The organism is Rhodopila sp. (assembly GCF_035548095.1).
Lineage (GTDB): Bacteria > Pseudomonadota > Alphaproteobacteria > Acetobacterales > Acetobacteraceae > Rhodopila.
The window spans coordinates 1-56,539 of sequence record NZ_DASZUV010000007.1 but is presented as its reverse complement, the minus strand read 5'-3'; the positions used below and the strand labels follow the sequence as shown (position 1 = coordinate 56,539).

49 protein-coding genes, 1 tRNA gene, 1 other RNA gene and 3 pseudogenes are annotated in these 56,539 nt (G+C 66.2%); 30 read left to right on the top strand and 24 right to left on the bottom strand.

Going from position 1 to position 56,539, the window contains the following annotated elements:
• The first annotated feature begins 118 nt into the window (after window positions 1–118).
• From VHC04_RS07760 to VHC04_RS07745, 4 genes are all read left to right on the top strand, one after another.
• Window positions 119–646 carry an MbcA/ParS/Xre antitoxin family protein gene (locus VHC04_RS07760; RefSeq protein ID WP_325679739.1) on the top strand — a complete coding sequence of 176 codons (528 nt, stop codon included), beginning with the start codon at window positions 119–121 and terminating at the stop codon, window positions 644–646.
• Window positions 643–1,314, top strand: coding sequence for an RES family NAD+ phosphorylase (locus tag VHC04_RS07755; RefSeq protein WP_325679737.1), 672 nt, complete (start codon window positions 643–645; stop codon window positions 1,312–1,314). The genes VHC04_RS07760 and VHC04_RS07755 overlap by 4 nt, the downstream gene beginning before the upstream one ends.
• A 325-nt stretch (window positions 1,315–1,639) precedes the next feature.
• Window positions 1,640–2,086, top strand: coding sequence for a helix-turn-helix domain-containing protein (locus VHC04_RS07750; RefSeq protein WP_325679736.1), 447 nt, complete (start codon window positions 1,640–1,642; stop codon window positions 2,084–2,086).
• Window positions 2,076–2,648, top strand: coding sequence for a PIN domain-containing protein (locus VHC04_RS07745; RefSeq protein ID WP_325679734.1), 573 nt, complete (start codon window positions 2,076–2,078; stop codon window positions 2,646–2,648). The genes VHC04_RS07750 and VHC04_RS07745 overlap by 11 nt, the downstream gene beginning before the upstream one ends.
• Before the next feature lie 247 nt (window positions 2,649–2,895).
• Here the strand turns inward: VHC04_RS07745 and VHC04_RS07740 are convergent.
• The 4 genes from VHC04_RS07740 to VHC04_RS07725 all read right to left on the bottom strand — a co-directional run bounded on the left by VHC04_RS07740 (window position 2,896) and on the right by VHC04_RS07725 (window position 5,697).
• Window positions 2,896–2,969 (bottom strand) — tRNA-Gln (locus VHC04_RS07740).
• A 175-nt stretch (window positions 2,970–3,144) separates the two neighbouring features.
• Window positions 3,145–4,269: a CaiB/BaiF CoA transferase family protein gene (locus tag VHC04_RS07735; RefSeq protein WP_325679732.1), complete on the bottom strand. Its 1,125-nt coding sequence runs from the start codon at window positions 4,267–4,269 to the stop codon at window positions 3,145–3,147.
• A 142-nt stretch (window positions 4,270–4,411) separates the two neighbouring features.
• A complete protein-coding gene (gene gloA / locus VHC04_RS07730; protein ID WP_325679731.1) occupies window positions 4,412–4,798 on the bottom strand; it encodes a lactoylglutathione lyase in 387 nt (128 codons plus the stop codon).
• Window positions 4,795–5,697, bottom strand: coding sequence for an LpxI family protein (locus VHC04_RS07725; protein WP_325679729.1), 903 nt, complete (start codon window positions 5,695–5,697; stop codon window positions 4,795–4,797). The genes gloA and VHC04_RS07725 overlap by 4 nt, the downstream gene beginning before the upstream one ends.
• A gap of 301 nt (window positions 5,698–5,998) precedes the next feature.
• Between VHC04_RS07725 and gltA the strand changes: the two genes are divergently transcribed.
• A complete protein-coding gene (gene gltA / locus VHC04_RS07720; RefSeq protein ID WP_325679727.1) occupies window positions 5,999–7,300 on the top strand; it encodes a citrate synthase in 1,302 nt (433 codons plus the stop codon).
• A 501-nt stretch (window positions 7,301–7,801) separates the two neighbouring features.
• Complete coding sequence (locus tag VHC04_RS07715; protein ID WP_325679725.1) at window positions 7,802–8,362, top strand: hypothetical protein; 561 nt, start codon at window positions 7,802–7,804, stop codon at window positions 8,360–8,362.
• Here VHC04_RS07715 and VHC04_RS07710 read toward each other — a convergent pair.
• A complete protein-coding gene (locus tag VHC04_RS07710; RefSeq protein ID WP_325679723.1) occupies window positions 8,319–9,206 on the bottom strand; it encodes a glycerophosphodiester phosphodiesterase family protein in 888 nt (295 codons plus the stop codon). The genes VHC04_RS07715 and VHC04_RS07710 overlap by 44 nt on opposite strands.
• Before the next feature lie 204 nt (window positions 9,207–9,410).
• On the opposite strand from VHC04_RS07710, the gene VHC04_RS07705 reads away from it, so the two are divergent.
• Both VHC04_RS07705 and VHC04_RS07700 read left to right on the top strand, forming a co-directional pair.
• Window positions 9,411–10,019 carry a DNA-3-methyladenine glycosylase I gene (locus VHC04_RS07705; protein WP_325679721.1) on the top strand — a complete coding sequence of 203 codons (609 nt, stop codon included), beginning with the start codon at window positions 9,411–9,413 and terminating at the stop codon, window positions 10,017–10,019.
• Between the two features lie 311 nt (window positions 10,020–10,330).
• Complete coding sequence (locus VHC04_RS07700) at window positions 10,331–11,293, top strand: aldo/keto reductase (protein ID WP_325679719.1); 963 nt, start codon at window positions 10,331–10,333, stop codon at window positions 11,291–11,293.
• Between the two features lie 207 nt (window positions 11,294–11,500).
• Here the strand turns inward: VHC04_RS07700 and VHC04_RS07695 are convergent, their stop codons facing one another.
• Genes VHC04_RS07695 through VHC04_RS07685 form a run of 3 tightly spaced genes read right to left on the bottom strand, consistent with a single transcriptional unit; the run spans window position 11,501 to window position 13,382 of the window.
• Window positions 11,501–12,160, bottom strand: a complete 660-nt coding sequence (locus VHC04_RS07695; RefSeq protein WP_325679717.1) for a CreA family protein — start codon at window positions 12,158–12,160, stop codon at window positions 11,501–11,503.
• A complete protein-coding gene (locus VHC04_RS07690; protein ID WP_325679715.1) occupies window positions 12,157–12,762 on the bottom strand; it encodes a CoA pyrophosphatase in 606 nt (201 codons plus the stop codon). Before VHC04_RS07690 ends, VHC04_RS07695 begins: the two co-directional genes overlap by 4 nt.
• On the bottom strand, window positions 12,759–13,382 hold the full coding sequence (locus tag VHC04_RS07685; protein WP_325679713.1) for a DUF1285 domain-containing protein: 624 nt from the start codon (window positions 13,380–13,382) through the stop codon (window positions 12,759–12,761). Before VHC04_RS07685 ends, VHC04_RS07690 begins: the two co-directional genes overlap by 4 nt.
• Before the next feature lie 147 nt (window positions 13,383–13,529).
• On the opposite strand from VHC04_RS07685, the gene VHC04_RS07680 reads away from it, so the two are divergent.
• The 4 genes from VHC04_RS07680 to VHC04_RS07665 all read left to right on the top strand — a co-directional run bounded on the left by VHC04_RS07680 (window position 13,530) and on the right by VHC04_RS07665 (window position 20,552).
• Window positions 13,530–14,570, top strand: coding sequence for an AAA family ATPase (locus VHC04_RS07680; protein ID WP_325679711.1), 1,041 nt, complete (start codon window positions 13,530–13,532; stop codon window positions 14,568–14,570).
• Window positions 14,571–14,636: 66 nt separating this feature from the next.
• A complete protein-coding gene (locus tag VHC04_RS07675) occupies window positions 14,637–15,524 on the top strand; it encodes a DUF58 domain-containing protein (RefSeq protein ID WP_325679709.1) in 888 nt (295 codons plus the stop codon).
• 144 nt (window positions 15,525–15,668) lie between these two features.
• On the top strand, window positions 15,669–18,431 hold the full coding sequence (locus tag VHC04_RS07670; RefSeq protein ID WP_325679707.1) for a DUF4159 domain-containing protein: 2,763 nt from the start codon (window positions 15,669–15,671) through the stop codon (window positions 18,429–18,431).
• Window positions 18,432–18,434: 3 nt separating this feature from the next.
• The gene (locus VHC04_RS07665) at window positions 18,435–20,552 is read left to right on the top strand and encodes a hypothetical protein (protein WP_325679705.1); all 2,118 of its coding nucleotides are present in this window, start codon (window positions 18,435–18,437) and stop codon (window positions 20,550–20,552) included.
• A gap of 129 nt (window positions 20,553–20,681) precedes the next feature.
• Here the strand turns inward: VHC04_RS07665 and recR are convergent, their stop codons facing one another.
• The 5 genes from recR to VHC04_RS07640 all read right to left on the bottom strand — a co-directional run bounded on the left by recR (window position 20,682) and on the right by VHC04_RS07640 (window position 25,484).
• The gene (gene recR / locus VHC04_RS07660; RefSeq protein WP_325679703.1) at window positions 20,682–21,275 is read right to left on the bottom strand and encodes a recombination mediator RecR; all 594 of its coding nucleotides are present in this window, start codon (window positions 21,273–21,275) and stop codon (window positions 20,682–20,684) included.
• A gap of 106 nt (window positions 21,276–21,381) precedes the next feature.
• Window positions 21,382–21,705 (bottom strand): YbaB/EbfC family nucleoid-associated protein, encoded by a 324-nt coding sequence (locus tag VHC04_RS07655; RefSeq protein WP_325679701.1) that lies wholly within the window; start codon window positions 21,703–21,705, stop codon window positions 21,382–21,384.
• Window positions 21,702–23,843, bottom strand: coding sequence for a DNA polymerase III subunit gamma/tau (locus tag VHC04_RS07650; protein WP_325679700.1), 2,142 nt, complete (start codon window positions 23,841–23,843; stop codon window positions 21,702–21,704). Before VHC04_RS07650 ends, VHC04_RS07655 begins: the two co-directional genes overlap by 4 nt.
• A 72-nt stretch (window positions 23,844–23,915) precedes the next feature.
• Window positions 23,916–24,008, bottom strand: an RNA gene (ffs, locus tag VHC04_RS07645) — signal recognition particle sRNA small type.
• A gap of 237 nt (window positions 24,009–24,245) precedes the next feature.
• Window positions 24,246–25,484, bottom strand: a complete 1,239-nt coding sequence (locus VHC04_RS07640; protein WP_325679698.1) for an ABC transporter substrate-binding protein — start codon at window positions 25,482–25,484, stop codon at window positions 24,246–24,248.
• Window positions 25,485–25,794: 310 nt separating this feature from the next.
• Here VHC04_RS07640 and VHC04_RS07635 point away from each other — a divergent pair, with 310 nt between their 5' ends.
• The 4 genes from VHC04_RS07635 to VHC04_RS07620 all read left to right on the top strand — a co-directional run bounded on the left by VHC04_RS07635 (window position 25,795) and on the right by VHC04_RS07620 (window position 30,282).
• A complete protein-coding gene (locus VHC04_RS07635; RefSeq protein WP_325679696.1) occupies window positions 25,795–27,174 on the top strand; it encodes an MFS transporter in 1,380 nt (459 codons plus the stop codon).
• Between the two features lie 258 nt (window positions 27,175–27,432).
• Window positions 27,433–28,161, top strand: a complete 729-nt coding sequence (locus VHC04_RS07630; RefSeq protein WP_325679694.1) for an SDR family oxidoreductase — start codon at window positions 27,433–27,435, stop codon at window positions 28,159–28,161.
• A 14-nt stretch (window positions 28,162–28,175) separates the two neighbouring features.
• Entirely contained in the window at window positions 28,176–29,615 is a 1,440-nt protein-coding gene (locus VHC04_RS07625; RefSeq protein ID WP_325679692.1) for an amidase, read from the top strand.
• Window positions 29,616–29,628: 13 nt separating this feature from the next.
• Window positions 29,629–30,282, top strand: a complete 654-nt coding sequence (locus VHC04_RS07620) for a MarC family protein (RefSeq protein WP_325679690.1) — start codon at window positions 29,629–29,631, stop codon at window positions 30,280–30,282.
• Between the two features lie 239 nt (window positions 30,283–30,521).
• On the opposite strand, the gene VHC04_RS07615 is transcribed toward VHC04_RS07620, so the two are convergent.
• From VHC04_RS07615 to VHC04_RS07605, 3 genes are all read right to left on the bottom strand, one after another.
• Entirely contained in the window at window positions 30,522–31,373 is an 852-nt protein-coding gene (locus tag VHC04_RS07615; protein ID WP_325679689.1) for an SDR family NAD(P)-dependent oxidoreductase, read from the bottom strand.
• Between the two features lie 4 nt (window positions 31,374–31,377).
• Window positions 31,378–31,764, bottom strand: a complete 387-nt coding sequence (locus tag VHC04_RS07610; RefSeq protein WP_325679687.1) for a carboxymuconolactone decarboxylase family protein — start codon at window positions 31,762–31,764, stop codon at window positions 31,378–31,380.
• 144 nt (window positions 31,765–31,908) lie between these two features.
• Complete coding sequence (locus VHC04_RS07605) at window positions 31,909–33,138, bottom strand: CaiB/BaiF CoA transferase family protein (protein ID WP_325679685.1); 1,230 nt, start codon at window positions 33,136–33,138, stop codon at window positions 31,909–31,911.
• Window positions 33,139–33,502: 364 nt separating this feature from the next.
• Here VHC04_RS07605 and gabD point away from each other — a divergent pair, with 364 nt between their 5' ends.
• From gabD to VHC04_RS07575, 6 genes are all read left to right on the top strand, one after another.
• Window positions 33,503–34,981: an NADP-dependent succinate-semialdehyde dehydrogenase gene (gabD, locus tag VHC04_RS07600; RefSeq protein ID WP_325679683.1), complete on the top strand. Its 1,479-nt coding sequence runs from the start codon at window positions 33,503–33,505 to the stop codon at window positions 34,979–34,981.
• 545 nt (window positions 34,982–35,526) lie between these two features.
• Window positions 35,527–36,324 (top strand): glycoside hydrolase family 19 protein, encoded by a 798-nt coding sequence (locus tag VHC04_RS07595; RefSeq protein ID WP_325679681.1) that lies wholly within the window; start codon window positions 35,527–35,529, stop codon window positions 36,322–36,324.
• A gap of 127 nt (window positions 36,325–36,451) precedes the next feature.
• A complete protein-coding gene (locus VHC04_RS07590) occupies window positions 36,452–36,871 on the top strand; it encodes a hypothetical protein (RefSeq protein WP_325679679.1) in 420 nt (139 codons plus the stop codon).
• A gap of 143 nt (window positions 36,872–37,014) precedes the next feature.
• Window positions 37,015–38,361, top strand: a complete 1,347-nt coding sequence (locus tag VHC04_RS07585) for an LLM class flavin-dependent oxidoreductase (protein ID WP_325679677.1) — start codon at window positions 37,015–37,017, stop codon at window positions 38,359–38,361.
• A gap of 160 nt (window positions 38,362–38,521) precedes the next feature.
• On the top strand, window positions 38,522–39,451 hold the full coding sequence (locus VHC04_RS07580; RefSeq protein WP_325679675.1) for a YihY/virulence factor BrkB family protein: 930 nt from the start codon (window positions 38,522–38,524) through the stop codon (window positions 39,449–39,451).
• 27 nt (window positions 39,452–39,478) lie between these two features.
• Window positions 39,479–40,558: an SDR family oxidoreductase gene (locus tag VHC04_RS07575; RefSeq protein ID WP_325679673.1), complete on the top strand. Its 1,080-nt coding sequence runs from the start codon at window positions 39,479–39,481 to the stop codon at window positions 40,556–40,558.
• On the opposite strand, the gene VHC04_RS07570 is transcribed toward VHC04_RS07575, so the two are convergent.
• From VHC04_RS07570 to VHC04_RS07560, 3 genes are read right to left on the bottom strand one after another with little or no spacing between them, the layout of a single operon-like run.
• Complete coding sequence (locus VHC04_RS07570; RefSeq protein WP_325679671.1) at window positions 40,518–41,333, bottom strand: HpcH/HpaI aldolase family protein; 816 nt, start codon at window positions 41,331–41,333, stop codon at window positions 40,518–40,520. The genes VHC04_RS07575 and VHC04_RS07570 overlap by 41 nt on opposite strands.
• A gap of 38 nt (window positions 41,334–41,371) precedes the next feature.
• Window positions 41,372–42,157: a fumarylacetoacetate hydrolase family protein gene (locus VHC04_RS07565; RefSeq protein WP_325679669.1), complete on the bottom strand. Its 786-nt coding sequence runs from the start codon at window positions 42,155–42,157 to the stop codon at window positions 41,372–41,374.
• Between the two features lie 12 nt (window positions 42,158–42,169).
• Window positions 42,170–43,846: an AMP-binding protein gene (locus tag VHC04_RS07560; protein ID WP_325679667.1), complete on the bottom strand. Its 1,677-nt coding sequence runs from the start codon at window positions 43,844–43,846 to the stop codon at window positions 42,170–42,172.
• A 244-nt stretch (window positions 43,847–44,090) separates the two neighbouring features.
• Here VHC04_RS07560 and VHC04_RS07555 point away from each other — a divergent pair, with 244 nt between their 5' ends.
• From VHC04_RS07555 to VHC04_RS07540, 4 genes and pseudogenes are all read left to right on the top strand, one after another.
• Complete coding sequence (locus VHC04_RS07555; RefSeq protein WP_325679663.1) at window positions 44,091–44,801, top strand: MT-A70 family methyltransferase; 711 nt, start codon at window positions 44,091–44,093, stop codon at window positions 44,799–44,801.
• A gap of 56 nt (window positions 44,802–44,857) precedes the next feature.
• Window positions 44,858–45,682, top strand: a complete 825-nt coding sequence (locus tag VHC04_RS07550; protein WP_325679661.1) for a BglII/BstYI family type II restriction endonuclease — start codon at window positions 44,858–44,860, stop codon at window positions 45,680–45,682.
• 218 nt (window positions 45,683–45,900) lie between these two features.
• The gene (locus VHC04_RS07545; protein WP_325679659.1) at window positions 45,901–46,143 is read left to right on the top strand and encodes a hypothetical protein; all 243 of its coding nucleotides are present in this window, start codon (window positions 45,901–45,903) and stop codon (window positions 46,141–46,143) included.
• Window positions 46,144–46,300: 157 nt separating this feature from the next.
• Window positions 46,301–46,450, top strand: a pseudogene (locus VHC04_RS07540) (Orn/Lys/Arg decarboxylase N-terminal domain-containing protein); the annotation flags it as partial.
• A 150-nt stretch (window positions 46,451–46,600) separates the two neighbouring features.
• On the opposite strand, the pseudogene VHC04_RS07535 reads toward VHC04_RS07540, so the two are convergent.
• Window positions 46,601–47,258 (bottom strand): annotated as a pseudogene (locus VHC04_RS07535) (IS110 family transposase); the annotation flags it as partial.
• 294 nt (window positions 47,259–47,552) lie between these two features.
• Between VHC04_RS07535 and VHC04_RS07530 the strand changes: the two are divergent.
• Window positions 47,553–47,873, top strand: coding sequence for a hypothetical protein (locus tag VHC04_RS07530; protein ID WP_325679657.1), 321 nt, complete (start codon window positions 47,553–47,555; stop codon window positions 47,871–47,873).
• A gap of 59 nt (window positions 47,874–47,932) precedes the next feature.
• Here VHC04_RS07530 and VHC04_RS07525 read toward each other — a convergent pair whose 3' ends face one another.
• Both VHC04_RS07525 and VHC04_RS07520 read right to left on the bottom strand, forming a co-directional pair.
• Window positions 47,933–49,123, bottom strand: a complete 1,191-nt coding sequence (locus VHC04_RS07525; protein WP_325679655.1) for an MFS transporter — start codon at window positions 49,121–49,123, stop codon at window positions 47,933–47,935.
• A gap of 161 nt (window positions 49,124–49,284) precedes the next feature.
• The gene (locus VHC04_RS07520) at window positions 49,285–51,192 is read right to left on the bottom strand and encodes a sulfotransferase (protein ID WP_325679653.1); all 1,908 of its coding nucleotides are present in this window, start codon (window positions 51,190–51,192) and stop codon (window positions 49,285–49,287) included.
• A 1,037-nt stretch (window positions 51,193–52,229) separates the two neighbouring features.
• Between VHC04_RS07520 and VHC04_RS07515 the strand changes: the two genes are divergently transcribed.
• Entirely contained in the window at window positions 52,230–53,969 is a 1,740-nt protein-coding gene (locus VHC04_RS07515) for a hypothetical protein (RefSeq protein ID WP_325679651.1), read from the top strand.
• 146 nt (window positions 53,970–54,115) lie between these two features.
• Here VHC04_RS07515 and VHC04_RS07510 read toward each other — a convergent pair whose 3' ends face one another.
• On the bottom strand, window positions 54,116–54,328 hold the full coding sequence (locus VHC04_RS07510; RefSeq protein WP_325679649.1) for a helix-turn-helix domain-containing protein: 213 nt from the start codon (window positions 54,326–54,328) through the stop codon (window positions 54,116–54,118).
• Window positions 54,329–54,518: 190 nt separating this feature from the next.
• On the opposite strand from VHC04_RS07510, the gene VHC04_RS07505 reads away from it, so the two are divergent.
• Window positions 54,519–54,797: a type II toxin-antitoxin system Phd/YefM family antitoxin gene (locus tag VHC04_RS07505; protein WP_325679647.1), complete on the top strand. Its 279-nt coding sequence runs from the start codon at window positions 54,519–54,521 to the stop codon at window positions 54,795–54,797.
• A 6-nt stretch (window positions 54,798–54,803) separates the two neighbouring features.
• The gene (locus tag VHC04_RS07500) at window positions 54,804–55,241 is read left to right on the top strand and encodes a type II toxin-antitoxin system VapC family toxin (RefSeq protein WP_325679645.1); all 438 of its coding nucleotides are present in this window, start codon (window positions 54,804–54,806) and stop codon (window positions 55,239–55,241) included.
• Between the two features lie 130 nt (window positions 55,242–55,371).
• Here the strand turns inward: VHC04_RS07500 and VHC04_RS07495 are convergent.
• Window positions 55,372–56,307, bottom strand: a pseudogene (locus VHC04_RS07495) (DUF932 domain-containing protein); the annotation flags it as partial.
• Window positions 56,308–56,539: the final 232 nt, after the last annotated feature.

Here is a 56,539-nt window from a genome sequence, read left to right as displayed (position 1 = left end):
TGATCGACAGGGGCATGATCCACAGGGGTGACCCGGCGATCGGGAGCATGTCATCGAACCGGGGCTGGTTGCGGACATCCAAATTCGGACTATATCCGGATCTGCACGGAGGTATCCGATGCCGCGCACAGATCCGCACCCGGCCTCAGAACCCGCACCCGGCCCGCAGCGGCTGGACACAAGCCGGTTTGAGCCGGCCAATCGGCGGCGCCTCAGCGCACCTGCCCTGCGGACCTTCCTGGCGATTGCCGATCTGTGGAACCTGACGGAGGAGCAGCGGCGGCTGATCCTCGGCTACCCGTCACGCTCGACCTATCACCACTGGTGCCGCCAGGCCCGCGCGCATGAAAGCATCACCCTGGATTCCGACGTCCTGACGCGCATGTCCGCGGTGCTGGGCATCCACCAGGCCCTCGGCATCCTGTTCCCGGATGAGCGCGCCGGGATCGCCTGGCTGCGCGGCCCGCATAATGCATTGGTGTTCGGCGGCCAGGCGCCGATCGACGTGATGACCAGCGGCTCGCAAGACTCCCTGCTCACCGTCCGCCGTTTTCTCGATGGCGCTCGGGGCGGTCTGTATATGCCGCCCAATGCCGTCGACCGGGACGCCCGCCCCTATGAGGACGCGGATATCGTCTTCCAGTGACCACCGCGCCGGCGCCGCGCCCGTCCCACCGCCTGATCCCGTCGCGCTTTCCGCCGATCGGCCTGTTCGACACGGTCGCCACCGCCGCCGATCTGGAGGCGGTGATGGAACTGGTCGGCTGGACCAATGACCGGCTGGTGACGGAGCGCATCGCACGGCTGCCACGCGCCGATTGGGTCTATGGCGTGCCCAATGCCAGCATCGTGATGGCGTCCTTCCTGCACGTGTCACCAGGGGGCATGCGGTTCAACGGTCCCGAGCTTGGCGCGTGGTACGCGTCGGCCGACATACGCACCGCGGCGGCGGAGGTCGGTCATCACCTGCGGCGCGAAGCCCTCGCACGCGGCGTGGACAGCATGCGCCGGACCTATCGCACCTATGTCGCGACACTGCTGGGCGACTATCTCGATCTGCGCGGCGGCCAGGGGGACCATCCCGACATCTACGCGCCCGATCGCCACGATGCCTCGCAACGTTTCGGCGAGGGCCTGCGGGCCGCGGGCGGCGCCGGTATCCTCTACGATAGTCTGCGGCATCGCGGCGGCGTGAATGTCGTGGCCTACCGCGCGCGTCACGTGACGGAGGTGATGCAGACCGACCACTACGAAATCGCCGTCAGCGCCGCCGTCCACCGGATCACGGTGCGCCGGATCACGGGCAGCGGATGAACACCTGGCAAATGCCGGACGGGCCTCCGCCACCAGCGGACCCGGCGGAGGGAGTCGGGGGAAACGCGGTGGCTGGCCTTCGGACGAACCAACGAACCAGGTACAGCGGTCCAAGACCGTCTTTTCGTCTTCGATTGGCCGTCTTCGGTCGGCGCACGGCACGCATCTCGGGCTTGCGGCACCGGACCGGAGAGGCCGCCACCATTCCGCGGATCGCTTCAGTTTTGCCGCCTGACGAACAGCGATCACTGGCATACTCTGGTGAGATTTCAGATATTGCAGTTAGTTTGTCCCGGCTTATATTGGAGATGAAAAGGGCCTGCTCATGACGACCCATATCCTCCGATTCGTCGAACTCTCAGAGGCGGACCGGCACGACACCAAGCCTATCGGGCGGCTTGAAAATGGTGATCTGGTTGAGGTCCGCGTGCGCCGGGCATCGGGCGAGGACCGTGTCATCCGGCTACCGCCGAAGGCGGCCGACCTGGTCGAGGTGGCGCTGGGCCACCTGCTCCAGGGGGAACGTGTCGCTGTCTTTGCAGAGGATCAGGAGATCAGCCCCAATGATGCGGCGGAAATCCTTGGCATTTCGCGCCCGCTGGTCGTTCACCGAATGGTCACCGGCGATCTTCCGTTTCGCTATGTCGGCAAGCACCGACGTGCCAGGCTGAAGGATGTTCTTGCACTCAAGGTTAAGATCGACAAGCAGCAGGAAGCGCTCGACGCATTGGCCGAGAACACCGAGGCGCTGATGCGCGACTATGGCCTCTAATCCGCCCATAGCGGTTTATGATGCCTGCGTCCTGTACCCCTTCCATCTGCGCAACCTGCTCGTCCAATGTGCGGTGGACCGTCTCGTCGACGCGCATTGGACGGACGCAATCCACGACGAATGGATTCGCAATCTTTCGGTTAACAATCCGGCGCTTCCGGTTCGCCAACTCAATGCGGCGCGCGACCTAATGAACGCGGCTGTGCCGGGTGCGCTCATCAAGGTGAATACCGCGGCTCCATCGATAGATCTGCCCGATCCGAACGATCAGCATGTGCTTGCCGCGGCGGTCACGGTCGGCGCGTCTGCCATCGTGACCTGGAACTTGAAAGACTTCCCCGCAGAGTCGCTGCGGGACCTGGGTCCCGTGGCGCAGACCCCGGATCGTTTTCTTACCGCGCTGCACGACGCCAACCCGGACATACTCGTCGCCGTCGTCGCTCGCGCACGCCGTAACTTGCGGCGCTCGCAGGTCCCGCCCGCGGATTTCCTCGAAGCGCTGCGGCGACAGAATCTTACCGAATTGGTGTCAAGACTCGAGGAACGCCGCGAGGATCTGTAGCCGCAAACCTGTGGCACAAGCACCCAATGGCCTAATTTAGCGGTTTCGGCCGCATGGCCACTTCGCCTCAGACGATTTTTGCAGAACTCTGCCGACAGTGCCGCCGGCGATTGGCAGTCTTCGGTCGGCGCATAGGCTGGATGTAGGCGGATCCGATGGCGGTGAACAGCCGACATATCCGGCCATGAGAGCCCGCATCGCCGTACTGGCAGAGGACCAGGCACTCGGTCCGGGCGTAGTCCGAGCATGGCTGGGGGACCTGGATTCGAACCAAGGATGCCCGGGTCAGAGCCGGGAGTTTTACCGCTAAACTATCCCCCAGTCGGGTGCGGGCGGCGGCTTTAGCATGCCGTCCCGGACCCTGCAACGCCCTCCGATACCCGGTCCGTCACAATCCGCCGGCGCGGCTCCGGACCCTCTCTGGGAATCCGCCGAACCTGGCCACCCGATCAGCCTCGGATGGCGGAGCCGAACCGGGCCGGCCCCGCCGCGTGCCTCAACCGTGGCCGAGTGCCGCCAGCTCGGCCTCGGACACGCCCCAGGCGGCCAGCGCCTCCGCCGGCGTCACCGCGCCGGGCGCGCGCGGCGTGTCCAGCGTCGTGGTACCGAAGCGGGGTGCCGGGGCGGGCTGGCGCACGCCATCCACCTCGATGAACGCGCCGCGCGCCTGGTTGTGCGGATGCGCGTGCGCCTCCTGCATCGACAGCACCGGGGCGAAGCATACGTCGGTACCCTCCAGCCGGCTGCACCAGTCGTCGCGCGTGCGGGTGCGGAAGATCGCCGCAAGCTTCTCCTTCCACGCCGGCCAGCCGGCCCTGTCGTGCTGCGCTGGCATTCCCGCCGGATCGATCTCCAGCCGCTGCAGCAGTTCGGCATGGAATTTCGCCTCGATGCTGGCGATGGAGATCAACCCGCCATCGGAGCATTCATACACTTCGTAGAAATAGGCGCCGGAATCCAGGTAGTTGGTGCCGCGCGGGCCGCCCATGCGGCCGGCCTCGGCCATCGCGTAGATCGGCGTCATCAGCGACAGCGCGCCGTCGACCATTGCCGCGTCCACCACCTGGCCTACGCCGGTGGAGCGGGCGGCGATGATCGCCGCCAGCAGCCCGGTCACCAGGTACAGCGCGCCACCGCCGTAATCGCCCACCAGGTTCAGCGGCGGCGTCGGCTTCTGGCCTTCCCGCCCGATCGCGTGCAGGGCGCCGGTCAACGCGATGTAGTTCATGTCGTGCCCGGCGGCGTGTGCCAGCGGTCCCTGCTGCCCCCAGCCGGTGACGCGGCCATAGGCCAGCCTTGGGTTGCGCCTCAGGCACACATCCGGACCCAGGCCAAGCCGTTCCATCACGCCGGGCCGGAAGCCTTCCAACAGCGCGTCGCTGCCGTCGATCAGCTTCAGCGCGAATTCCACCGCCGCGGGGTTCTTCAGATCCAGCCCGATCGTCGCGCGGCTGCGCCGGGTGAAGTCGTAGCGTTGCGGCACCGGCACACCCAGGCCGGACTCGGCGACGCGGTCGATGCGCAGCACCGTCGCGCCCATGTCCGCCAGCAGCATCGATGCCATCGGCGCCGGGCCGATCCCGGCGAATTCGATGATCCTTACGCCCGCCAAGGGTCCCATGGTGAACTCCTCCCCGTCTCATCGCCTGGCGATCCTGCCGCCCGGCCTCTCTGGTCGGTCAGCCGCCGAGGTACCATCGCACGCCGGCAGGCCGCGGCATCCATCCGGCCCAATGGTCGGGCCCGATGGTCGGGCCCAATGGTCAGGCCCGCTGGATCAGCTCGATCTTGTAGCCGTCCGGATCTTCCACGAAGGAAATGATCGTGGTGCCGAATTTCACCGGCCCCGGTTCCCGCGTCACCTTCGCGCCCAGGCCGCGCAGCTTCTCGGTCGTCGCGGCGACGTCGGGCACGCCGATCGCCAGGTGGCCGAAGGCGGAGCCCATCTCGTACTTGTCGACGCCGTAGTTGTAGGTCAGCTCGATGACCGCGTTGCTGTCCTCGTCGCCGTAGCCGACGAAGGCCAGCGTGTATTTGCCCTCCGGCACGTCGCGCCGGCGCAGCTCCTTCATGCCGAAGCCCTTGGTATAGAAATCGACGCTGCGCTGCAGATCGCCGACGCGCAGCATGGTATGTAAAAACCGGCTCATGGAACGGTCCTCTCCGTCATCATCGCACTGATATCGGCGCCGGGATCGAAACCATACAGGAACAGGCCGGCCGTATCGGCTTCGGCCACCAGCGCCTCCCGCTCCGCCAGAATGGTGGAGCCAGCCTCGAACGCAAGCCCCCTCAGCCCGGCGCGCGCCGCCTGGCGGATCGTATCCGGCCCGATGGTCGGCAGATCGGCCCTGCGTTCCTGCCCCGGCTTGGCCAGCTTCACCAGCACGCCGCCCGGCCCGTCCCGCCGCAGCGTGCCGCAGCGGGCCAGCATGGCGTCGGTGCCCTCGATCGCCTCCACCGCCAGCACCAGCCCCTGCTGGACGACGCAGCCCTGCCCCACATCCGCCTCGCCCAGCAGCCGCGCGACCGTCACGCCGCGTGCGATGTCGGCCAGCGCCTGGGCGTCCGGAGCCACGCGGCTCATCACCCCCGCCGGTGCCAGCAGGGCGCGCAGCACGTCATGCGCGCCGATGACGTGGAACCCTTCCTCTCCCAGCAGCCGGATCACCGCCGCCAGCAAGCCGTCATCCCCCTTGAAGGCCGCGACGCCCAGCCGCGCCAGAATCCGAGCGCCCTCGGCATCGGGGCGCAGGTGCAGCAGCGAGGGACGCCTGACCGGGCCGATCATGACCAGGTCCCGGCAGCCATGCGCGCGCAGCTCCGCCAGGATTCGCCCCGCCGCGCCGATCCGGATCATCTTGTGCGGAAACGGCGCCAGCTCGGCGGGGTCGGCGAACCCCTCCAGCCCCACCAGGAACACCGGGCGCCCCGACGCGCGCGCCGCCGCCGCCACTTTCCCGGGCAGCGCACCGCCACCGGCGAGGATGCCCAACGTCGTGCCCTCTCCGCCCTGGGCCGCCAGTCCGGCGGCCGCATGGCCGGCCATCGCCAATTCGCCGCGGTCTCGTCGCAAACGCCGTCCTCATCCTTGCTCAGCGGCGCCGTGCATAAACCGAATCAGGCCGCCGCACGATTCCCGTTGGCCGCTCCCGTTGGCCGCCGCCTTGCCGGTCCGTCCGCAAGACGGGCCGCGGGCTCGCCAGACCGGCGGCCGGTCACCGCCGGCGGGACCGGGCCGCGGGTCGTGCTGCGTGTGCGAAGGTTGCGTCCTGGCGCTGGCCGCCATAATTTTGCCGCACCCGCCGGACCGACCGGTGGAAAAGCCTTCTTACCAAGGACATAGGGCCATGAGCGGCAAACGCAGCGTGACCGTCACCCTCGACGGGTCGAACAAATCAACCTCCCTGCCGCTGATGTCGGGCACCCTGGGACCGGATGTGTTCGATATCCGGAAGATCTACAATGACCTGGGCGTCTTCACCTTCGATCCGGGCTACGGTTCCACCGCCTCCTGCGACAGCAGGATCACCTTCATCGATGGCGATGAGGGCATCCTGCTGTATCGCGGCTATCCCATCGAACAGCTGGCGGAGCAGTCGAACTTCCTGGAAGTCTGCTACCTGCTGCTGAACGGCGAGCTGCCGAACGCCGCCGAAGCGAAGGAGTTCGAGCTGGGGGTGATGCGCCACACCATGCTGCATGAGCAGCTGCGCACCTTCTACAACGGCTTCCGCCGCGACGCGCACCCGATGGCGGTGATGTGCGGCGTGGTCGGCGCGCTGTCGGCCTTCTATCACGACAGCCTGGATGTGCACGACCCGGAAAGCCGCCGCATCAGCGCCTTCCGCCTGATCGCCAAGGTGCCGACGATCGCCGCCTGGGCGCATAAATACGCGGTCGGGCAGCCCTTCATCTATCCGCGCAACGACCTCAGCTACGCGGAGAACTTCCTGCACATGTTCCATGCCGTGCCGGCCGAGGACTACAAGATGAACCCGGTCCTGGCGAAGGCGATGGACCTGATCATGATCCTGCACGCGGATCATGAGCAGAATGCGTCGACCAGCACGGTCCGCCTGGCCGGATCCACCGGCGCCAACCCGTTCGCCTGTATCGCCGCCGGCATCGCCAGCCTGTGGGGCCCGTCGCATGGCGGCGCCAATGAGGCGGTGTTGAAGATGCTGGCCGATATCGGCCACGTGAAGAACGTTCCCGCATTCCTTGAGGACGTGAAGGACCGCAACAACCACGCCAAGCTGATGGGCTTCGGCCATCGCGTGTACAAGAACTACGATCCGCGCGCGAAGATCATCCAGAAAGCATGCCATGACGTGCTGAATGAGCTGGGGATCAAGGACGATCCGCTGCTCGACCTGGCGATGGAGCTGGAGAAGATCGCCCTGAACGACAAATACTTCGTCGATCGCAAGCTGTACCCGAACGTCGACTTCTATTCCGGCATCATCCTGAAGGCGATGGGCTTCCCGACCAGCATGTTCACCGCGCTGTTCGCCGTGTCGCGCACGGTGGGCTGGGTCAGCCAGTGGAAGGAGATGATGGAGGATCCGCAGCAGCGGATCGGGCGTCCGCGGCAGATCTATATCGGCGCGCCCCGCCGCGACTATGTGCCGGCTTCCAAGCGGGGCTGACACAGCGGCACAGACCGTTAATACCACAGGTTGTAGCGGCTGGCCCTGCGGGGCCAGCCGTTTTTTTGCGTGAATGGCCGCGCGAGAGATGGCACGCCGCATCAATTTCACAGAGTGAAATTGAACGCGTGCCTTCCCGCCGCCCCGGCAGCGCTGTCAGCGGGATGAGGCAAAGGATGAGGCAAGGCCCCTACGCCACTGGTTCAGCGATGAGTTCCCAACTGCCCCTCATCGCTCGAAGCCCTTCCGGCCACGCCGCCGCCTCGGACATACAAGGCGGTTCACACGGCCGCAACGCCGTGACTCGACGTATTGCAAAGCATTTCGGAATTTCCGCGTTTTAACGAGGCGGCCAGTTTTGGTAACACCCGTATAGGTTGTATTTTTCCACTGGCCATTTTTCCCACCGGCCATTTTGGATCAGGCATTATGCGCGGACGCACGGCTCTCGATCTATTGGTGAAACACCGCCTCAAGGAATGGGGGCAAAGGCCACCCGGGGTGAAACCCGCCTGCCGGAAGGAGGCATGGCTGCGCGGGCGGCCATCCGACGATGAAGGCCGGATCGGCAACCCGTTCCTGAAAATCCCCGGCAGCACCCGGCTGCGCACCTTGCCGGACGGACTCTGGCTCAATTTCGGCGGCACCTATATGGAGCCGTTCGTGGATATCCTGGCGGTCGAGGCCTGCTCGACCATCCAGAACCTGCTGGACAAGCGGTCCCGCTTCGCCCCCAGCACGCATTCCCTGCTATGCGTCTGCCCCACCGACTGGCTGCTGGCCCCGGTGGCGCGGGACGATTCCACGCCGCGCTGGAAGACGGCGGGGGTGATCCTGCACGAACCCTATCTGGACATCAGCATGCCGGTGCGGGAAATGCGCGTGCTGTACGGGCTCAAGAGCGACCATTACCGTGGCTTCGCCCGCCATCAACTGCCGCACGCGCATGAATTCTTCGTGCCGATGGAAGCGCTGACGCAGGAAAACAGCAGCCAGAACCCGGCGTTGCGCGCACTGATCAGCCGCGCGTCGGTGTCGTCGAATTTCCTGCAGCAGCCGTGACGGCGGCCAGGATGTCGGGATCGTCGGTGATGATGCCGTCCACCCCCCAGCCGATCAGGCGGCGCATGTCGGCCGGTGCGTTGACCGTCCATGGCAGCACCGCCAGGCCCAGCGCATGCGCCTCGCGCAGCGCGGCCCGGGTCAGTTGGGCAAAGGCCGGCGCCCAGGCGCAGCCCGCCGGGCCGGCGGCGGCCACGCAGGCGGGGACCGATCCGCCGTGATCGGCCGGGTCGATGCCGGCCCACCACGGATCGGCCGGCGCGTCGGGCCGGGTCAGATAGGCCAGACCGATGTCCGGACGGACGCGCCGCACATACGCCTGTATCCGCCAGTCGAAGGATTCCACCACCACACGTGCCGCGGCGTCCGCGCGGTCGATCTGCGTCAGCACCGCATCGGCCAGGAGGTCGGGCGGCGCGGTGAGGTCGGGGCGGGTGGGATCGGTCTTGATCTCGATGATCCATTCCGCCGCGGGCAACGCCGCCAGCACGGCGGCCAGGTCCGGCACGCGCGCCCCGTCGTGCGGCCGCTGCCGCGGAAACAGCCCGGCGGCGCGCGAGCCGGGGCGCAGCCGGCCGACATCGAACCCCGCCAGCTCCGCCGCGGTCAGCGCATGGATCGCCGGCCCCGGACCAGGCAGCCAGGCTCCGGCGGCATCGCGCGTGAGGTCGGGGTTCAGCACCGGATCGTGCGCGACGACGGCCACGCCATCCCGTGTCAGGCCGACATCCAGCTCGAACGCGCGCACGCCCAGCGCCCAGGCACCTTGGAACCCCTCCAGCGTGTTCTCCGGGAACAGGCCCCGCGCGCCGCGATGACCGATGATGCGAAACCCGCCCGCCATGCGCTACCTCCTCCCGCACGCCGCATGAGACGGAAGCGGAGCCGACCGGCCTCCGGCTGATGCAGCTTTCCGAGTGGCTTGATATAACGCGGCCTTCTTTCACGCGGGACAAGGCGTGGGCCGTGGATGCGTTCCGGGCGCGCGCCGTCACCGTCGGAAACCAAGGATCGACCGCGGCCGGACGGCCCTGACGGAGCACAGCGCATGAGCACGACAATCCCGGGCCCGGACGGGCATCCGCGCTGCCGGTGGTGCGGATCGGTGGCCGACTTCTTCCCCTATCACGACACCGAATGGGGTTTTCCGGTCGCCGACGACCGCCGCCTGTTCGAGAAACTGTCCCTGGAAGGCTTTCAGTCCGGCTTGAGCTGGCGGACCATCCTGGCAAAGCGGGAGAATTTCAGGGCGGCCTTTGCCAGTTTCGACTTCGATCGGGTCGCCGGCTTCACCGACGCCGATATCGAGCGGCTGCTGCGGGATACCGGCATCGTCCGCCACCGCGGCAAGATCGCCGCAGTGATCAACAATGCCCGGCGGGCGCGGGAGCTGGTGAAGCAGGAAGGCTCGATCGCCGCCTATGTCTGGCGCTTCGAGCCGAAGCCCGAGGACCTTGCCGCACCGCAGACCGTTTCGACCTCGGCCGCGTCGATCGCGATGTCGAAGGACTTGAAGAAGCGCGGCTGGGCCTTCGTCGGCCCGACCACCGTGCACGCGTTCATGCAGGCGATGGGGCTGATCAATGACCATGCCGAGGACTGCGTGATCCGCGACCGGGTGGCCCAGGCCCGCGCCGCGTTCCGGCCGCCTTGCTAGCAACGCGATCGCCTGAAGCCGACGGTGAGAAGGCGTAAATCGCGTCCTTGAATCAAAGAATTGATAGAGCACGACAGGGTCAACCCGACGCTGTCATGCTCTCTGGGCCCGTGCAGGACGCCGCCCGGCGAACCCCGCTCCGGCAAGGCCTCTCCCGCGGGCGCGGCCGGGATACCGCGGCCACCGCGTCCCGGTTATGCTTCGCCACCATCCGAGGCGGCGGACAGCCCGCAAGGTCAACCTCCGCAAACGTCAACCCCCCAAGGTCAATCCCAAAGGTCAATCCCCAAGGTCAATCCAAGGAGAATCCCATGCAATACACCACGCTCGGCCGCACCGGCCTGACCGTCAGCGTGGCCGGGCTGGGCTGCGGCGGGTTCAGCCGGCTGGGCCTGGGCACCGGCCAGTCGGAGCAGCACGCCATCGGCATCGTCCGCCAGGCGCTGGACCTCGGCGTCACCCTGATCGACACCGCCGCCGCCTACGGCACCGAGGAGGTCGTCGGAGCCGCCCTGCAAGGCATCGACCGGGACCGGGTGGTGGTCTGCACCAAGGCCTCGAAGCCGCCAGGTGAGGCGGCGTTCAGCGCCGCCAAGGTGGTCGAGAGCCTGGATGCGTCGCTGCGGCGGCTGCGCCTGGACCATGTCGACGTGTTCCAGATCCACGCCGTTCCACCCGCCGCCTATGACCATGTGCGCGACACGGTCGTCCCGGCCCTGCTGCGCCAGCGCGACGCCGGGAAGTTCCGCTTCCTGGGCATCACCGAGACCGCGCCGAACGACCCGGAGCAGGTGATGCTGAACCGGGCGGCGCGGGAGGATATGTGGGACACCGCCATGGTCGCCTTCCACCTGATGGACCAGGTGGCCCGCACCCAGGTGTTCCCGCACACGATGGCCCGGGGGATCGGCACGCTGATGATGTTCGCGGTGCGCGCCATCTTCGCCCGTCCGGCGCAGCTGGCGGCGACGATGAAGGAGCTGGCGGCCGCTGGCCAGGTGCCCGCCTGGCTGGCTGACAGCGACGATCCGCTGGGCTTCCTGGTGCATCCCGCCGGCGCCAGCTCGGTCATCGACGCGGCGTACCGCTATGTCCGGCATGAGCCCGGGGCCGACGTCGTGCTGTTCGGCACCGGCGACCCGGCACATCTGAGGACGAATATCGCCTCGATCCTGAAACCGCCCCTGCCGCAAGCCGATCTGGCCAGGCTGCAGTCGCTGTTCAGCCATCTGCGCGGCGTCGGCCTGGAAGCCCCGCCGTCCCGCGCCCGCTGAGCGCGGCCTGCTCGGCCGCCGGTGACCCGGATATAGTAACAACCGGGATATAGCCACGACGGGGACACGGTGACACCGCGACACAGTGGCATCGGGACCGATGCGGGCCGCGCCGAGGCCGACCTGGCCCGCCATGGCGAGGCAGGCGGATGGGCACGCCGCATCCGCCAGAGCTCGGCGGTTGCCACACAAGGTCCCGCTGCGACCTCAGCGGTCCAGCGGCACCACGCTGATGCTGTTGAACGGTGAGCCGTTGATCAGCTTGGTGCTGATCACCGTGTAGATCAGCACGTGCTTCTCCGGGTCCAGCAGCCGATGGATCTGGAACGCCTTGAAGAACAGTGAGGCTTGCGCCGATCCCATCACCTCCTGCCTCGGCAGGTCGGCCGGCACGCTCAGCGGCCCCACCGCCCGGCAGGCGACGGAGAACCGGCTGGGGTCCTCGGCAAAGCCGAGGCCGCCCTTGATGCCCCCGGTTTCCGCCCGGGACAGGTAGCAGGAGACATTGGCGACGCGCGGGTCGTCGAAGCGCTCGATGACGATCTTGTCGTTCGGCCCCAGAAAACGGAACGTCGTGCTGATGGCGCCGACCCGCTGCTGCGCCAGCGCCGGCGGCACCCAGGCGGAGACGGCCAAGACGGACAGGGCCAGGGTGGACAAGGCCAGGGTGGACGGGGCCAGGGTGGACAGAACTAGGGCGGACCGGGCCACGATGGACCGGGCCAGCATGGGCCGGGTCGGAATGGATGGGGCCAGGATGGATCGGGTCAGGATGGATCGGGTCAGGATGGATCGGGCCGGTGCGGCAAACGCCGGCCGGCTCCGCCTCCCGGGCAGATCCGGGAATCGCATGGTCGGACGTCTCATGGGGTGAATCCTCGCTGCAGCCGTTCCGCCAGGTGCACCAGGATGGCCGCGGTCGCGCCCCAGATGTAATGGTCCGGATGCGGCCATACCCAGTATTCGCGCCATTCGCCCCGCACGTGCTGGCGCTGCCGGCGGGGCGCGTCCGGGTCCAGCAGCACCGTCATCGGCAGTTCGAAGACCGATTCCACTTCGTCGGCCGACGGCTGGTACACGAGGTCCGGCGGGACCAGGCTGAGGATCGGGGTGATGCGGTAGCCGGTGCCGGTGGCGTAGTCGTCCAGCCGGCCCAGAATTTCCACGGCACCGCGTTCCAGGCCGATCTCCTCCCAGGCCTCGCGCAGGGCGGCATCCTCCGGCCCGCGATCCTCGGGGTCGATGCGGCCGCCGGGGAAACTGACCTGCCCGGCATGCGCCTTCAGGTGCGGCGTCCGCTTGGTCAGCAGCACGCCGGGCGCCTCGCCCATCACCACGGGCACCAGCACCGCCGCCGGCACCAGCGGGTGGCGCAGCGCCGCCAGCACGTCATCGCCGTGTTCAACGCCGGCATCCGGCGGCTGCGCAGCGATCTGGATCAGCCGCGCCCGCAGCTCATCGCGGGTCACGTCTCGTTGGACGGCATGTCGCCGAGCGTGAAGAACCTGCCCTGGCTCCAGACGCCCAGGACGCGGCGGCCATTGACGATGCCGGGTTCCGCCAGCGCGACCAGTTCATAATAGGTGGCGCGGTTGATCCGCGCCTCGACCCCCCAGTGTCCGGCGCCGGGCCGCACCAGCAGATAGGGCGTCGGCTCGCAGGTCAGGATGTCATGGGCGATGCGGATCGGATGCTCCGGCCCGGCGGCGATGATCTGGTCCACGTTGGTGCGAAAGGACAGCACCTGGTCGTGCCCCTCGCCGCACCAGTCCAGCTCCACGGCGACGAACGGCGCGTCCTCGACCTCGATGCGCCCGCGCTCCGCCGGGGTCTGCAGCCACCAGCTGCCATCCTCCTCCCGCCGCAGCACGGAGGCGAACAGGCATACCAGCTCCTTCCGGTTGATCGGTGAGCCGCGGTACAGCCAGGTTCCGTCACGCTTGATCAGGAAGGGCAGGTCGCCGCATTCCACCGGTGCGCGGCGGACCGCCTGCCCATCCAGCCTGCCCGTACACCCCGCCAGGCCAGCCTCCAGACCTCCGCCCCGGCCCGCCCGAAGTCCCAGGGAAGCTGGCGTTTGATGGGGCATGCCAGGGTCGCTCACCGGTCTGTCTCCACTGGAACCCGAAAGGTTGTCACGGACGTCGTCGTCAACGACCGATATAGGAAGCATCCCCCCTTCGGCAAAAGAGCCTATATGAAGGGCTGGAACACAGAGTCAGGAACCGGGGACCGTATGTCAGGTGGTATGGCCGTCACGCCACAATCCTTCAGCACCCGGCCCAATGCCGGCCTGGACGACCCCGGCACCATCGTCGCGGCCACCGAGGCGGTGGGCGAACGCATCGTCAAGGTGCGCGCCGCGATCGGCCAGGTGATCTTCGGCCAGGATGACGTGATCGATCAGACCCTGATCACAGTGTTGTCCGGCGGCCATGTGCTGCTGGTCGGCGTGCCCGGGCTGGGCAAGAGCCGGCTGGTGGAGACCCTGGGCGTCGTCCTGGGCCTGGCGACCAAGCGTATCCAGTTCACCCCCGACCTGATGCCGGCCGACATCGTCGGCAGCGAGGTGCTGGAGGAGACCGACGGCAAGCGCGGCTTCCGCTTCGTGCCCGGCCCGGTCTTCTGCCAGTTGCTGATGGCCGACGAGATCAACCGCGCCAGCCCGCGCACCCAGTCCGCCCTGCTGCAGGCCATGCAGGAGCAGCGGGTCGCCATCAGCGGGGTGGAGCATCGGCTGCCGCGCCCGTTCCATGTCCTGGCGACGCAGAACCCGATCGAGCAGGAAGGCACCTATCCGCTGCCGGAAGCGCAGCTCGACCGGTTTCTGCTGGAGGTGAATGTCGGCTATCCGGACCTGGACGCCGAACGCACCATGCTGCTGGCGACGACCGGCGCGTCCGAGGCGCAGCCGGCACAGGCGATGACGGCCGAGGACCTGATGGCCGCCCAGGCGCTGGTCCGCCGCCTGCCGGTCGGTGAGAGCGTCGTCGGCGCGATCCTGGCGCTGGTGCGCGGCTGCCGCCCGGAAACCGCGAGCGACGACATCGTCCGCCAGCACGTCGCCTGGGGGCCGGGCCCGCGCGCGGCGCAGGCGCTGATGCTGGCCTGCCGTGCCCGGTCGCTGCTGGACGGCCGCCTGGCCCCCAGCATCGACGATGTCGCCGCCCTGGCGCGGCCGGTCCTGCGGCACCGCATGGCATTGAGCTTCTCCGCCCGCGCCGACGGGGTGCTGCTGACGGATGTGATCGACCAGCAGGTCGCCCGGCTTGGCTAGACGGTCGCCGCGCCCCGGCGCCGGCCGCCGGCCAAGCTTCTGGCGCCTTCAGGCGGCCGGCGGCTCATGCCGATGACGGTCGCCCCGCTGAAGGCGTTGCAGGCCGAGGCCCTGGGTGCCCGCCTGCCGCCGCTCCTGGTGGCGGCGGACCGTGTCGCGTCCACCGTGGCCCAGGGCGTGCACGGCCGGCGGCGTGTCGGGCAAGGCGACAGTTTCTGGCAGTTCCGCCATTTCGTGCAGGGCGACCCGCTGGCGCGCATCGACTGGCGCCAATCGGCGAAATCCGGCCGTGGTGCGCCGGAAGGCTGGTTCGTGCGGGAGACCGAATGGGAAGCCGCGCAGACCGTCAGCCTGTGGCGGGACGCCTCGGCCTCCATGCGCTGGCGCTCCCGCCGCGTGCCGGTGGACAAGCAGGAACGCGCCGAGCTGCTGCTGCTGGCGCTGGCCTCGCTGCTGCTGCGGGGCGGTGAGCGGGTGATGCTGATGCGGCCGGACGCGCGTTCGATCAGTCACCGCGCCGGGCTGGACCGCCTGGCGACGGAACTGCCGCTGCTGATGGATGAGCAAGGGCTGCCGCCCCAGGTGCGCCTGCCCCGCCATGGCACCGTCGTGCTGTTCAGCGATTTCCTGTCGCCGCTGGAGGCGATCCAGGCGACGCTTGGCCGCTTCGCCGCCGCGCCGGTGACCGGACATCTGCTGCAGGTCCTGGACCCGGCCGAGGCGGTGCTGCCCTATCAGGGCCGCATCCGCTTCCGCGGCGTGGAAAAGGACGGGGATACGCTGATCCCGCGCGTGGAATCGGTGCGCGATACCTATGCCCGGCGGCTGCACGCGCAGCAGGCCGAGATCGCTCGGCTATGCGGCGCGGTCGGCTTCAGCTTCAGCGTCCACCACACCGACCAGGCGCCGGAGACCGCCCTGCTCGCCCTGTATGAAGCGCTCGCCCCCACATGATCCCCGCCGGCCATGGTTTTCTCGGCCTCATGATCCTCGCCGCGCAACGGTCTTCGTCGCCCATGGTCTTCGTTGCCCGTGGTCTTCGCCGCCCCATGGTCTTCGTCGCCATGATCCTCGCCACGCCATGATCGTCGCCGCCCCATGATCTTCGCCGCTCCCTGGGTCCTGCTGGGACTGCTTGGCCTGCCCATCCTGTGGTGGCTGCTGCGCGTCACCCCGCCGGCTCCGCGCTCCGAGGATTTTCCCGCCGTCCGCTTCCTGCTGGGACTGCATGCGACGGAGGAGACGCCGGCCCGCACGCCCTGGTGGCTGATGGCGCTGCGCATGGCGGTCGCCGGCCTGGTCATCGTCGCGCTTGCCCGGCCGGTGATCGATTCCGGCACCGCCCTGTCGGGTGACGGGCCGGTGCTGCTGGTGATGGATAATGGCTGGGCCTCGGCCAGCGACTGGGTGCGCCGCAAGGAAGCGGCGGCGGCGCTACTGGACCGGGCGGAACGGGCCGGGCGGCGGGCGGCGATGCTGATGACCGCGCCGGACGGCAATGGCGCGGCCCCCGCCGTCACGGCGGAGATGCCGGTGCCGGAACTGCGCGCCCGGCTGGCCGGATTGCAGCCGCAGCCGTGGCCGCCCGACCGCGCCGCCGCGGCCGCCGCCCTGCGCGACTGGGGCAACCGGGCCGGGGGTGATCGGGCCGAGAGGGATCGGGCCGAGAGGGATCGGATCGGGGGTGATCAGGCTGGGGGTGATCAGGCTGGCGCCTCGGTCATCTATGTGCCGGACGGGCTGACCGACGGACCGGACTTCCCCGCCTTCGCCCAGGCTCTGGCGGGTGCCGGCGCGGTGACCGAGATATGCTGCGACGCGGTGCCGCCGCCGCTGCTGCTGCCGCCGGCCATCGAGGCCGACCGGCTGGTGGCGCGGCTGGCGCTGACCCCGCGCGGGGCGCCGACCACGGCGTCCGTGCTGGCGCAGAGCGGCGATGGCCGCACCCTGGCGCGGACCACGATCCCGGTTCCGGCTGGCGCCACCACGGCGTCGGGCGGTATCGAGCTGCCGCCGGAATTGCGCAACCGGTTGACCCGGCTGGTGCTGGAGGGGCCGCCCGGCGCCGGATCCGTCGTGCTGCTGGACGAGCGCTGGCGGCGGCGGCCGGTGGGCCTGGTCTCCGGCGACCTGGCGACCGCCGAAACCCCGTTCTCGGGGCCGCTGTATTTCCTGCAGCGCGCCTTGCAACCCTCTTCCGAGCTGCGCACCGGCGACGTGGCGGGCCTGCTGAAGCGCGACATCTCGGTGCTGATCCTGGCCGACCGGCCGCTGCCGGCGGGCCCGGAGCGGGAGGCGCTGACCGACTGGGTGCGCAAGGGCGGGCTGCTGATCCGCTTCGCCGGCCCGCGCACCGCCGAGGAGGCCGGCAACGACACCGACACGCTGCTGCCGGTGCGGTTGCTGGCGGGAGACCGGCAACTGGGCGGCGCGATGTCCTGGAGCCGGCCGGCCGGCCTGGCGCCGTTCCCCACCGCGTCGCCTTTCGACGGGCTGGCGGTGCCGGATGAGGTCAGGGTGACCCGCCAGGTGCTGGCCGAACCCAGCGCCGACCTGGCATCGCGGACCTGGGCCTCATTGGCGGACGGCACGCCGCTGGTGACCCAGGAAACGCTGGGTGCCGGCCGGGTGGTGCTGTTCCATGTCACCGCCAATGCCGACTGGTCCAACCTGCCGCTGTCCGGCCTGTTCGTGGACATGCTGCGGCGGCTGGTGGCGCTGTCGGTCGGCGTCGCGCCGGCGCAGGACACCGCGATGCTGGCGCCGGCGCAGACCCTGGACGGGTTCGGCCTGCTGGCGGATCCGCCGCCCGCGGCCGCGGCCCTGGCCGGCGACGCGTTCGGCCGCACCGCAGTGTCGCCGTCGCATCCGCCCGGGCTGTACGGGCCGGAAAACGGCCGGCGCGCCCTGAACCTGGGCACCGTCCTGGCGACACCGGAGCTGGCGCCGCCGATCGCCGGCGCCACGCTGGAGACCTTGCGCGGCTCGACCCAGGAACGCGCGCTGGGGCCGCCGCTGGTGGCGCTGGCGCTTCTGCTGCTGGCGGCCGACATGGTGATCTCGCTGGGCCTGCGCGGCCTGCTGCGGGCGGGCGTCGCCGCCCCCTCGGCGCTGGCCTTGCTGCTGCTGGCACACCCCGCCCTGGCAGTGGAACAGGGCGGCAACCCGGCGATCGACACGCGGCTCGGCTACATCACGTCCGGCGACGCGCAGGTGGACGGCATCGCGCGGTCCGGGCTGGAGGGCCTGTCGGACTACGTCAACCGCCGCACCGCCGCGACATTATACGAGCCCGACGCGGTGACGCCGGGCCAGACCGATCTGAGCGTCTATCCGCTGCTGTACTGGCCGATCGTCGCCAGTGCCCAGGAGCTGGCGCCGGCGCAGGTGGCGGCGCTGAACGACTACATGAGCCGCGGCGGCATCATCCTGATCGACACCCGAGGATCGGGCTCGGGCGCCGGCTTCGCCCCGGGTACGGACGCGGCGCTGAAGCGGGTCACCCACGGGCTGCTGATCCCGCCCCTGGCGCCGCTGACCATCGATCATGTGCTGGCGCGGGCCTTCTACCTGCTGACCGATTTTCCCGGCCGGTTCACCGGCGACACGGTCTGGGTGCAGCGCGACCAGGACCGCGCCAACGACAGCGTCAGCCCGGTGATCATCGGCGGCAACGACTGGGCCGCCGCCTGGGCGGTGAACCCGGACGGCAGCAATCCCTACGCCGTCATCCCCGGCGGGCAGCGGCAACGCGTCCTGGCCTACCGGTTCGGCGTGAACCTGGTGATGTATGCCCTGACGGGCAATTACAAGGGCGACCAGGTGCACGTGCCGGCCATCCTGCAGCGGCTGGGGCAGTAGCGCATGCGCCCGGAACAGGTCATCGCCGCGCTGCGCTTCGATCCGCTATTGCCGGTGTGGCTGCTGGCCGCCCTGGGCGCCATCGCCCTGGCCGTCGTCGCCCTGGGGATCTGGCGGCGCGGCAGCGGCACCTGGCTGCGCCTGGGCGCCTTCGCCGCGCTGCTGCTATGGCTGTCCGGCCCGCGCCTGGTGCAGGAAACCCGGCAGTCGCTGCGTGATATCGGGCTGCTGGTGGTGGACCAGTCCGCCTCCATGCAGGTCGGCGACCGCGCCGCCCTGGCCAGCAGGGCCCGCCAGGCGATCGAGGCCGACGCCGGCAAGCTGCACGACCTGGAGCTGCGCACCGTCACCGTACCGGAAGGCGGCAATGCCGGCACGCGGCTGTTCACCACGGTCGACAAGGCGCTGGCCGACATCCCGCGCTCCCGCTTCGCCGGCACGATCGCCATCACCGACGGTCAGATCCACGATATCCCGAAAACCGCGCCGGGCGGCGCGCCGCTGAACCTGCTGCTGGCCGCGCGCGGCGAGGAGACCGACCGCCGGCTGCGGGTGATCGAGGCGCCGGGCTACGGCATCGTCGGCCGGTCCGTCACCCTGCGGGTGGCGGTGGACGATCTTGGTGTCAATGGAGGCACCAATGGGGACACCCGCGGCCATGCCGGCCCCGCCACGCTGACGGTGCGCCGCGACGGCCAGCCCTTCATCACTGAAAGCGTGCCGGTCGGCGTGGAGCAGCGGATCGAGGTGCCGATCACCCGCGCCGGCCCGACCGTCATCGACATGACGGCGAGTCCGCTGGCGGGCGAGGTCTCCCAGCTCAACAACCGCGCGGTGGTGGAGATCAACGGCGTGCGCGACCGGCTGCGGGTGCTGCTGATCTCGGGCGAGCCGCACCCGGGCGAGCGCACCTGGCGGCGGCTGCTGAAGGCCGATCCATCGGTGGACCTGGTGCATTTCACCATCCTGCGGCCGCCGGAAAAGGATGACCGCACGCCGCTGAACGAGCTGGCGCTGATCGCCTTCCCGGTGCGCGAGCTGTTCGTCGACAAGATCGGCGAATTCGACCTGATCATCCTGGACCGGTACCAGAACCGCGGCCTGCTGCCGATCCCGTACCTGGCGAACATCGCCAACCGGGTGCGCCAGGGCGGCGCCCTGCTGATGAGTGTCGGTCCCGAATTCACCGGCATCACCTCGCTGGCGTCCACGCCGCTGGGATCGGTCCTGCCGGGTGGACCGGCGCGCGGCAACGCGGTGGTGGACGGGGCGTTCCGGCCATACGTGTCCGATCTGGGCCAGCGCCACCCGGTGACCGAAGGTCTGGCCGGCGCCAATCCGCCGGCGCCGAATGGCGGCGCGCCAAGCTGGGGGCCGTGGTACCAGCGCATCCAACCGGGGCCGATGGACGGCGAGGTGCTGCTACAGACGCCGGACGGGCAGCCGCTGCTGGCGCTGAACCGGGTCGGCCAGGGCCGCACCGCGCTGCTGCTGTCGGACCAGATCTGGCTGTGGTCGCGCGGCCACCAGGGCGGCGGCCCGCAGGCGGAGCTGCTGCGCCGCATCGCCCACTGGCTGATGCAGGAGCCGGAGCTGGAGGAGAATGCGCTGACCGCCCACGTGGTGGATGGCAAGCTGACGATCGAGCGGCGCTCGACGGACGCGGCGCCGCCGGGTTCGGTGGTGGTGACCGACCCGGATGGCAAGGCGATGACGGTGCCGCTGCATGAGCAGCATCCCGGGTCGGCGATTGCCACCCTGCCCGCCGCGGTGCCGGGGGTGTGGAAGGTGAGCCAGGGAGCGGAATCGGCCTACGCCGCGGCCGGCGCCGCCAATCCGCCGGAGCTGGCCGATCTGCGCGCCACCGCGACCCTGGCGGGCCCGCTCGCTCGGTCCTCGGGCGGCGGTGTGCACTGGCTGGCCGGGAACGGGAACGACGTACCCGATCTGCGGCGGGTGGAGGAAGGCGCCGGCGCGTCCGGTAGCGCCTGGATCGGCCTGGCGCGACGGCACGACCACGTGGTCACCGGGGTCGCGGCGCTGGAGCTGCTGCCGAGCTGGCTGTCACTGCCGATCATCGCTGCATTCCTGGTACTGGCCTGGCGGCGGGAGGGGCAATAGAGAGCGATCGCCCGGAGCCGGCGGTTGGAGGGCATGAATCGCGTTTTGAATCAACGCGTTGATAAGGCATGACAGGGTCACCCGACCCTAGCTTTAACGCCCCGAGGGGACGGCCGAGGGACGAAGCCGCTACGCCGACCGGCGGCCGCGCAGCGCGGCGGCCAGGGTGCCGTCGTCCAGCACGTCCAGCGCGCCGCCGATCGGCACGCCCTGGCCGACGCGGGTGACGGTCACGCCGGTGGGGCGAAGCTGGTCGGCCAGGAAATGTGCCGTGGTCGCGCCGTCCACCGTGGCGCCCAGGGCCAGGATCACCTCCCTCGTCTCGCCTTCCTCGATGCGCGACAGCAGGGCGGTGATCGTCAGATCCTCGGGGCGGGTGCCGGACAAGGCGGACAGCGTGCCGCCCAGCACGTGATACAGGCCGTGATGCACCCCGGCGCGCTCCAGCGCCCACAGGTCGCCGACCCCCTCCACGACGCAGATGATCGAGCGGTCCCGGCGCGGATCGGCGCAGATCGAGCACGGATCCCGGGAATCGAGGTTGCCGCAATCGGCGCAGGGCCGCACCGCGGCGGCGGCGGCGGCAAGCGCCTGCGCCAGCGGCAGCATCCGCTGCTCCGGCTGCTGCAGCATCCGCAGCGCGGCGCGGCGGGCACTGCGCGGACCCATGCCCGGCAGCTTCGCCAGCAGCGTGATCAGATGGTCGATCTCCGGACCACCCATGCCCGTGGTCCCCTTACGATGCCCTGCCGAACCGGTCGTCCACGCTGGTCGTCCACACCGGTCGTCCACAGGAGATGCAATCAGGACGGATGCGCTCTTTGGGGGATCAGAACGGCAGCTTCATCCCCGGCGGCAATTGCAGGCCGCCGGTGGCCTGGCGCATCTGCTCCGCGGCGAAGCTCTCGATCTTGCCCTTGGCGTCCTTATGGGCGGCGACGATCAGGTCCTGGACCATCTCGGCGTCCGCCGGGTCCAGCACCTTCGGATCGATCGCCACCCGGCGCATGTCGCCCTTGCCGTTCAGCGTGACCTTCACCATGCCGGCGCCGGCCTCCCCGGTCATCTCGGCCGCTTCCAGCTTGGCCTGCATCTCCTCCATCTTGGACTGCATCTGCTGCGCCTGCTTCATCAGGCCGGCCAGGTTCTTCATGAGTCGGTCTCCATCGGGTCGTCGTCAAAATACTCGGCGTCGGGCGGCGCGAAAGGTGGGATATCGGGATCGTCCCCGAACCCGGCAATGCCGTCGGCATCCCCGCCGGCGATGGGGGCGCCGACCGGCAGGCCATAGGCGTCGGCGTTGCGGTCGTGCACGGTCTCGATCCGCGCACCGGGGAAGGCGTCGAGGATGGCGCGCACCATCGGGTGGTCGGCGGCGGCGCTGCGGCGGGCGGTATCGGCTGCCGCGCCCTGCTCCGCCAGGGTCGGTTCGCCCTGTGCCAGCGACACCGCGATGGTCCAGCGAGTGCCGGTCGCCTCCGTCAGCAGGCGCGCGAGATCGGCCGACAGGGTCCGCGGCGCCACCGGCTGCGGGCGGAGCTCGATAACCGGCGGGGCAAAGCGGACCAGGTGGACCGAGTGCAGCAGATGGCTGTGCAGCATCGGCTCCCGCCGCTGCGCGACGAAGGCGACGACCTCCCGGAACGTCCCCAACCGGAACGTCGCCGGTGCCGAAGCGGCGTCGGCCACCGCATCCGGCCGCCCGACCGCCATCACACCGCCGCCGGCAACCGCTCGGGCGCTGCCGCCAATCCCGCCGCCACCCGGCGGGGCCGGCGCGGTCGCCAACGCCGCGGTCCCCAATGCCGCGGTCCCAGGCGCCGCGGTCCCGACCGGTGCGGTCCCAAACGGTGCGGTCCTTGACACCGCGATCCCGGGCGCCGCGGCCGGCGCACCCCCGGTCGGCGCCCTCCCGGTAGGAGTACCTCCAGCGGGAGTGCCCCCAGTGGGAGTGCCCCCAGTGGGCCCCCCCATGGCGGGAACTCCCGTGGTCAGCCGGCGCACAAGGTCCCCCGGCGTCGGCGTGTCGGCGACATGACACAGGCGGATCAGGACCATTTCGGCGGCGGCCTTGCGGTCGGGGGCGATCTCCACCTCACCGACGCCCTTCAGCAGCATCTGCCAGGCGCGCGCCAGCACCGGCACGGTCAACCGGTCCACCATGGCGACGCCGCGGGTGCGTTCCGCCTCCGGCAGGTCCTGGCTTTCGCGCAGGGACGGCACGGACTTCAAGCGGGTCAGCGTATGCGTCAGGTCCAGCAGGTCCTGCAGCATGACGCCCAGATCGGCGCCGCGTTCGAATGCCGCGTCGGTGATGGCCAGCGCGGCGGCGGGCTTGCCGGCCAGCACCGCGTCCATCAGGTCGAACACCGCTTCCCGGTCCGCCAGGCCCAGCATGTCGCTGACCTGGGCGGCCGTGATGCCGCCTTCCGCGCCCATGTCGCGTTGGGCGATCGCCTGGTCCAGGATCGACAGCCCGTCCCGCACCGACCCGTCGGCGGCGCGGGCGATCTGGGCCAGCGCGTCCGGTTCGATCGCCACGTTCTCCTTCCGGGCAATCCGGCCGTAATGCGCGGTCAGCTCCGTCACCCGCACGCGCCGCAGGTCGAAGCGCTGGCAGCGCGACAGCACGGTGATCGGGACTTTCCGCAGCTCCGTCGTCGCGAAGATGAACTTCACGTGCGGCGGCGGCTCCTCCAGCGTCTTCAGCAGGGCGTTGAAGGCCTGCGTCGTCAGCATGTGGACTTCGTCCAGGATGAACACCTTGTTGCGCGCCTGCATGGGGCGGAAGCGCACCGCCTCGATGATCTCCCGCACGTCGTTGACGCCGTTGCGGCTGGCGGCGTCCATCTCGATCACGTCCGGATGGCGGTCGGCGAGGATCGCCGTGCAGTTCTCACACACGCCACAGGGATCGGCGGTGGGGCCGCCGGTGCCGTCCGGGCCGACGCAGTTCAGCGCGCGGGCGATGATGCGGGCGGTGGTGGTCTTGCCGACGCCGCGCACGCCGGTCAGCATGAAGGCGTGGGCGACGCGGTTGGTGGCGAAGGCGTTGCGCAGGATGCGCACCATCGCCTCCTGCCCGATCAGGTCATCGAACGTGGCGGGGCGGTATTTGCGGGCCAGGACGCGATAGGCGACGGCGTGTTCCGGTTCGGCGGCCGCCGGCAGCGACTCGCCGAACAGACCGGGCCCCTCGGGAGGCGGCGGGGCATCCCGCGCCGAATCCTCCACATCGCTCGGCGGAGGCGGGGTGTCCCGCGGCGGATCGTCCTGGAACAGGCCGGACATGCGTGGGCTCCATACCTTACCAAGGGGCCGACCTGTCCGGGGGCCGGGCCGAGCCATGCGCGGGAAAGCAGTGGGAGGCCGGCAAGCGACCCGAACGGAGACCCGTTGCGGCTGCTTCCTTCCGGACCTGACCGGGTTGGCGAGGCGCTCGTCCGCCGCCGACCTCCCGGCGGGTGCTTAGCACGGGGTTGGGGGGTGGGGGCAAGAGCGGGGGCGCGGGGCGGCGGATGCGCCCGAGGCGAACGGCACCACCGGACCCCTTCCGGTGCTGCGGCCGAGCAGGCACCCGGCCATCGCCCGGGTGCTCTGACACGTGTGAAGGGGCTGGCACGTGTGAAGGGGCTGGCGACCGCCACGCCGATGCCCGTCCATCAGGAGCGGCGGGCATCGGCGCGATTGGCGCTACGACTTGATCAGCGGGCACCCGCCCTCGGATAGCGGGCGGAACGCTTCGTCAGCGGGGACCGAGGACAGCACGTTGAACACGTCCCACGTGCTCTTGCTTTCCGACGGTTTCTTCACCTGGAACAGGTAGCCGGCGGTCATGAACCGGCCATCGGCGCGGATCGACGCCTTGCCGAAACAATCGTCATCGCTGGGGTTCGCCTTCATCCAGTTGATCGCGTCGGTGCCCGACGCCTTCGCCTTGTCGACCCCCATGGCCGCGACGCTCTTGAGGTAGTGCGTCACCGCCGAGTAGCACGCCGCATGCAGATCGCTGGGCCAGTTGTCGGGTGTCTTCGGCACGAAGCGCTTGGTGAAGGCCCGCGTGCGGTCATTCAGGTCCCAGTAGAAGATGCCAGGCAGCAGCAGGCCCTGCGCCGTCTGCAGCCCCAGCGACTTGGCCTCGGTGATGAAGCCCAGCATCGCCGCCATGCGCACGCCCTGCTGCGCCAGGCCGAACTCGGCGGCCTGCTTGATGCAGTTCTCCATGTCGCCGCCGACATTGCACAGGCCGATGACCTTGGCGCCGCTGGTCTGCGCCGCCACCAGATAAGAGGAATAATCGGTCGTGCCCGGGAACGGATAGGCGGACGACCCGACGACCCGGCCGCCCTTGTCCTTGATCAGCTTGCTCAGCGCCGCTTCCAGCGAATGGCCGAACGTATAGTCGGCGATGATCAGGTACCAGTCCTTGCCGCCATCCTTCAGCACGGCGCTGCCGGTCAGGTGCGGGCCGAACCAGGTATCCGGCGCGTAGTGCACGGTCTGCGGCAGGCAGTATTTGCCGGTCAGCTCCACCGAGGCGGCGCCGGTCATCAGCAGCGCCTTGTTCTTCTCATTCGCGATGCGGCCCACCGCCAGGGCGATCGCGGTGTTGTTGACGTCGGCGATCACGTCCACGCCGTTCACGTCGAACCATTGCCGCGCGATGCCGGCGCCGACATCGGGCTTCTGCTGGTGGTCGGCCGAGATCACCTCGGCCTTGAAGCCGTGCGCCGACGGGTTGAAATCCTCCACCGCCTGTTTCGCCGCCAGCACCGTGGTCGGTCCGGAATTGTCACGATATTGTCCGGACAGGTCGGTCAGCACGCCGATGCGGATGACGGGATCGGCGGCGCGGGCACGACCGGTCAGTCCCCCGGCCAGGCCAAGGGCGGCGGACCCACCCACCAGGGCGGAGCGGCGAGACAGATTCATAGGCGATCCTCGAACGACGCGCGCCGGTGCGACCGGGCGGGGAACCGGTCCGAAACGCGGTGATTTTGGTTGGGAAAGGCCGTCCCGAGCGGCGCGGCGGAAGCTAGGTCCAACGGATGTGGCGATCAAGCCGCAGAATGGGTTTCGCCGCGCATGCAAGCCGTGCAGGAAAGCGAGATCGGCGCTGGACCTTTGGCGAAGCAGCGTCCTAAGCTCATGGGTGCTCGTCTGGGTTGTCCTGGCCGCGGCGCCCTGGATGCCCCCGACAGTCAATGCGGAACACCGCGCAGATGACGGGAGACTGACGTCCATGGACCAGCGAACCACCTATGAGGGGCGCGTGGCCGCCCGGATCGACCGGCTGCCGCTGACCCCGGTGCAGTGGCAGCTCGCCATACTGGTGGAGATCACCTGGGGCTTCATCATCTTCGACACGGACGGCATCGGGGCCAGACTGTATCCGTTTGTCTGGCGGCCGGCGCATATCATCGACGTGTATCAGTATGCCGTCATCCAGGCGATGCAGGTCGGGCTGGGCATCCTGCTGGGCGTCTTCATCATGAGCTGGATCTCCGACCGGTACGGGCGGCGCCCGGCGATCCTGACGGCGACCTTCCTGGGCGGGCTGTGCATCTGGCCGTTCGCCTATGTCACCGACTTTCCCGGCATGGTGGCGCTGTCGGTGCTGAGCACGCTGGGCGTCGGCGGCATCGTCGCCACGCATTCCGTTTACTTGTCCGAAATGACCTCTCCCGAGGTGCGCAACCGGGTGCTGCTGACCTCGCAGGGGATCACCGCGCTGGTGGCGGTCGGCGTCAACCTGCTGGCGTTCTGGCTGATCCCGCATCAATGGCGGCTGTTCCTGTGGGTCAGCGCGATCATCGAGGTCTTCGTGCTGCTTCCGCTGCTGTGGTGGAAGCTGCCGGAATCGCCCCGCTGGCTGGAGGCGCACGGCCGCCATGAGGAAGCGGAAGGGATCATGGCGGATTATGAGCGGCGGTGCGGCCGCTACCTGACCGAACCGCTGCGCGAGCCGGATTACGGCCGCAACCCGGTCGTTTCGGCCAAGGACAGTTCCTGGACGGAACTGTTCACCAGCCCCGCCTATCGGAGCCGCACCTGGGTGCTGATCATCGTCTGGCTGCTGGCCTATGCCGGGCTGATCTACGGCGTCGGCGCCTTCGCCGCCGTGTTCATGGTGGACCTGGGCGGCGACGCGCATTTCGTCTTCCTGACGATCGCGGTCGCCTATGTGGCGCTGTTCCTGGGCTTCCTGATCAACGCGCGGCTGGGCGAGCGGGTGGAGCGGCGGGACGTGATCTGCGCCATGGGCCTGCTGTTCGCGCTGGCCTGGGTGGTGGCATGGATGATGCCGAACATGTGGGTCGCGGCCGGCGCCTACGTCGTCAGCCGGATCGGCACCGGGCTGTTCCTGTTCAACCTGTACAACTATACGGCGGTGGCGTATCCGACGCGCATCCGCTCGAAGGCCTTCGCCTGGACAGACGGGCTGGGACATCTGGGCGCCTGGGCGGGCGTGACGCTGCTGGGGCCGCTCTATGCGCTGGGGCCGAACCATGCGGGCTGGATCCTGTGGATCGTGCTGCCGGGGGCGATCCTTCCGGCGCTGATGATCCGCACGCTGGGGATTCGGCAAGCGCGGGCGGTGCTGGAGCAGGTGTCGACATAAGGCATCATTCCGGCGCCGCGGATCGGGGCGGACCGGGGCGCGCCACCGCGGAGCGGATCGGGCGCGCCGGCGTGGCGGCGGTATCCTCGCCCGGCCCGACCGGTCGTGACACGCGGACCAGCAAGGCTCATCGGGCCCCTGCGAGGCTCGTTCCAACGCGGTTACGATACCGGCCGGCCTCGCCCAGATACCCGCCCTCTGGACCGTCGCCCCCACCTCGGCCAAAACTCCCCCAGCCACAGGGGACTCGCGGACACCATGACCAAACGCTTCGAAGGCCGCACCGCCGTCATCACCGGCGGCGCGTCGGGGATCGGCGCCGGGATCGCGCAGCGGCTCGCGGCCGAGGGCGCGCGCCTCAGCCTCTGGGACATGGACGAGGCCGCGCTGGCCCGCAGCGGCGCCGCCCACACCGTCGCGCTGGACATCACCGACGCCGCCGCGGTGCAGAAAGCCGCCGAATCCACCGCCACCGCGCTGGACAAGATCGACATCCTGGTCGCCTCGGCCGGCATCACCGGACCCAACACCACGACCTGGGCGTATCCGGTCGACGCGTGGGACCGCGTGATCGACGTCAACCTGCGCGGCGTCTATTACAGCAACCGCGCGGTGGTGCCGTTGATGCAGCGCAACGGATATGGGCGCATCGTGAACATCGCCTCCATCGCCGGCAAGGAAGGCAATCCCAACGCCTCGGCCTACTCCGCCTCCAAGGCCGGAGTCATCGCCCTGACCAAGTCGCTGGGCAAGGAACTGGCCGGCACGAAGATCACCGTCAACTGCGTCACGCCCGCCGCCGTGCGCACGCCGCTGTTCAGCCAGATGACGCAGCAGCAGATCGACTGGATGCTGTCGAAGATCCCCATGGGCCGGTTCGGCGAGATCGATGAGGTCGCCTCGATGGTCCTGTGGCTCGCCAGCGAGGAATGCAGTTTCTCCACCGGTGCCGTGTTCGACATCTCCGGCGGCCGCGCCACCTATTAAGCGAAGGCGATCGCATGACGTCCAAAGATCCGAATGCCGCAGATCCGAGCGCCGAGAACCTGGGCTTCCTCCCCGCCACCAGGCTGGCGGAGCTGATCCGCACCAAGCAGCTTTCGCCCGTCGAGTACATGCGGGCCCTGCTGGACCGCATCAAGGCGCTGGAACCCAAGGTCAATGCCTTCGTCCACCTGGCCGAGGACGCGGCGATGCAAGGCGCCAGGGCCGCCGAGAAGGCGCTGTCCAGCGGCGAGCGCCTGGGCCGGCTGCACGGCGTGCCGGTCAGCATCAAGGATCTGGCCGATACCGCCGACATGCCGACCCAGCACGGCACCCATATCTTCAAGGACAACCAGCCGGCCGAGGACACGGTCATGGTCCCCCGCCTGCGGGCGGAGGGTGCCATCATCATCGGCAAGACCGCCACGTCGGAGTTCGGCTGGACCGGCGTGTCCCGCTCGCCGCTGACCGGGATCACGCATAACCCGTGGAAACACGGCTACAACGCCGGTGCCTCCTCGGCCGGGGCGGGGGCGGCCACGGCGGCCGGGTTCGGCCCGCTGCACCAGGGCAGCGACGGCGCCGGCTCGATCCGCATGCCGGCGCATTTCTGCGGCGTGGTCGGGCTGAAGCCCAGCTTCGGCCGCGTGCCGTACAACCCGATCAGCCTGGGCGACTTCACCTCTCATAACGGGCCGCTGACCCGCACGGTCGCCGACAACGCCCTGTTCCTGGAAGTGCTGGCGGGGCCGCACCCGCTGGATCATACCACGCTGGAGGCCGGTCCGGCGCATTACTCGGCCCGCCTGCATGAGGGCATCAAGGGCAGGCGCATCGCCTACAGCCCCGACCTGGGCCACGCCCGCGTCGACCCCGAGGTCGCCGAGCTGGTGAAAGCCGCCGTTGCCCGGTTCCAGGAACTCGGCGCGCATGTAGAGGAGGTGAAGACGCCATGGGCGGCGCCGGGGCCGGAGCTGATCCGCTTCTTCTGGTCCGCCCACCTGACCCGGCTGGCGCATTACCTGGACCAATGGGAAGCCCGGATGGACCCCGGCCTGGTCGCCTGCATCAAGGCGTCGCGCGATGTGACCGTCGCCACCTACCAGGCCTGGCGGGCGAAGAAATACGCCTATGTCACCAGCATCCACCGCTGGTTCCAGGACTGGGATTTCCTGCTGACGCCGGCCGTGTCGGTCGCCGCCTTTCCGGCCGAGAAGCTGATGCCGGATCACTGGCCGCAGCATGAATGGGACTGGGTGAGCTGGGCCGAATTCTCCTACCCGTTCAACATGGCCTGGAACCCGGCCGCGTCCGTCCCGTGCGGCTTCACCCCGGCGGGCCTGCCGGTCGGGCTGCAGATCGTCGGCCGCCGCTTCGACGACCTGGGCGTGCTGCAGGCCGCGGCGGCGTTCGAGGCGGTCCAGCCCTGGGCGGACAAGCGTCCCAAGCTGGACTGATCCGGCCGCCAGGGTGCAAAGCGCGGTCAATGCGTTCCTGCTGGGATTCCCGGCGCTGTTCTCGATCGTCAACCCGATCAGCGGTGCCCTGATCTTCCAGCAGATGACCGGCCACCTGCCGCAACCGGAACAGGCGCGGCTCGCTCGGCAGGTGGCGGTCAACTGCCTGATCGTGATGATCGCCGCGCTGTGGGCCGGCTCCTATGTCCTGGCGTTCTTCGGCATCTCGCTGGCGGCCCTGCGCGTCGCCGGCGGCAGCGTCGTGGCTCTGACCGGCTGGACCCTGATGAACGCGCCCGACAAGCGGGAGGAGCATAAGCAGGAGCAGGCGTCCCATGCCGGCGGCGAGGATATCGCCCTGTTCCCGCTGACCGTGCCGATCACCACCGGCCCGGGCTCCGTGGCCGTCGCGATCGCCCTGGGCGCCGGGCATCCCTGGGGGCTCAGCCACCTGCTGCTGTACGAGCTGGGACTGACCACCGCCGCCGTCGCGCTGTCCGGCATCATCTGGCTGTTCTATCGCAGCGCGGAGCGGGTCACCGGGATGATGGGACCGAACGGCCGCCGCACCGTGACCCGGGTGGCGGCGTTCCTGCTGTTGTGCATCGGCGTGCAGATCCTGATCAGCGGGGTGCAGGCCGTCATCAGCGGCGACATCGCCCCTTAGAGCATGACGGGGCCAGGTTGACCCTGTCATGCTCTATCAGCGCTTTGATTCGGGACCGCGATTCACGCCTTCTGATCGCCGGCTTCGGGCGATCGCGCCCTAGATAGCCGCCGCCGGGTTTCCGGCATCACGCCAGCCGGCGCGGCGTCCGGCATGCCGCGCCCTTCCCGGCGTGGCCGGAGGCTCTTCGTCATGGCGGGAGGGAACCGCGGGACGGCCCGCATCGAGGCCGCCTGGCGTTACCGCGTGCTCAGCGTCGGCATCACCGCGTCGGCCCGGTCGAATGCGGCCTCGATCCGGCGGAACCGGTCGGTGATCGCCGCCCGCTCCGCCGTGTGGGTCAGGATATAGAACTCCTCATCCTGGATCGCCCGCAGCACGCGGCGTCCGACGATCGCGGGATCCAGCGCCGTGCCGGCGAAGCCGGCGGTCTGCATCGCCTCCTGCCGCGGCCGGTGATAGGCGCCGCCGAACCGGTCCGGGCGCGTGGCGGCGGACTGGAAGATCGACGTATTGACACCGCCGGGACACAGGATCGACACGCCGATGCCGGTGCCTTTCAGCTCCTGCTCCAGCGCCTCGGACAAGGCCAGCACGGCGTATTTGCTCATCGCATAGGCGCCCTGCTCCCGGCCTTCCCGCACGAACAGGCTGGAGACCGATCCGGTGTTGACGACATGGCCGCCCTGGCCGGCCGCCCGGATCAGCGGCACGAAGGTCCGGATGCCGTGGATCACGCCCATGACGTTGACGCCGATCAGCCAGTTCCATTCCGGTACCGTCACCTGCTCCACCGGCGTGCCGTGCATCGCCACGCCGGCATTGTTCACCGCGATGTGCAGTGCCCCGAACGTATCGATCGCAACCTTCCCGGCCGCCTCGACCGCAGCCGGATCCGAGACATCCGTCACCGCCGCGGCGGCGCGGACACCCAGGGCCTCGATCTTCCGGCGCGCCGCTTCCAGCGGGTCGGGGCGGAGATCCGCCAGCACCAGGTTTGCGCCGGCCGAGGCCAGCGCCGTGGCGATGCCAAGCCCGATCCCCGACGCCGCGCCGGTGACGATCGCGGTCTTGCCCCGGATGTCGCGCATGGCTTTATTCCGCCGTCATTTCCTGGAAGGTTTCGATCGCGCACAGCAGTGCCTCGCGCACCAGCGGCGCGCCGACATAGCCGGTGAGGTGCAGGATCGCCTCGGACAGCTCATCCTCGGTCCAGCCATGGTTGCGGGCGAAGCGCAGGTGCAGCTTCAGCTCCGGCGTGCGCCCGGTGGCGGTGTCGGAGATCACGCAGATCAGCGCGCGCGTCTTCAGGTCCAGGCCCGGCCGGCTCCACAGGCCGGCGAAGATGGCTTCCTGGGTATAGGCGGCGAATTTCTCCATGAACGGATGCGTGTAGACGTTCTTGTCCAGCTTGTCGGCATAGGCGTCGCCCATCAGCTTGCGCCGCATCGCCTTGCCCTGGGCGCGCTTGTCGTCGGCCATGGTCGTTCTCTCCCGGTTGGTGTGACGGGCGGGAGTGTCGGTGATACCGGGCGGCTTGGCTAGTGCCGGGCGGGTCCGTGTCGGCGGGTCCGGCCCCTGATCGCAGCGCCGCCGGGGATGGTATCGTCCGGAACCGTCTCCCGCCTACACCGCTCCCTCGGCCCGCAGCGCCGCCACCGCCTGCGCATTCAGCCCGAGCCACTCGGACAGCACCGTGTCGGTATGCTCGCCCAGCACCGGCGAGGGCCGCAGCACCGGCGGCTTGCCATCCACCCGCACCGGCCAGCCGGGCATCTTGAAGTCACGGTGCACCGGGTGGCGCATCACCTGCATGATGCCGCGCTCCTCGAACGACGGATCGTTCTGCAACTCCATCGTATCCAGCACCGCGCCGGCTGGAATGCCGGCATCGCCGACCGCGCGCATCGCCTCGTGCTTGGTGTGGCGGCGCGTCCAGCTGGCGATGATGGCATCCACCTCGGCCTCCCGCTCCAGCCGGTCATCCGGCGTGGCGTATTGCCTGTCGCCGATCAGGTCCTCACGCCCCATCAGCTTCAGCAGCCGGTCCCAATGGTCCGGGTTGGCGCGGCTGGTCATGATATAGACGTAATCATTCGGCCCGCCGGGCGCGCACGGATACAGGCCCATCGGCGCGTTGCGCACCCCGGGCACCTTCGATCCGCCGCGTTCCGCCGCCTGGCCGGTGCGGCCCTGGGTGGCGAAGTTGATGCGCATATAGTGCATGATCGCGTCCTGCATCGCCACCTGCAGGCGGTGGCCCTCGCCCGTCTCCCGCCGCTTGTACAGCGCGCCCAGGATGGTGATCGCCATCAGCATGCCGGTGCCGGTGTCGCCCAGGGAGATGCCGGGCCGCGTCGGCGGGCCGTCCGCCTCTCCGGTGACGCTGAACGTGCCGCCGCAGGCCTGCGCGATCATGTCGAAGGCGAGGTTCTTCTCATACGGGCTGCCCTCGCCGAACCCTTTCACCTGCGCATAGATGATGCCCGGGTTCAGGGCGCGGACGACGTCGTAGCCCAGGCCCAGCCGCTCGATCGCGCCGGGGGCGAAGTTCTCGATGCAGACATCGGCTTTGCGCAGCATGTCCTTCACCAGGTTCAACCCGGCTTCCGATTTCAGGTTCACGGTCATCGAGCGCTTGTTGGCGTTGAACACGTGGAAATAGTACGGGTCGTCATCCGGCTTGCCGGGGCGCAGGCGGCGGCCGGGATCGCCGGCCTTCGGGTTCTCGATCTTCACCACGTCGGCGCCAAGCCAGGCGAGCGCTTCGGTGCAGGAGGGTCCGGCCTCGAACTGGGTGAGGTCGACGATTTTGACGCCGGACAGAAATTTGACGTCGGCAACCGGGCTGGACATCGGGGCCTCCTGCGCATTGTGCTGGTTTATGGCCGGAAGCCTGCCACAGGCGCGCGGAACGGGCCAGAGCCGGACCGTCTCCCCGCCGGGCTCCCGTCTTGCCCCGGAACGTCGTGTATCGGAACGCCTTGGGCCGGGACGCCCCGGACCGGAACGTCGCGGACCGGAACGTCGCGGACCGGAACGTCGCGGAACGCCGGGACATCATGGCGGCGGGAGCGGTGAAGCATCCGCGGGCGCCGCCGCCGGGCGCAGGGCGGCGATGGGCCTGGCCGGGCGGCAGCGCCCGCCTCCTCCCCTCCCCTGACAGAACCCGGACAACGCCCTATGTTCCGGGCATCAGACGGGCAAGGAGGACCGACCCATGCTGAACCCCGCATCGCCGTTGCCGTTGAAGGACCCCACGCTTTTCCGGCAGGCCAACTACCTCAACGGCAAATGGGTCGAGGCCGATAGCGGCCAGACCATCGTGGTGAAGAACCCCGCCACCGGCGAGGCGATCGGCGAGGTGCCGAACATGGGCGCCGCCGAGACCCGCCGCGCGATCGAGGCCGCGAACGCCGCCTATCCCGCCTGGCGCGCGATGCTGGCGAAGGAGCGCGCCGCCATCCTGCGCAAGCTGAACGACCTGATGCTGGCCAATGCCGACGACCTTGCGGTGATCATGACCGCCGAACAGGGCAAGCCGCTGGCCGAGAGCAAGGGCGAGATCGCCTATGCCGCCAGCTTCATCGAGTGGTTCGCCGAGGAGGCCAAGCGCATCTACGGCGACACCATCCCGCAGAACGCCAAGGGCCGGCGCATCCTGGTGCTGAAGGAGCCGATCGGCGTCTTCGCCGCCATCACGCCGTGGAACTTCCCTGCCGCGATGATCACCCGCAAGGCCGGTCCCGGCTGGGCCGCCGGCTGCACCGGCGTGATCCGCCCGGCCTCGCAGACGCCGTTCTCGGCGCTCGCGCTGGCCGTGCTGGCGGAACGCGCCGGCATGCCGGCCGGCGTCTGCAACGTGCTGACCGGCGGCTCCGGCGCCATGGGCGGGGAGCTGACATCGAACCCGCTGGTGCGGAAACTGTCCTTCACCGGCTCCACCGAGGTCGGCGCCAAGTTGCTGGAACAGTGCGCGCCGACGATCAAGAAGACGTCGATGGAGCTGGGCGGCAACGCGCCGTTCATCGTGTTCGACGATGCCGACCTGGATGCCGCCGTGCAGGGTGCGATGGCATCCAAGTATCGCAACACCGGCCAGACCTGCGTGTGCGCCAACCGGCTGCTGGTGCAGGACGGCGTGTATGACGCCTTCGCCCAGAAGCTGAAGGCGGCGGTCGAGGCGATGAAGGTCGGCAACGGCATGGAACCGGGCGTCAGCCAGGGCCCGCTGATCAACGCCGCGGCGGTGGAGAAGGTCGAGGAGCATGTGCGGAACGCCGTGTCGCTGGGCGCGACGATCGTCACCGGCGGCAAGCGGCACGCGCTGGGCGGCAATTTCTACGAGCCGACGGTGCTGGCCAACGTGCCGCACAACGCGCTGATCTTTTCCGAGGAGACCTTCGGCCCGGTGGCCCCGCTGTTCCGCTTCAGGACGGAGGAAGAGGCGATCCGGCTGGCGAACGACACCCAGTTCGGCCTGGCGGCCTATTTCTACGCCCGCGATGTCGGCCGCATCTTCCGCGTGGGCGAGGCGCTGGAATACGGCATCATCGGCATCAATGAGGGCATCATCTCCACCGAGGTGGCGCCGTTCGGCGGCGTGAAAGCGTCCGGGCTGGGCCGCGAAGGGTCCAAGTACGGGATCGAGGACTATCTGGAGATCAAGTACCTGGCGCTGGGCGGCATCGGTACCTGATACCCGGCCGCCCCGGCCGTCCGTTGCCTTGCGCGACGGCGGACCGGGGCGGCACCGTGTTGGCGCACCACCGGCACCGCACTGGCACCACACGGGCACCGCACGGGCAATCGCGTTGGGCCACCGCCTCGCGGTGGATCATTTTCCTAAAATGCCATCATCTTGCCCGAATGATGTGGTAGATGCCGCGCCATCCGGCGGTGTTGCGCCGTGATGCGGTTCGTTGCGGCAGGTGAAGGCGATCGGACGTCCTGATATTCAAAATCGTCGGCCGGTGTCGACCGCGGCGGAACCATGCGCGGCGCCATCGCCGCTGAGCCCCCCTTTCATCATCGCGGGCACAGCGCCGGCATCCGCGCCTTGCGATCGAAAGTCCAAGGCCGGCACAACATCTTTCCGACACCATGCAGGTACGCGGCGGATCGGCCAGCCGCTTCGCTCCCGCACGAATTCTTCTCGCTGCCGAGCCGATCTGCTAAACTGTTTTCGAAATAATCAAGTCATCGATCCCGTTTCCCCAAATTGACAAAAGGAACGCAGCCATCATGGCAATAACAGGCTCCGTGGGCGCCAATGGCGCCAACGCGCGCGCGGATGCCGTCGTCATCCAGGTCGCATTGAACCTGGTCCGCCAGCCCGGCGATCCGCCGTTGGCCGTGGACGGATCGGTCGGCCCCGGCACCATCGGCGCGATCCGGCAGTTTCAGGCCAACGTCATGCAGGCCGGCACCCCCGACGGACGGGTCGACCCGGGCGGCCAGACCCTCGCCGCCCTGCGCCGGCGCCTGCCGCCCTTCATTACCTCCCACTCGCTGGCCGGCTTGGTCCTGCAAGGCATCATGCCGACCGCCACCGCCGCCAAGGTCGCGCAATATGCCGCGCCCATGCAACGCGGCATGGCAAGGCACGCCATCACCTCCGCCCTCCGCCAGGCCCATTTCCTCGCCCAGCTCGGCCACGAAAGCGGCGGGCTGGTCTACAATGAGGAACTGGCGGATGGCCGCGCCTATGACGGCCGCGCCGACCTGGGCAACACCCGGCCGGGCGACGGCCCCCGCTTCAAGGGACGCGGCCTGATCCAGCTGACCGGCAGGGCCAATTACAAGGCCTTCGGCGACAGCATCGGCCGCGACCTGACGACGGAGCCCAACAATCGCCTGGTGGCCACCGATCCGGGCCTTGCGGTTGACGCCGCCTGCTGGTTCTGGGACACGCGCAGCCTGAATCCACTGGCGGACGCGGATGACATCGAATCAATCACCCGCCGCGTCAACGGCGGCCTCAACGGATTCCAGGACCGCAAGGCCTATCTCGCTCGGGCCAAATGGTTCTTCGGGATCTGATCCCGACGGCAGGCGAATTGAGAGCTGGCGAATAAGCGGCCCGCAAATCAGGCCTTGCCGAATGCAGGATCGGCGAGCCGGGAGCCGGCGGACCAGGCCGGCGCTCGCGGCTCTGCTTGGCGGCGGCTTGCTGGCAAGTGTCTTGCTGGCCAGTGTCTGGCCGGGCGGCGCGGCGCCGGTCTCCCCGGTCATGCCCATCCGCTTCCCACCGGGCGCCACCAGCACCACGGTCCAGGGCGCGGTCGCCCGTGGCGAGCAGGCCGTATATGCCATCGGCGCGGCGGCGGGCCAGCGCATGACCGTCGCGATCACCTCGGTCGAGCACAACGCCGTGTTCCAGCTGTACCGGCCGGGTGCCACCGCCAGCGCGCAGGATGGCACGCTCATGGTCTACGGGAATACCCTGGCGGGCGCCGGAGAGGGCGATGACGCCATGCGCTGGGCCGGCCCGCTGCCGAAATCCGGCACCTATCTCCTGGTGGTCGGCGCCACCCGCGGCGGCGCGGATTACCGCCTGAGCGTCTCCATCACCCGATCCGGCTCGTAGGGCCGCGCCGCCCTTGCAGGCGTGCCCGGCCGCCCGGGCCGGACATTCCGCCGCCCCTCTCGCGCCACGCTCTCTCGTCACGCTCTGGCCTGTCGCACCGTTTCGGGCCACACTGGCCAGCGAGTTGGGACGGGAGGAAGACGATGCGGCAAATGGTGTTGGTGGGTTTCCTGCAAGCGCAGAACTGCACGACCCTCGCGAGCGCCTGGCGGCATCCGGAGGCCCGCACCGACTTCACCTCCGCCGCCTATTACCAGCGGATCGGCCAGGTGCTGGAAGAGGGGAAATTCCAGCTTGCCTTCTTCGACGACCGGCTGGCGATGCCCGACATCTATGGCGGCAACCCCGCCGAGGTGGTGGCCAACGGCGTTCGCGTGGTGAAGATCGACCCGGTGGTGACCCTGATGGCGATGGGCTTCGGCACACGCTACCTGGGCATCGGCTCCACCGCCTCCACCACCTATTACGAACCGTTCGACGTCGCCCGCCGATTCCAGACCGCCGACCTGATGCTGGGCGGGCGCGTCGCCTGGAACGTGGTGACATCCGTCAATGACGGCGAGGCCCACAACATGGGCCGCGAAGTCCACATGGACCACGACCTGCGCTACGACCGCGCCGACGAGTTCATGGAAATCGTCCTGAGCTGCTGGGACGGATGGGAGGACGACGCGCTGGTGGTCGACAAGGCGTCCGGCCTGTTCGCGCATCCCGAGAAGGTGCACCGGCTGGAGTACGAAGGGAAATTCCTGAAGTCCTCCGGCACCTTCACCGTCCCCCGCTCACCGCAGGGCCACCCCGTCATCATCCAGGCCGGCTCCAGCAACCGCGGCAAGACTTTCTCGGCCCGCTGGGCGGAGACCGTGTTTGTTGCCTATCCGGATCTGGAGGACGGCAAGAAGCAGTATGCCGACGTGAAGGCCGAAGTCGCCCGCCTGGGCCGTGATCCGGAGAAGATGACCGTCAATACGATCGTCTATCCGGTCGTCGCCGAGACGCGCGCCGAGGCCGAGGACAAGATGGCGCTGATCGCCTCGCTGTACAAGGAGGTCGACGGCCTGTCGCTGTTGTCGGAGGCGCTGAATTTCGACTTCAAGACCAAGGGCCTGGACGAGGCGTTCTCCAACGAGGAGCTGGCCGGGATGTCCGGCATGCAGGCGATGCGCGACCGGGTGATGCGGGTGACCGGCCGTAACCCCACGGTGCGCGACTTCCTGGAGGTGACGCGGCGCGGCCGCCCGCGGGAAACCGCCGTCGGCAGCGGTAAGGACGTGGCGGACTACATGGAGCAGTGGTTCACCGAACGCGCCTGCGACGGGTTCGTGGTGGCCGGCACCCATACGCCCGGCACGTTCGAGGATTTCGTCCGCTTCGTCGTCCCGGAACTGCAGCGCCGGGGGCTGTACCGGACGGCCTATACCGGCGCGACCCTGCGGGAAAACCTGGGCCTGCCCCACCCGACGCGCGGCGACTGGCGGCTGCGCGCGTAACCGGCGGGCCATCCGCGCCTGGCCGGTGACGCCTCCACGCCCCCCCAAGCAAACCAACCCGGGCAAACCAACCCGGGCAAACCGACCCGAGCGGCGCAACGCGAGCGGCGCAACTGGCGACGGGCCGAAACGTTCTGCATCCACCAGAAAGGTGCGACACATGGGCAGAGCGACCCGCCTAGAGGAGCTGAAGCAGGCCCTGCCGGAGCATATGCGGCCGCCCCCGCCGCCGCCCTTGGCGTCGCCAAGGCAGATTCCGCTGGCCGGCTGGAAGGATGTCGCGGTCTGCACCTTCCAGGAGGTGAACGCCAACAACATCTTCCTGATCGCCGGCGGCGTCACCTACACGCTGCTGCTGGCGCTGTTCCCCGCCCTGGCGGCCTTCGTCGCCATCTACGGTCTGCTGCTGGATCCGGCGCAGGTCGAGAAGCAGATCAAGAGCATCGCCGCGGTGCTGCCGGCCCAGACCACCGATCTCGTGGCCATGGAACTGCACAACCTGGTGGAGGCATCCGGCCGGTCGCTGACCATCGGCGCGCTGGCGGCGCTGCTGTTCGCCTTCTGGACGACGTCGCGTGGCACCAGCGGCCTGATCAGCGCCTTCAACATCGCCTATCAGCTGCCGGAGACCCGCAGCTTCGTGCGCTTCAACCTGATCGCCATCGGCTTCACCCTGTGCGGGATGCTGGGTGCCGCGATCGTCATCGCCCTGATCGGCGTGCTGCCCGCCATCCTGCTGTTCGTCGGCCTGGGCGCGGTGCTGAAATGGTATCTGCTGGCGGTGCAATGGCCGATCCTGCTGGCGGTCGTGGTCGGCACCCTGGCGGTGCTGTACCGGTACGCACCGGACCGGCCCGCCGTGGCCTGGCGCTGGGTGGTGCCCGGCGCGCTGATCGCCACGCTGCTGTGGCTGGCCGCGACGTATGCGTTTTCCCTCTATGTCGCGCATTTCAGCTCCTACAGCGCGACCTATGGCTCATTGGCCGGCGCGGTCATCCTGCTGACCTGGCTGTACCTGTCCTCCTTCGTCGCGCTGCTGGGCGCCGTGATCAACGCGCAGGTGGAGCGCGAGCTGGCCAAGATCGTGTAGAACGGCCAGCCACAGGAGGAACGACCCATGACCACGAAGACCGTCCTGGTCGCCGGCGCCACCGGCCTGGTGGGCTATGCCGCGCTGAAGCAGTTTGGCGGCGATCCGGACTGCACCGTGATCGCCCTGTCGCGCCGCCGCCCGCCGGGATTCGACGGGCGGCATATCCCGTTGGACCTGACGGACGGAGAGGCCTGCGCCGCCGCTTCCGCCACGCTGCGCGACGTCACCCACCTGGTCTATGCGGCGCTGTTCGAGCTGCCCGGCCTGGTGGATGGCTGGCGCGACCGTGAGCAGATCGACACCAACGACCGCATGCTGCGCAACCTGCTGACGCCGCTGATGTGGCATGCGGCCGGCCTGCGCCATGTGACCCTGCTGCAGGGCACCAAGGCCTATGGCGTGCATGTCCGCCCCCTGGCCGTGCCGGCGCGGGAGGGACGGTCGGAGATGCGGGAGCAGCCGAATTTCTATTGGGCGCAGGAGGACTTCCTGCGCGGCGCCCAGCGCGGCCGCGACTGGTCCTTCACCATCCTGCGGCCGGTGCTGATCGTCGGCGAGGCGATTGGCGGCGCGATGAACCTGATCCCGGCGCTGGGCGTCTACGCCGCCGTGATGAAGGAGCGGGGGCCGGTGCTGCCCTATCCCGGCGGGGCCGCCCGGGTCAGCCAGGCGGTGGATGCCGATCTGCTGGCTCGCGCGATCGCCTGGGCGGGCGAGGCGCCGGCCGCGCGGAACGAGACCTTCAACGTCACCAATGGCGACGTGTTCACCTGGCCGAATGTCTGGTCCGCCATCGCCGAGGCTTGCGGCATGCGGCCCGGACCGGCGGAACCGTTCAGCCTGCGCGCGATCACGTCCGCCGAGTGGGAGCGGATTCGCCAGCGCCACGCCCTGGCCTCACCGCCGCTGGCGGAATTCGTCGGGCTGTCGATGGAATATGCCGACTATCAGATGCGCTTCGGCCAGCGCGAACCCGGCCGCCCGGCGATCGTGTCGACGATCAAGATCATGCAGGCCGGGTTCCATGACGTCATCGATACGGAAACGATGTTCAGGACCTGGTTCAGCCTGTTCCAGCGGAAGCGTCTGCTGCCACCTGCCTGATCTTCTTCACATCGGCACGCCCGCCGCTGAGGATATACAGCGTGTCGGACCCGCTGGTGAGGTAGCGGACGCCCAGGCGCAGCAGCCAGGACTGGAACGTCACATCCTCCCGCACGCCGCCGACGCCCATCGACTTGCCGTGCTTCCTGGCCGCCGCCGCGACCGTTTCGAAGGCGGTGCGCATCCTTTCGTGCTTGTAGTCGCCGGGGATGCCCATCTCGGTCGACAGGTCGGTCGAGCCGATATGCAGCGTGTCGATCCCCTCGACCGCGGCGATAGCGTCCGCGTTGGCCACCGCCTCCGGCGTCTCGATCATCGCGATCAGCAGGGTTTCCTGGTTCAGCCGCCGGCAGATCTCCGCCTGGCCCAGCGGCGCATAGCCCAGCGCCGGCACCGTGCCGGCGGCGGAGCGATGGCCGTGCGGGGCGAACCGGCAGGCCTCGACGATGGCCTTCGCCTCGGCGGCGGTATTGACATGCGGCACCATCACGCCCTGCGCGCCGCAATCCAGGATACGGGTGGAATCATGCGGGTCGTGCGAGGACACGCGGCAGATCGGCGTGATGCCCAGGCCCAGCGCGGCGACGCAGATGCCGGCGGCGGTCTCCAGCGAGGTGGGATTGTGCTCCAGGTCGATATACAGCGCGTCGAAGCCGCAGGCGGCGGCGATCATCGCGATGTTCGGCGTGCGGAGCTGGTTGACGCCGAAGCACAGCACCAGTTCCCCGACGGAGAGTTTGCGTTTGGCGCTGTTGACGCCGATGTCATGTGGCATGGGTTTATTTCCTGGACGTGACAGGTTGGCGGCCGGCGCTACATCCCCTCCCGCACAACCGGGTTGGTCAGCGTGCCGATGCCGGTGATTTCGATGGCGATCGTATCGCCGTGCTTCATGTTCAGGGTGGCGCCCTCGGTGCCCATCCACACCACGTCACCGGGCTGCAGGGTCAGGCAGGTCGTCATGTTCACCAGGTAGTCGACCACGCCGAAGATCATGTGGTTGGTGGGGAACTGGAAGACCTCCTTGTCGTTCAGCCGGATCTTCGTCACCAGATCGTCCAGCTTCACATCGGTCTCGATCCATGGCCCCATCGGCTTGAACGTATCGGTGTTCTTCGACCGCCACATGGTGCGGTCGGCCTTCTGCCAGGTGCGTTCGCTGACATCGTTGCCGATCGTGTAGCCCAGCACGGCCGACAGCGCATTCTCTCGCGTCAGGTGCTTGCACCGCCGGCCGATCACCACGACCAGCTCGCCCTCGTACTGCACCTGGTCGGTGGCATCGGCGGGGATGACGATCGCCTCCCCTTGCGCAATCAGCGCGTTGTTGGCGCGATAGCCGATATCGGCCTGCGTCGGCAGGTTCGGTGCCTGGCCGACCTTCTCGGCCACCTCCTTCACATGTTCGGCGTAGTTCATGCCGGCGGCATAGAAGGTCGGCGGGATCACCGGCACCAGCAGCTTCGTCTCCACCAGCTTCCGCCGCTCGGCCGTCTTTTCCCACGTCGCGAACGGCGTGCCGCGCACCGGGATCACCGTCTCCCCCTCGACGATGGCGTAGCTTGGGGTGCCGTTCAGATCGATGCGAGCCCAGCGCATGGATGTATTCCCTTATGAGGTTTGCAGTTCCTCCTGCATCCTGGCACGCATGATGAATTTTTGCATCTTGCCGGTCACCGTCATCGGGAAGTCGTCGACGAAGCGGACATGGCGCGGGATCTTGTAATGGGCGATCTGGTCCTTGCAGAAGGCCTTCACCTCCTCCTCGGTCAGTGACGTGCCGGCGCGCAGCTTGATCCAGGCACACAGCTCCTCCCCGAACCGTTCGTCGGGCACGCCGAAGACCTGGACGTCCTGCACCGCCGGATGCCGGTACAGGAACTCCTCGATCTCGCGCGGATAGATATTCTCGCCGCCGCGGATGACCATGTCCTTGATGCGTCCGACGATGGTACAATAGCCGTTCGGGTCCATGGTCGCCAGATCGCCGGTATGCATCCAGCCGGCACGGTCGATCGCCTCGGCGGTCTTTTCGGGATCGTCCCAATAGCCGAGCATGACGGAATAGCCGCGGGTGCAGAGTTCGCCGGCGGTACCGCGGGGCACGATCCTGCCGTCGGCGTCGACGATCTTGATCTCGACGTGCGGGTGGGGGCGGCCGACCGTTTCGGTCTGCTGCTCGATCGTGTCGCCGATGCGGGTCTGCGTGCTGACCGGGCTGGTTTCGGTCATGCCATAGCCGATGGTCATTTCGGTCAGGTGCATGTCGCGGATGCAACGGCGCATCACCTCGATCGGGCATGGCGCGCCGGCCATCATCCCGGTGCGCAAGGAGGTCAGGTCGAATGTCTTGAATTCGGTATGGTCAAGTTCGGCAATGAACATGGTGGGAACGCCGTAGAGCGAGGTGCAGCGTTCCTCGGCCACCGCCTGCAGGGCCGCCAGAGGATCGAAGCCCTCCCCCGGGAAGACGATGGCGGCGCCGTGGGTCATGCACGCCATCACGCCGATCACCATGCCGAAGCAATGGTACATCGGCACCGGGATGCAGACGGAATCCTGTTCCGTGTAGTGCATCAGTTCGCCGCAGAAGAAGCCGTTGTTCAGGATGTTGTGGTGCGTCAGCGTCGCGCCCTTGGGCTGCCCGGTCGTGCCGGAAGTGAACTGGATATTGATCGGGTCGTCGAACTGCAGCGTGTCCCGCAGCGCCTTCAGCTGCTCACGATGCTGGTCGTGGCCCAGGTGATAGACCTTCTCGAGCGCGAAGGTGCCGGAATCGCTCTCACCGATCTGGATCACCGCCTTCAGCGACGGCAGGCGCGCGGCATGCAGCTCACCCGGATGGCTGACCGCCAGCTCGGGCGCCAGGGTGCTGACCATGCCGATATAGTCGCTGGTCTTGAAGCGGGTGGCGGTGACCAGCGCCTTGCAGCCGACCTTGTTCAGCGCGTACTCCAGCTCCGCCAGGCGGTAGGCGGGGTTGATGTTGACCAGGACCAGGCCGGCCTTGGCGGTGGCGAACTGGGTGATGACCCATTCGGCGTTGTTCGGCGACCAGATGCCGATACGGTCCCCCGGCTGCAGCCCCAGCGCGATAAGGCCGGCGGCCAGCGCGTCCACCTTCTCCCCCAGCTGCGCCCAGGTCAGGCGCACGCCCTGCTGGCGGGCGATCAGCGCCGGCCGGTCGGGCCAGCGTGCGACGGTGCGATCGAAATGCTGGCCGATCGTCTCCCCGATCAGCGCCTTGTCAGAGGCGCCATGCGCGTAGCTGGGCGCGGGTCTGGACATCGCGAGGCTCCCTGAAACATCTGGTTGGCCGGGTTATCGCGCATCAGGGCGGGGGGTTACAATGGGTTGAACGCGGGATGAGAACCCGGGCAATGCCGACGATTGCCCGATACGCGCCGGTCCGCTAAATCGGTCTGGAACAAAACGTACACAGGCTTCTCCGGCTCCACGGGTCGCCAGGCCTGGAACCATCACGCGGCAGAAGGCTTGCGCATTCGCGCGAATCGGACAGCAGGTGTTAGCGATGCAGCATGAAATGGACCTGGACGGCATGAGCAAGATTCCGCCCGTGACCACGGCTGCGATGACTGATCCATCTGCCGATCTCCTCCGATTGGTACGCGATCAGAAATTCGCGTGTATTCTGGCGGATCCGCCGTGGCAATTCATCAATCGGACAGGCAAGGTCGCGCCGGAACATCGGCGGCTGTCTCGCTACGGCACTATGGGCTCCGAGGCCATCTCTGCCATGCCGATTACCACCATCGCGGCAGCGACCGCGCACCTGTATCTGTGGGTACCCAATGCCCTCCTGCCGGAAGGGCTGCAGGTTATGGCTGCCTGGGGCTTTCAGTACAAATCCAATATCGTCTGGCGCAAGATCCGGAAGGATGGCGGCAGCGACGGGCGTGGTGTCGGCTTCTATTTCAGAAACGTCACCGAACTCGTCCTGTTTGGCGTTCGGGGAAAGAGCGCTCGAACCCTGGCGCCAGGCCGAACGCAGGTCAATTATCTGGAAACCCGCAAGAGAGAACATTCCCGGAAGCCGGATGAAATCTATCCTATCATAGAGGCCTGCAGCCCCGGTCCGCGGATCGAGCTATTTGCACGTGGCATACGCCCCGGATGGACGGTTTGGGGCAACGAAGCAGAAGAAAACTATAAGCCGAACTGGAAGACGTACCGGCACAACTCGGCAACGGATCGCCCGGCGCTGTTCGCCGATGCGGATTAGCCGGATGCACACCGGACTGTCTTGGCGTCGCCATCATCCACGATTGGCAAAAAGCAATGTTTGAAGTCCTGGTCAAGAAGGGGTTTCAGGTCGAATTTCATTCCCACTCGCGTGCCATCCTTGGCACTGACTTTCCGATTGCCGTGGCGGAACTTGAAACGGCCTTGACCAAGTCAACCATACCAATCGAGGAAATCGTCGCTGGTGGCGGTGGGGAGGCAAAAGGTACACAGCGGCTGCGGCGCGCTCTGGCCAGCCTGAATTGGCCCAAATTCACCTTCACGATCGAAAAAATCATCAACGGCGAAAAGCGGGAGAGTGTCTCCCATCAGATTGATCATGTTCGGACTATGCAGGATGTTGGCAGGATTGCACTCGAAATAGAATGGAATAACAAAGATCCATTCTATGATCGGGACCTGGAGAACTTCAAGCGCCTGCATGCGGACGGCGCTATTTCCGTGGGCGTCATCGTCACGCGCGGGCGATCGCTTCATGACAACATGCGCACCTTGATCGGTCGCTTCCTGCAAGAACGCCAGATCTACAGGCTGGAAGATCTGGAACAGTGGGGCTACAGCCCGACCGCGCGGCAACGCACCACTATCCGCGGCCGTATGGAACGGACACGGAATCCGATCAGCTTTCAGGATGCCTTTACCGATGTGTTCGTCGCCGACAAGTTCGGTGAAGCCACGACTCATTGGCGCAAGCTGGAGGATCGCGTCCACCGCGGCGTCGGAAACCCTTGTCCGCTCCTTCTGATCGGGCTGCCGGATTCGATTGTTACATTTCACGAGGGCAAGGGCGCCCTGGCCGAAGTGGAAGCGGCAGATGCCTCGCCCGCGGAGGAGACTGGCGTGAAGAGCGATATTTCTTAGGCTGCCCGGCACTCGACCTGACGCGGACGGCTCCTCCGGTCCACCCGGCTCACCACTGGCACCTGCCCCGCACGCAGGCAAGAATTCTTGCGATTAAGAAACGGAGCGCTTAGACACAGCTCCGGGCGATGAGCCACCAAGCGGCATAACCTCAATCCTGCAGGCCAGATAATGACCGGTGCGGCCAATAAGGATGATTACCTGGACTCCATGCGTAGTTGGAAGCACAGGGGTATCAGTGGCGCAACGCCGCGCATGGCGAGCGCCGCAGTCGCGTGACTGTCGCAAACAAAGATGACACCAACTGGTTCTATTTCGGCCGCAACGGTGGCCTGGTCATCAAGCGTCGCGTTGACCTCTACCAAGGGGATCGCCTGATCCGCTTTTCCGTCAGGAAGCGGCGTGGCGAACCCATCAGCGATGTTCGTCTGTCGCTGTTGCGCATGGTCAGAACCAGGTGAATCTTGTCTTAAAAGTGTCATCTCGCCGGCCGCTTCAAACCCGGCCAGCACCGCCGAACCATGCCATCAGCACGCCGCCCCACCGCTGGAGCCGCGTGCATGGACTATTCCCGCCACTTCAAATTTCTGATCTGCGCCCCCCTTCGAACCAACCGCCATGGATGGCCAGCGCATCGACCAGATCGTCGAGGAAATCCGCCACGACGGCTATCAGGTCACCCGCGCGCGCAAGACCGACGACGCCGAGCTGGTGATCCAGACCGGCGCCGCGGTCGGCTGCGTGCTGCTGGACTGGGGCAAGCGCCGACCGCAGGGCAAGATGGCTGGCCTTGTCTCTTTGATCCGCAAGCGCGGGCTGGACATGCCGCAGGCCTATCGCATTTGCCCGAGCACGGAGCGTGCGAATTTATTGGACCATCCGGAGCGTTTGCGCCTGATGGAAATATCCGGCCGCGCCGTCACCAGCCTTCGAGATGCGCCCCTTCACGTCGATCGACGTGCCGGAAGCGGGACGGATCGTCGATCGCGGTCATGAACGACAGCGCCGTCACCGGGCCGACGCCGGGGATCGCCATGAAGCGTCGGCACAGTTCGCTGGCCGCGACCATCTTCACGACGAGATCGTGCAGCCGGAAATACTCCTTCCAGGGCGCGGCGCGCGCCGTCAGCATGGCGTCCATCAGCTCAGCCGACAGCGGATCGCCAGCTACCGCCTCGCGCACGGCCTGGTCGAACTTGCCGCGGGACGTGCCGCCGAGCTTGATTCCGAAGCTCTTGAGCGCATGACGCACGGCATTCTCCAGGTCGAGAAACTTGCGTTTCAGGTGGCGCCGGTGCGTCAGCAAAAGCCGCATCCGGGAGCAGCTTTCCGTCTTCACATGCGCGGCGTGGAACCAGCCGGTGCGCATGATGTGCGCAATGCAGGGCGCGTCTTTCTCGTCGGTCTTGTTGCGCTGCGCCGACATCGCCGCGCGCACATGCTGGGTCTCCAGACAAATCACCGGCAGGCCGAGCTTCTTGAGTTCTGGATGGAGCCAAGGCGACAATGAGCCCGCCTCGTGGCCGACGCGCCGCAGCCCGGCGACAAACGGCTTCAGCACCGCAAACAGCGCCGATCTCGAATCTTGGCGGCGAGAGCTGGAGCGGACAGATTGCGAACTGGATAAGGCTATCCAGGCCATTCTGGATGGCGTGCCCGGAGCCAGGTTGAAGGACAAGATTGGCACGCTCGGAGCGCGCAAGGTCGAATTGACCGAACGTCTGGCCAACACCCAGGAACCGCCGCCCCTGCTGCACCAGAACATGGCGGAGGTTTATCACCAGAAGATCGCTGTCCTTTACCGGGACCTGCAGAACGAGGAAACCAAGACCCAAGCTGCGGAGACCTTCCGGTCTCTCTGGTCAGCCGGGTGGACCTCGTTCCGGAAGGCGGAACGCTGGCGATACTCCTGCGCGGCGACCTGGCCGCGATCCTCCGGTTCGTAGCGGGCAAGAAAAACCCCGACGTTCTTTCGGCAGCCGGGGTTTTGGACGACCTGCCATCGAAAGAATCGTTGGTTGCGGGGACCTGCACTGATCAGAATTTGCGCAATCCGCAAGGTGAAGTGGCTGCGGGAGGGCGCACCCATCAGAACTTGCGGCCCGGTCAGTTACGCGCATTGGCATCGCGATTTGAGGTGATCGCGGGGGCATGCAACCATCTCAAATTGCTATTCCAGACAGACGCGTGAAGTGTTAACCGCCGCCATGGGGAGCCCCACCTCTCTCTTTAGTTAAGATAGGATCACGCTCACTCCAACCGGGATAAGCTAACCGCCTTGCTTGTCACTTGATCCAATTTCAAAAAGCCTACGGCAAAGCCAGCAATGACAGCCGCCAAACCAAATACCACGCGGTATCCGGCGATCGCCGCGACAAACCCCAACAGACTGCTTGCGAGGGTGGCACCAAGCAAGTACCAAAACTGGAAGGTTGCAATCGCTCGTCCGCGATCGGCAACCAAGTCCACAATTAGCGCTTGAAACACCGGAAGGTAAAGAGCGATAGCAAACCCAAACATTGCACCGAGCGGCACCAGTTGCCAAGGACTCATCGTCATCGCCAATCCGGCAAGAACCGCTGCCTGACTGATCGAAGCAACATTAATGATCCTGATCCGATTACCGCGATCCAATCTCGCTCCATAGATTACCCGAACCAAGATGTTCACCGCTACATAGGCCGCAAAAAAACCTCCAACGGAATGAGTACCGATACTAGGCACATAATCGGCCAAAAAAGACATCACGCAACCGAATCCGACAGCGAGGGAAAGCACCGCGCCTCGTAGCGCCCATGTCTCCCGCCCTGAAGCTTCGGCAGCAGATGAGCTAACCTCACTATGCGGGGGAGCGGGGGTAAACGTCGCGCAGAGACCGGACAACCCAGTGAGAGCGATCCCAATTAAGAAAAGTATGGGAAATGAATAACGCCCTACTACTATCTCAGCCAACCCAGGGCCCACGGCCTGGGAAATTTGGAAAAGCAAACCATGAAGGCCAATGCCTTGTGCCGTTCGGTCCCTAGGTATCAGGACTGTTACCCAAGTTATACTGCCAACAACAACCCCCGACCAACCGAGACCTTGAGTCACGCGCGCAATCCAAAGAGGGATGATCGCTTTAGCGGTTAGAAACAATATCCCGCTTGTTGTCATCAAAAGAACGCCACTGAGGACCAGCGCACGAATTCCCCAGCGTCGCATAACGATCTCACTGGGTCGGATCCCCAACAATAGTCCGAGGAAAAACCCACCCATGACGATCCCTATGCTATCGTCACCCATCCCGAGATGCCGAAGATCGCGTGGCAGGATCGTATACGTAAACACAGTCACACCAGCCAACAGCGTCAGTATGCAAACCTTGAGGAATGATGGGTCGAAAAATGGATTTTCTGGCTCAGGAGTCCTTACTTTTTTTGTGGCCAAAAGACATTTCATCGAACCAAGCGCTTTCCAGAATGGTTAACTACATGCCTAAGTGTCACATATGCTTCGAACGATCAGAACATTTTTGGACAACTATGTTCATGACCCTTTCTAAATCGTAGTTAAGCAAGACCCCGCTCATTCCCCACCGGCCTCGGAGGTAGCGCCGACTCTCATAGGAATATCGAACGTATCGATATAGAATGAGAGTTCTTTGGCCAAGCTTGAAGGGTCACCACCAAAATCTTCAATAGCGTAGTGGTGGGCTCCATATTTTCCTTTGGACGCATTAGAAGATATGCTTCTATTGCACGTGTCATCTGTTCTGGAAACGACACCTCGAGCCACTCGTAGATCTTGTAAACAGTGTCAATTGGGTTTGAAATCAGCTCAGTATATCGGAGATCCAGAAACCTTTTCTCATTGACCGTCTTACGAGTTTTGAACATGCGTTCAAGCGATGTAAATACCCTTGACCCAACATCGGAATATACTTCGCTAGGAGAAACGTATTTGCTTAGTATCTGTCGCAGATGGGACACCTGACTACAAGAAGAGGCAAACGCCTCGACTGGGTTTCTATGGACCAAAATGAAGCGGGCATCCGGGTACACCGCCAATATAGAGTCAAGGTAGCCGAGATGGCTGGGAGCTTTGAACACGATACGGTCAGTCAGGTTATCAGTAGTATCGCCAGAGCCATGCTTGATCACCTGAACAACTCGCTTATGGAAACGATACTGGTGCTCGAGATTTGCGGCGACATACCACTTAAGGTATTCTGGACGATGAGTTGACAAGTTGAAGCTCCACGCTGCGAACTCGTGTTCCAAAAGCCACCGGCACTCTTCAGGGTCACTTGGGTCAAAGGAATGGATCGCACGCAGGTTTCTGTTCTGACGACCCCACAAGGTTTCCGATTGAGCTAGTCGAATGTCCTGCCCATCTCGGTCGAGTATTGGGCATGGCCACCATACCTCCCACAATCGCAGAGTCCGGCTCCGTGGGTCTAGCGCCAGAAGGTTGTGAAGCAACGTAGCCCCACTGCGGGCTAGGCCAGTAATGAAGATAGGTGACGTTATCGGTGTCTCTAGGATTTGGGGATGCGCTTTCAAGGCGCTTTGGATGCGCAATCTGTTGGTCAATAACCTTACGGAACAGTTATGGAAGGTTTGGCGACCTCGCCGGTTGGGACTTTGATTTGACTGTAGTAGCATCCGGAAAGGTTTCAAGAATGTCTCGTCACCCCGATCAAGAGGCTCCTGCGAAGAGCGGAGAAAAGCTCCCAGCAAGCTTTCTTCATCGTATTCCTCGGGTTCGGAGTCTGCAATCGGAATGTCGAACACCACACGCTCCTCGTAATTCGTGGCACCAGGCATCAGAGGCCGATCGGGGCTCCGTGCTACATGACGACGGTGAGATGGTGATACTAGAGCCTTTGATGGACCGTTCCATCGGGCTGCAGGAACGGCCTGAGGGTCTCCGACACGGCATCCCGGACCCTCTGCTCCTGTCCGCTGGACAAGTAATTTGATATTGTCCGGATCCGTTTGATAATTAAGGCTAGCAGATACATTATTAGTCCAATCAGATCCCTGCGCGTCTTCGGATTGATCATAACATCCTGATAGATGGGAACCAGGTATAAAATACATTGGACCGTTGAATTCAGAAACGTCATCGAGGAACAGCGCAATAGTGATGGCGCTTGGCGTTGGCATGCCATCCTCTTTGTGCCAGAAGCTAAAGTCTTGATGCCACGGCCAGACGTCACCGTTAAACGCACACTTCATGTTAATCTTGAATTGGTAGATATATACGTCACCCTCAAGAATCTGTCTGGCGGGTTCTACAAATGCCCGAAGGCGCGAAAGCTGATCAAATAGGCTGGCTCGGCCCTCGACTCCGTGTAGAGCACGTGGAGTGTGTTCGTCTGCTTCGAACGATACGGCGTCTCCACCGAGATCAACTTTAGCGATCGCGCTGAGGACAGCCTCCGTATCTGAGACAGCAACCATCTCATTAAGCAGGAGCAGCCCTTGAGATCGGAACGCCTGGAGTTGGCCAGCAGTTAACATCATATCTTTTTACCTGCGCTGCGAGGTTCAGTCATCAGGGTGAAGCAATCGCGTGCGATACCCTCCGCAAGAGCCCGCGCAGAACCATGTCACCTCCCGTCTCGGAGAGAACGGAACTACACTTGGTCCTAGCGGTCCCACTAACCGTCTAGCGGTCCCACTAACTGTAGGGTGGCACGCTTCGATGGGCGCTATCCGGAAATGAGGCGGAATTGATCGTTGAGATCACCACCTTCTGCGGGTCGGTCCTTGTGCTCGTCCGTCCGTTTTCGCTGCGGCCTGCTGGAGCCCCGAGGGCAGCCGGACAATCGGACAATCTGAACAGCTCCTACCACGACATCTCGGCTATATGTGGGATATTGTATGGTATTTTATAATAAAACTAGGCCTTTATCCGTAGATGATAGGCGATATTTATATTATATGTACTATGGTATTTATAAACATATCTGACCGATTAAGCTGTCGCCATCAGGAGTGTTTCGCTCTGACGGTATCTTTATTTGATTTTAGTGCAAACTGCACGGCAACGTATACTCGCACGCTGCCGCGTACATCATGACGACTATGAGGCGAATGGCGCGGGAAAAGCTGCGCGTCTGACGCAGCCAGCGACAAGAACTGGCTGGTCGACGATGAAAATTTGGCAATTCCTGCCACTTTGGCTAGCCTGGAAGTGTCGGCTTTGCCCTTCTTGACACAAGGCCACGAACCTTAGCCCTAATGTTCCGGGTACCGTCATGAATACATCCTTACACCTCTCTAGACCATCAACGATCGGAGTGGTCGACGAACCGGTGCTCCGAAAAGAGCCGCGTTTTACCCGCCATGTGTATCTTCTCGGTGCAATGCGGGCGACTGGCTCAAAGGGAGAAGACCTCCTTCCCCCGGATCGACGATCTCAAGCTGTGCTCGCGTACCTCTGTCTTACACAGGGACGACGGGTAAGACGAGGCTATCTTAGTAGTCTTGTTTGGGATCGGTCAGAAGAACAGCAAGCTCGCGATTCACTTCGGCATACCTTGCATATCTTGGAAGGAGTGGGCTGGAACTTCGAAAAGGACCGACACACGATCCGCCTCGATGTCACGGAGGTGTATATTGACGCCCTCGAGCCGCCCAGTCGACCCGTGTCACTATTAGAAAGTCTCAATGGGATCTCGAACACATTCGATCAGTGGCTTACAGTGGAGCGATCTCGTTTTGAGCTACGTTGGCAGTCCATCTTTGAAGAGGCACTTTCTAATCTGGTCGATCGGGCGGCACCTCCGACCGAACGAGCCGAAGCGGCAAGGCGACTTCTTAACTTTGTGCCGACGCATGGCCCTGCACTTCGGCAGCTGATGACCGCTTTCGTCGAGATGGAGGATGCATCGGAAGCTGTTCGCGAATATCAGCAGTACCAACGTCGAGCTGCTACACTAAAGCTACCGGTCTCTCAGAAGACGATCGCGCTGTATAAGGCAATCTGCCACGATCTAAGGAAACCCTCGGAACAAACTGAAACGGCGCAACGGACTTACGCCAGTGCCATGCCATTCGTGGTGGAAAACAACACGCCTTTCTCGGCGACGTCGGATGAAATGCTCCGGCCTTCACTTTCGGTCCTGCCGTTTCGTAACCTGTCAGGCGAGTCGAGACACGAATACGTCGTTGAAGGTCTCGTCGAAGACCTGACCGAAATGCTTTCGCGTTTGCCAGACCTTTTAGTAGTATCCCGCCGTTCGGCAGCGGCCTTTAAGGACAAAGACAGATCCCCGCAGGAAATAGGCGACGCGCTGGGTGTACGTTATTTTATCTCAGGTAGCGTGCGAGTCGTGGACCATGCCGTGCGCCTAACCGTAGAGCTAGTTGATACGCAAACTGGCGCGGCTTTGTGGCGGGACCGCAGGGATGCTGAGTTGACGCACTTGCTTGAGGTCCAAAGTCTCCTTGCGGAGGGTGTGGCTCGCACCGTGGCACCTCATCTACGTAGAGCCGAGATCGCTCGCAGCATGATAAAGCGCCCGGAGGATCAAGACGCCTATGACCTTTTCCTGCGTGGTCAGGGGGCCATGCATAACTCATCGCGTGCGGTATTTGAAACAGCTGGCGCACTGTTTGAAACTGCGATTGCTCGTCAGCCAAATTACGCTGCCGCCCTGAGCTGGCTGTCACATTGGCATGTGATGCGTGTCGGTCAGGGGTGGTCGGACGACCCCGCACATGATGCTGAGCTGGCCGAGCGCTTGGCGCGCCAAGCGCTCGAAGCAAACCCGACTGAGTCCATGGCTTTTGGCGTCCGCGGTCATATGGCTGCCTATTTACACCATGACTTCAATCTTGCCTTCGCACATTTTGAAACGGCGTTGCACCTCAATCCCAATTCAGGCCGGACTTGGATGTGGAATGCGATTGCTCATGCCTGGATGGGAGATGGCACAGTTGCAGTAGAGAAGATAAAGCGCGCAGTGTCACTATCGCCGTACGATCCTTTATCGTATCTATATAGCGGCGCAGCCGGCATGGCATATCTTGCAGACTGCCAATATGAACGCGCAATAGAATTTGGACTACGCGCTCGCTACCAGAACGAAGGCTACACAACGGCTTATAAGATCCTAATTTTGTCACTGGTGCTTTCAGAAAGAACTGTCGAAGCGCGCTCCGTCCTTGATCAATTGTTGAAGCTTGAGCCTGAGTTTACGGTGAAGGGCTTTCGTATTCAATCGCCCACAAGTGCTGGCGCCTTCGGCGATCTGTATTGCGATGCGCTGGTCCGCATTGGCGCGCCGCTCTGAACTTAATGCGCTCTTGTGATAGCGTGATTGCTGATCCTGCATTTGACGTGCTCGGCCTGGTCGCTTGGCTCGGCTAAGCTGCCGCTCGTCACCGGGGGCGGCGGCATCGTCCATCCGACATTCATGGTCAACACCGGAAGATAGGATCAGGATGGCCGCCGGAAGAACTCCACGGGATCGGCTTCGAGAACCTCGGCGAGCTTTTCGAGCATGTCGACCGTCGCCGCGTGCTGCTCGCGTTCGAGCATTCCGACATAGTTGCGATTGATGCCGGCACGATCGGCGAGTTCCTCCTGTGACAGGCCCTTGGCGTGTCTCAGCCTTCGCAAATTGGTCGCGACGATCTCCCGCAAGCTCATGCGGAGAGGTCGCCGGCTTCCCTAATATATTGCCACCTAGTGAACTAGGGATTCATACTCGGCGCAAGAAGCGGACTGGCTGTCGGCGATGTGCCTCAAATCGCGAACTGGTTCATTGAACGGCAGACTGGCAAGAGCACGAGACTTGGTAGTGTCTTCGGACCTTGCCGCAGTTCGGATACCAGCATATATGACTACAGTAGTCACCACCTCAAGAGGTGCCATCATACGGGAAATCCAGCTTCGCGACGCCAAGGCCAGCCTCTCGGCCGTCGTCGATGAGGCCGTGCGCGGCGAGCCGGCGATCATCACCCGGCATGGCAAGAAGGAAGCCGTCATCCTGAGCTTCAAGGAATGGGAACGGCTATCCCAGGTGCCATCTTTCGGGCGGCTGCTGATGGCCGCGCCGATCGCGCCGGAGGACTTGCCGGAGCGTGATCGCACGCCGTTGCGCGCCGCTGATCTCTGAGCATCAGTGTATCTAGTCGATACCGATGTCATCTCGGCCGGAGCGCCGTCGCGGGTCGCGCCGGTCGAACTGGTCGATTGGATGGATGCGCACTCGGAGTCGCTGTCGCTCTCGACCGTGACGGTGGCGGAAATCGAAGACGGCCTTGCCAAGCTGCGGCGGGAAGGCGCAGCGCGGAAAAGCGCCGAGCTGGCGGCTTGGCTGGAAGCCGTGCTGCATCTCTATGGCGACCGCATTCTCGCCTTCGATACGGCCATCGCGCGGATCGCCGGCGCCTTGTCGGATCAAGCGCGCGGCCAGGGCCAAGCGCCCGGTTTGGGCGACATCATCATCGCGGCAACGGCGAAACATCATGGACTTACGATCCTGTCGCGCAACGTCCGGTATTTCGCGCCGCTGGGCGTGGCAGTGCTCGATCCGTTCGAGCGCGTGCCGCCGCTCTAAACATGGCGTCCCGATATAACGAAGGAAAAGCAATCGACGCCGTGCTTCGGCGCATCGAAACGCGCGACCGGATGGCGCGATCGAGTGATGGTCGGTCCCCTGACTGTCTGAACGATCCGGCCCCCGCTCCGACGACGCGCTTGCGCGCGGCCTTGATCCCGGCCACGAACGGCGCGGGGCTGGAATTGGCAAAGCTGGTCAAGGCGGGCGCGGCCTCATGCGAGAAACGCTGCGCGGCGAACTTGCTGTGCCGGATGGCGATTTCCTCGAAAATTTCCATGCCCTACAAATTGCGGTTCTGGCACACGGCGCGGAGATAGAACGACGCAATGCCCAACGTCTTCGATCCGACTTCGCTGTTCCAGGCATAGAAGCCTCGGAAATACAAATCCGGCGAACCGTCAGGGAGGCGGCCCGCCTCGATGGGGTGGGTGTCGTCCACCAGGAACAGGAACACGTCGCGGTCGCTGGCGTAAAGCGTCGTCGTCTCGGCCGTCACGTCAACGAACGGGTTGTGCGTCATAGTCGCCCAATCCAGCGCACCCGGCACCTTCCATCGGGTGTCGCCGGTGCCGTCGCCCGCGATGCGCTGCACGGCGGCGATCAACTCGTGATCCCAGATGCGCCCGTAATCCGGGCCGGTGACGGCGCGAAGCTCCACCCGTCCGTCGTCCGCTTCCAGGGTCTTGACCAGTTCGGCGCGGTGGTTGAGCAAGCCGTGTTGCAGGTTGATCCCCGCCAATGGGGCGGGAAGCTGGCGCATGTAGGAAGCGGGGGCGCCGACCAGGCTGCACAACTGCCCGAAGCTCCAATGTGTCGGGGACACGGGTTCGTCCCGGCCCGGCACGGTCAGCGCCAGCCGCTCGGCATCGTCCCGGCTCGCTTCCACCTTCACGGCGCGGCTTTCCACGGTCCGCGCGGTCGTGCTCTCCGCCCGGCGACGCACCGCTTCATGCAAGGCGGTGAGGCTCAAATAACGCTCGTCATCGGGGAGCGAGAACCATTCCGAGGATACGCGACCGATCCGTTGGCCGCGCGAGATGTCCACGCAATAGCCGCTCGTCACGGGCTGTTAGTTCAAAGTTACGGTGTTCATGGGAAGTCTCCTATGGGCTTGGGGTGACAGCGCTGCGCTGCACCTCTGCCTCTGCCACAGCCGGGCCTTCATCGTCCGTGCCTAAAACGGACCCGGGCGCACAACCTATGACTGGCGCCACTATCTGGCGGTGATCCAGCGCAAACCGGGCGCCTTGCGCAACGGCGCGTCGTTCCTGGAATGACCCGATGCCTTCAGGCGA

Bases quoted from the DNA above. Each gene is read 5' to 3' on its own strand.
- VHC04_RS07760 (WP_325679739.1), top strand. From the start codon at position 119: ATGCCGCGCACAGATCCGCACCCGGCCTCAGAACCCGCACCCGGCCCG.
- VHC04_RS07750 (WP_325679736.1), top strand. From the start codon at position 1,640: ATGACGACCCATATCCTCCGATTCGTCGAACTCTCAGAGGCGGACCGG.
- VHC04_RS07745 (WP_325679734.1), top strand. From the start codon at position 2,076: ATGGCCTCTAATCCGCCCATAGCGGTTTATGATGCCTGCGTCCTGTAC.
- VHC04_RS07735 (WP_325679732.1), bottom strand. From the start codon at position 4,269: ATGGGACCCTTGGCGGGCGTAAGGATCATCGAATTCGCCGGGATCGGC.
- gloA (WP_325679731.1), bottom strand. From the start codon at position 4,798: ATGAGCCGGTTTTTACATACCATGCTGCGCGTCGGCGATCTGCAGCGC.
- VHC04_RS07725 (WP_325679729.1), bottom strand. From the start codon at position 5,697: ATGGCCGGCCATGCGGCCGCCGGACTGGCGGCCCAGGGCGGAGAGGGC.
- gltA (WP_325679727.1), top strand. From the start codon at position 5,999: ATGAGCGGCAAACGCAGCGTGACCGTCACCCTCGACGGGTCGAACAAA.
- VHC04_RS07710 (WP_325679723.1), bottom strand. From the start codon at position 9,206: ATGGCGGGCGGGTTTCGCATCATCGGTCATCGCGGCGCGCGGGGCCTG.
- VHC04_RS07705 (WP_325679721.1), top strand. From the start codon at position 9,411: ATGAGCACGACAATCCCGGGCCCGGACGGGCATCCGCGCTGCCGGTGG.
- VHC04_RS07700 (WP_325679719.1), top strand. From the start codon at position 10,331: ATGCAATACACCACGCTCGGCCGCACCGGCCTGACCGTCAGCGTGGCC.
- VHC04_RS07695 (WP_325679717.1), bottom strand. From the start codon at position 12,160: ATGAGACGTCCGACCATGCGATTCCCGGATCTGCCCGGGAGGCGGAGC.
- VHC04_RS07685 (WP_325679713.1), bottom strand. From the start codon at position 13,382: ATGCCCCATCAAACGCCAGCTTCCCTGGGACTTCGGGCGGGCCGGGGC.
- VHC04_RS07680 (WP_325679711.1), top strand. From the start codon at position 13,530: ATGTCAGGTGGTATGGCCGTCACGCCACAATCCTTCAGCACCCGGCCC.
- VHC04_RS07675 (WP_325679709.1), top strand. From the start codon at position 14,637: ATGCCGATGACGGTCGCCCCGCTGAAGGCGTTGCAGGCCGAGGCCCTG.
- VHC04_RS07670 (WP_325679707.1), top strand. From the start codon at position 15,669: ATGATCTTCGCCGCTCCCTGGGTCCTGCTGGGACTGCTTGGCCTGCCC.
- VHC04_RS07665 (WP_325679705.1), top strand. From the start codon at position 18,435: ATGCGCCCGGAACAGGTCATCGCCGCGCTGCGCTTCGATCCGCTATTG.
- recR (WP_325679703.1), bottom strand. From the start codon at position 21,275: ATGGGTGGTCCGGAGATCGACCATCTGATCACGCTGCTGGCGAAGCTG.
- VHC04_RS07655 (WP_325679701.1), bottom strand. From the start codon at position 21,705: ATGAAGAACCTGGCCGGCCTGATGAAGCAGGCGCAGCAGATGCAGTCC.
- VHC04_RS07650 (WP_325679700.1), bottom strand. From the start codon at position 23,843: ATGTCCGGCCTGTTCCAGGACGATCCGCCGCGGGACACCCCGCCTCCG.
- VHC04_RS07640 (WP_325679698.1), bottom strand. From the start codon at position 25,484: ATGAATCTGTCTCGCCGCTCCGCCCTGGTGGGTGGGTCCGCCGCCCTT.
- VHC04_RS07635 (WP_325679696.1), top strand. From the start codon at position 25,795: ATGGACCAGCGAACCACCTATGAGGGGCGCGTGGCCGCCCGGATCGAC.
- VHC04_RS07630 (WP_325679694.1), top strand. From the start codon at position 27,433: ATGACCAAACGCTTCGAAGGCCGCACCGCCGTCATCACCGGCGGCGCG.
- VHC04_RS07625 (WP_325679692.1), top strand. From the start codon at position 28,176: ATGACGTCCAAAGATCCGAATGCCGCAGATCCGAGCGCCGAGAACCTG.
- VHC04_RS07615 (WP_325679689.1), bottom strand. From the start codon at position 31,373: ATGCGCGACATCCGGGGCAAGACCGCGATCGTCACCGGCGCGGCGTCG.
- VHC04_RS07610 (WP_325679687.1), bottom strand. From the start codon at position 31,764: ATGGCCGACGACAAGCGCGCCCAGGGCAAGGCGATGCGGCGCAAGCTG.
- VHC04_RS07605 (WP_325679685.1), bottom strand. From the start codon at position 33,138: ATGTCCAGCCCGGTTGCCGACGTCAAATTTCTGTCCGGCGTCAAAATC.
- gabD (WP_325679683.1), top strand. From the start codon at position 33,503: ATGCTGAACCCCGCATCGCCGTTGCCGTTGAAGGACCCCACGCTTTTC.
- VHC04_RS07595 (WP_325679681.1), top strand. From the start codon at position 35,527: ATGGCAATAACAGGCTCCGTGGGCGCCAATGGCGCCAACGCGCGCGCG.
- VHC04_RS07585 (WP_325679677.1), top strand. From the start codon at position 37,015: ATGCGGCAAATGGTGTTGGTGGGTTTCCTGCAAGCGCAGAACTGCACG.
- VHC04_RS07580 (WP_325679675.1), top strand. From the start codon at position 38,522: ATGGGCAGAGCGACCCGCCTAGAGGAGCTGAAGCAGGCCCTGCCGGAG.
- VHC04_RS07575 (WP_325679673.1), top strand. From the start codon at position 39,479: ATGACCACGAAGACCGTCCTGGTCGCCGGCGCCACCGGCCTGGTGGGC.
- VHC04_RS07570 (WP_325679671.1), bottom strand. From the start codon at position 41,333: ATGCCACATGACATCGGCGTCAACAGCGCCAAACGCAAACTCTCCGTC.
- VHC04_RS07565 (WP_325679669.1), bottom strand. From the start codon at position 42,157: ATGCGCTGGGCTCGCATCGATCTGAACGGCACCCCAAGCTACGCCATC.
- VHC04_RS07560 (WP_325679667.1), bottom strand. From the start codon at position 43,846: ATGTCCAGACCCGCGCCCAGCTACGCGCATGGCGCCTCTGACAAGGCG.
- VHC04_RS07555 (WP_325679663.1), top strand. From the start codon at position 44,091: ATGCAGCATGAAATGGACCTGGACGGCATGAGCAAGATTCCGCCCGTG.
- VHC04_RS07550 (WP_325679661.1), top strand. From the start codon at position 44,858: ATGTTTGAAGTCCTGGTCAAGAAGGGGTTTCAGGTCGAATTTCATTCC.
- VHC04_RS07525 (WP_325679655.1), bottom strand. From the start codon at position 49,123: ATGAAATGTCTTTTGGCCACAAAAAAAGTAAGGACTCCTGAGCCAGAA.
- VHC04_RS07520 (WP_325679653.1), bottom strand. From the start codon at position 51,192: ATGATGTTAACTGCTGGCCAACTCCAGGCGTTCCGATCTCAAGGGCTG.
- VHC04_RS07510 (WP_325679649.1), bottom strand. From the start codon at position 54,328: ATGAGCTTGCGGGAGATCGTCGCGACCAATTTGCGAAGGCTGAGACAC.
- VHC04_RS07505 (WP_325679647.1), top strand. From the start codon at position 54,519: ATGACTACAGTAGTCACCACCTCAAGAGGTGCCATCATACGGGAAATC.